Source organism: Cytobacillus sp., assembly GCF_964223445.1.
GTDB lineage: Bacteria > Bacillota > Bacilli > Bacillales > Cytobacillaceae > Cytobacillus.
The window spans coordinates 1-44595 of record NZ_CAXQGS010000128.1 but is presented as its reverse complement, the minus strand read 5'-3'; the positions used below and the strand labels follow the sequence as shown (position 1 = coordinate 44595).

Genomic DNA, 44595 nt, shown 5'->3' with positions numbered 1-44595 from the left:
CGAGGATTTTTCTGAACAGGAGAATCATTACTTTGATACACCGGATTTTTTATTGAAGTCTAAAGGGAGTGCCTTAAGGATTAGGCAGAAAAACGGCTCATTTGAATTGACGCTTAAACAGCCCCACCCTGAAGGGCTTTTAGAGACTAATGAAAACATTACTGAGTCCGAAGCTGCAGAGATGATCCAGACTGGAAAAATTCCCAAAGAACAGATAATAATATCCATAGAAAAGCTGGGCATAAAGACAGATAGACTTCAATACTTTGGTACTCTCGCAACAAAACGTGCCGAAAAGGAGTACATGAAAGGTTTGGCTGTTCTTGATCACAGCAGCTATTTAAATAAGGAAGATTTTGAGTTAGAATATGAAGTGGATAACAGGAATGAAGGTGAATTGACTTTTCTAAATTTGCTTAAACAGCTTAACATTCCTGTCAGGAAGACCGAAAATAAAATTAAGAGATTTTATAACGAAAAATACAGACAGCAAAAGGCTTAATAGAATTACAGCTTTTGCCAAGGAGCAATATAATGAACGTAGATCAGTTAAAAATATTGATGGAGCTGCAGGCACTGCAAGGATTTAATAGTTCTAAGCAAACGAACACTTCAAATCCTCTGTTTCAAGAGCTATTGGCCGGGTTAGTTCCGGAAAGTCCCGGTTCATCTCATCAAGTCACAGGTGGACTTGGAGCAGTTGCGTCTCTGGAACCTTATATTAGCGCTTTACAAACAGATACCCATACAGCTGCAGCTCTTCCCCCCCTAAAACTAACCAAATTTGCCAAAACTTCAAAAAGTGATTTTGATGATCTGATTCAAAAAGCATCAGATCTGTTTAATGTACCAGTTAATCTGATTAAGTCAGTCATTAAACAGGAATCAAACTTCAATCCGAATGCAGTAAGCCATGCAGGTGCTTCCGGGTTGATGCAGCTTATGCCTGATACAGCCAAGGGGCTCGGCGTTAAAAATATCTTCGACCCTGCAGAGAACATTTTTGCCGGAGTCAAATATTTACGGCAAATGATGGACAGGTATGGGGATAATGTTGAACTTGCATTGGCTGCCTATAATGCCGGACCTGGAAATGTAGATAAATACGGAGGAGTCCCGCCTTTTAGAGAAACACTGAATTACATAAAGAAAGTTACCTCATCGTTTATGGCTTAAGGCTTATTTCAGCCGCCCGAATTTACCGGGCGGCTTTTTCAATACCTTTTCAGCAAATGTTCCGGATTGACGGCATGTGCTTAATCCATACTATAGTCAAAAGGGCTCAGTAAGCTATTTGTTTGAGATATAAATCCCTCATTGATAGAATATAAAGAGATCACACCACTCAATATTAAATAGGAAGATTTTTTTACAAACGAATTAACTCATAAAAGGAGTTTTAAATATGGCCGAGAAAATGCACACTCCCTTCGACGCTATTGGTGAGGAAAAACTTCACCATCTAATTGACGCTTTTTACCGGCGCGTAGGACAACATCCTGATCTCGTTCCTATTTTTCCAGATGACCTGACAGAGACAGCCAGAAAACAAAAGCAGTTTATGACGCAGTATTTAGGGGGACCTCCTTTATATACTTCAGAACATGGACATCCGATGCTTCGGGCGCGGCACATGCCTTTTCCCATAACGGAAACGCGGGCAAAGGCCTGGCTTTTATGCATGAATGAAGCAATGGACGAAATTAGGCTGGAAGGCCGCTTGAGAGAAGACTTTTTTGCAAGGCTTGTACTCACTGCCCAGCATATGATCAATACACCTGAAAACGGCGTGAAAGGTGAAAGCTCGTGAATAAGCCAGAATCCAATGAAAACAAGCTTACATCTCCACATTGCCACGGCAGTGAAAAAAAGCCCGTAGAAGTCTATATGTTTGTTGATCCCCTTTGCCCAGAATGCTGGGCTTTGGAGCCAATCTTAAAAAAGCTCCTGATTGAATACGGCCGCTATTTTTCCATAAAGCATGTATTAAGCGGCAGGCTGGCAACGTTAAATATGGGGAAAAGGCAAAACTACGAAAACATTGCTGATTTATGGGAGAAAACAGCAAGCCGCTCTGGAATGTCATGTGACGGGAACGTCTGGTTCGAAAATCCGATTTCTTCCCCGCACCTGGCTTCGGTTGCAATTAAAGCTGCGGAATTGCAAGGGAGAAAAGCTGGCATCAGATTTTTACGCAAGCTTCAGGAGGTCTTATTTCTTGAAAAGCAGAATGTGTCTCATTTTGAAGTGCTAAAGGATTGTGCTAAGGAAGTCGGTCTGGATGTAGTAGAATTTGTTTCTGATATTCATTCAGATAGTGCAGCAAAGGCTTTTCAATGCGATTTAAAAATTACTTCTGAAATGGATGTCCAAGAAATACCCACTCTTGTCTTTTTTAATGAAAATATTGAAGATGAAGGCATCAAAGTCACTGGATACTATCCATATGAAATTTATGAACAGATTTTAGAGGAAATGCTTCCTGCTAAACCTGAGCGTGCTCCTCTTCCGCCCCTTGAATATTTCTTAAAATACTTTAAGCTAGTGGCCAGCAAGGAGATCTCAGTTGTATATAATATGTCGGACAGCGAAGTGAACAGGGAAATGAAAAAGCTTCAACTAAAGCAAATAGCTGAGTATGTACCTGCAAAATACGGTAATTTCTGGAGATATTCAGGGTAATGTAAAGCTGTGCAATATGCACAGCTTTATTTTTTCGCTGAAAAAAAACCATGCACTTCATTTGCACGGCTTTTTCAGGGTTTTTATACAAACAAAGGGGATGGGAGAAATTTTTCACTTCCAAACAAAAGGGGTAAATGTTTGCATGTGATCAACTTCACATCTGTAATATATCATGATGTGAAAGAAAATGACAATGAGTTTGTGCCTTTTTTCACAATATTGTCAAAATCAAGTCATCACTTTCTGGACAACCGCATAAAATAATACGGATGTAAACCTTGGCCAGGAGGAGAATGCAATATGAAAAAACTGCCTGTATTATTGATGCTGCTGCTCATCTTGCTCTCCTTTATTTTAAATATTCTCGGATTGATGAAACTTATCCCCATTTTCATCACTTCACCTATTTTATTTATTTCTCTCCTGATTTTATTTTTATATTTGAATGACCGAAGGAGATTTAAGGGGTTTTGAACAATACATAAAAGGTGCCCGAGAAACGCCAGGCACCTTTTATGTACTGTCTAGCGCCAAGCCCCCCACAACGTGTAGGCGGGCATTGCGCTTCCACTTTTCTATTTAAGAAAGCAGGCTTTCCATTTCGTTAAGCTTTTCTTCAAATACTTTGCAGGCATCTTCAATCGGCTTGCTGCTTGTCATATCAACACCGGCTTTCTTTAACACCTCAATCGGATAATCTGAGCTGCCGGATTTCAGGAATTCAATATATCTGTCAACAGCAGGCTGCCCTTCCTGAAGAATTTGCTTGCTTAATGCCGTTGCCGCACTGAAGCCTGTTGCATATTGATAAACATAATAATTATAGTAGAAATGCGGGATTCTGGACCATTCCAGACCGATTTCCTCATCAATCACGATCTCTTCTTCCCCAAAATATTTCTTATTGAGTTCATAATATGCTTTCGTCAATGAATCTGCAGTCAAAGCTTCATTGTTTTGCGCCTTTTGATGGATGAGATGTTCAAACTCTGCAAACATTGTCTGGCGGAAAACAGTACCCCTAAAGCCTTCAAGATAATGATTCAACAAATACAAACGCTTCTTATCATCATCTATTGTTTTAAGCAGATGATCATTTAAGAGGGCCTCATTACATGTGGATGCAACCTCTGCGACAAAAATTGAGTAATTTCCATATGGATATGGCTGGTATTTTCTTGTGTAATAGCTGTGAACAGAATGCCCAAATTCGTGAGCAAGGGTAAATAGATTGTTCACATTGTCCTGCCAGTTCATCAGTATATATGGATTAGTGCCATATGTTCCAGATGAATAAGCACCGCTTCTTTTGCCCTTATTCTCATGAACATCTACCCAGCGATTTTCAAAGCCCTCATTTAAAATTTTCAAATAGTCCTCGCCAAGCGGCTTCAGTCCTTTTAAGATGAGATCCTTTGCTTCATTGTAGGGGATTTCCATTTTTACTTCCTTCACCAAAGGAGTGTAAAGGTCATACAAATGAAGCTCCTCGACCCCAAGAACCTTCTTGCGGAGTTTGACATATCGATGAAGCAAATGCAGATTATCATTAATGGTATTGACTAAATTTTCATAAACACTTTCAGGAATATTGTTCGCAGATAGGGCAGCATGGCGCGCAGATTCATAATTCCGGATCTTTGCATTGAAATTATCCTTTTTCACATTCCCGCTTAGAGTACTTGCGAATGTATTGCGAAACTTCCCATAAGTCTCATATACCGCTTTGAAAGCATCATGGCGCACACGCTGCTCATCACTTTCGAGAAAACGGATGAACCGTCCATGAGTGATTTCTACCTCTTCACCATTTTCATCTTTAATGGATGGAAACTCCAAATCAGCATTATTCAGCATGCCAAATGTATTGCTTGAAGCCCCAAGCACCTCGGAAGCCTGGGCAAGCAGGGATTCCTGCTCAGCAGATAATACATGAGGCCTTTGAAGATTAATTTCCTCAAGCGAATGTTTATATAATTGCAGCTCCGTTTTTTCCTCTAAAAACCCGGCAATCTTCTCTTCATCTTCAGCCAGCAATTCAGGAACAATAAACGCGAGTGCACTTGCAGCTTCCGAATATAAATTTTTGATTTTGTCGTCCTGGCCCTGATAAAATGAGTTCGTTGTATCCTGGTCATAACGCATATGGGCATATGTATAAAGCTTCCCAAGGCGCGAGAGTAAATGATCTTGGAACTGCAGCGCTTCATATAATGTTTCAGCACTTTCCCCAAGCCTGCCTTGATACTTGCCTGCATTAGGGATCAGCTTCTGCACATCATTATATTCCTTGTCCCATTCCTCATCAGAAGGGAAAATATCCTCCAAACGCCAGGTATCTTCTGGTGAAATCTCATTCCTTGCTGGCAGTTTCTTTACAGTTGTCTCATTAGCCATTCATTCATCCTCCATTCAAAAGTCCCATTACACTATCTTCTCTTTCAAAAAACAAATTCCTTCTTTTTAAAGAGCGAATGTGCAAATCTTTGATTATTTTATGTTAAATAGATCTTTTTCATTTATTGCCCTGCAAAATGCTTTGCGTGATACCCCTATAAAAATCCTCCTCTCTTTGGAGAATACAGGAGGAATGGTCAGGCTCTCCACAAGACGCAGTTCTTTTGTACAGACCGTTTCCAGTTTGTTTAACAATGTTTAAGTTAATAAGGACATCCATATATTCTTTAACTGCCAAAACTTCAGATCCTGTTTGAATCAGTGGAATTGACCTGACTTTAATATCGCTGTTCTTTACCCTATTGCGAAAGGCAGCAACCATTCGCGCATGAGAAAACGGTCTATCTTTGCCGATGACATCCATGTACAAGTAGGACTGCCACTGTATAGGCGGGGTTTCAATAAATGGAGAATGGCGGACAGGAAGGCCAATTTCAGGCGGGAGTAAAGCAGGAGCAATTGAGCGGGAGTATATTTCCTGAAGAAAGGTATTTTTATATGCACTGCTATTCTGAGCAAGGAAATTCTTTATTTTTCGAATTTCATTTTTCCATTCACTTATTTTTAAATCATTTTTAAAATATGGATCAAATAAAAAATCTGGATCAGCATGGAAGATTGTTTTCACATCATAATGCGCGTAGGCATTTCTGACAGTTAAGGGAAGGATTTGGCGGACATTGATGAAGGACTTTGAATTGGGGCAGAATGAAGGGATTACCCAATTGTCTGAAGCTGTTTGCCGAAGAAATAAGTACTGGAACCCAGATAAAGAAATTTTTGCTTTCCCAATGCGCTTAATATTTTTTCCTGCCAGTATCCATATTGGAACGATGCCTGACTGAAAATAAGCTTCTGTTCGTTTTTTAAATAACTCCTCTGAGATAATTGAACATTGATATTCAAGAGCATAATTTACACCTTCAAAATGGACACTTATATCTGGCCGCTGTGAAATGTCCGGATAGTATGGCTCCAGAATTGGATCTAACCCTTTTTTCTTTAGCCATTGATACAAAAGGAGCTTTCCAGAAATATGGTATTCAGATTCCCTTTCATAGCTTTCCGGACATTCAGAACCCTTTTTGTGGCTAAAATGCGGGATTCTCTTATTACCGATCTTCATAATTACTTCCTCTTTGCATTCGGGGCAGAAAAAAGTGTGCTTTTCCCTATACTGCTGTAAATCAGGGATACTATGTGGACCTAAGAGACTTATTCGAACCCCCTTCTCTGTTGCGGCAACTAACAAATGATCATCTCCTTTCTATGATAAACGTTCTTTATTTAATTGCTAAATTCCTTTATATTCTGCAAATTCTTTTTGAGCTTTTTATACAAACATATACATACGTTTCTTGCTGCATTGTCTGACGCGGATGCCCTTACTAAAATAAAGCCGATTTCAAAAATGAAATCGGCTTTGCTGAACTATTTAAAATGTTTTCTCAGATTTTCAAAAACATCATTTTCTATAATCAATTTGCCATATTCCATTACACGGTGAATTGTTGTGCTCGTTTCGTGCCCGTACTCAAGGAGAATGCTTAGCATGTTATCTATGTCATCCTCTTCAAAAAGCTCTTCAGGGAACTCTGCGAATAAATAATATTTCCCTTCAAAGGAATATAACTTTGTAGTAATGGAATCAAGACTTGACTGCTTTGATAATGAAATAACGTCTTCAAAATCTTTAAATGATAATAGGAACTCAAGATCGCCTTCATATCCAGGCTCATCTTCATCGGATTTACGGAAATGATGATCGAGCATTTCCTCTATATGTTCATCCACAGGCAAATCTTTCACTTTTTCATCCGGGACAGGAAGTTCAAACTTCTGACCATCCTTTGAAAGCTGGGCCTTTGTTACAAGAACCTCCAGACCCTTATCCAATGCCTGTACCTGAATCCATAAAGGTCCTTCAACAAGAAATTCTTCCTCCTGATGGACTTCATCCATCATTTCCCAAAAGAGTTCCTCACTCCGCTCACGATTGTACCAAATCTCTTCACGGTCAAAGCCTCTTTCTTCTATATCAAGATAAGAAATATAAAATTTAACTGTATGATCATTAATACGTTCGATTTCCATGCAGCAACTCTCCCTTCTGGCTATGATTGAAGGGACTAAATACCCCCAGCAGTCATGTGTTATCCATTTACCCGTAAATCAATTGGCTAATCCCCGATTTAATTGAAGGTAAACTGTATTTTGTACCTTGTACTTTTATTTTATGACAAATTGAGCATAAAGGGAATTAAAAAGTCATATGTTTAGAAAAACCGTTAAATGCCTATATTGTCCCAAGCTTCCATCCTTATCAAATTTTACTGTAACTATATATTCTCTTATTATATCCATATTCCTTGTTCTTTTTCACATAACAAACAAAAAGACCTTCTTCTGTTAACAGAAAGAAGGCCTCTTAATTTTAAGTATAATTGAATAAGTTTGTTAATTCACAATCTGGACTTGAGCAAATCTTTCAGATTTAAATTAAACCACTGTTAATTTACCATGCGCTGTGCTTCACGCAACTGGTAGGTGCGAACTTTTCTTGGAAGGAAACGTCTTATTTCGTCCTCATTATATCCAACCTGCAAACGTTTTTCATCAAGAATGATTGGACGGCGAAGCAGCCCAGGGTTTTCCTTGATCAACTCAAATAAATCTTGGAGAGGCATTGATTCAAGGTTTACATCAAGCTTTTGAAATGTCTTTGACCGAGTAGAAATAATTTCATCGGTTCCATCTTCAGTCATGCGCAGAATTTCTTTAATTTCATCAATTGACAGCGGTTCTGAAAAGATATTTCTTTCTTTATAGGCAATCTCATGTTCTTCTAACCATGATTTAGCTTTCCTGCAAGATGTACAACTTGGTGAAGTGTATAATGTGACCATTTTACAAATTCACACTCCTTAAATTAGACATATATGAAACTATCTGAGATTTATATTTGTTTAATCAAATATTTCTAGAGTTTTCTAGATTAAAATAACTTTAATCAAGGAATTTATATTATTTATTATACACCAAACAATATCTATTTGGTATAACTTTTTATAAATATGATAAAAGTATTAAACATTTATTAAACAAATGGATTAAGAATTAGAATCTACTTAATAAGACGAATGAACAAGCAAAAAGTTTCATTTTTTTATATCTTTTTTGCTATAATTTCTTCCATAAGATTCTTAAGCCTTTAGCTCAAGGGAATTTTATGTATTAAATTATTTTATTTATACTTTGTATACCCTTATTAATTTTGATTAAACCTAAAATTGATATTAACATTTTCTCAATTAATAAATGAAAATGAAAACACAGCCATTTACAAAAATGGCTGTGTTTTCCCAATTCTTAAAGATCCTCCAATACATCCGTCCCATTTTTATTTTCCTCATAGGTCAGGACCTCATCTACAGGCTGATAGGACTTTCCATAGAAATGTTCATCTCTGTATGTGTGTATCATTTTATATGTTTTCCTCATAGCTTCATAAATCATTTCTTCACTTTCATTCTCAGGAGACCAATATAGAATTTCCATTGTATTGATTTCATTTGTTGCAAGAGACCGGCGGCTGTATCCGATTGATTGTGCATGCTCAAACCCTTCTCTTTTATAGAACCGAAGGCGCTTCTCTGTATCCGTGTCTTCATAATCCACTGGTTCAACTTCCAAAATGATCGGCTTGCCTTTGGCTTTCAGCTTTTGAAGTAATTTATGGCCAAGCCCTTGTCCTCTGGATTCCTTTGAAACAAACAGATAATCAATAAACACAAAGTTATCCAATTCCACATACATAAGTACATGGTGTTGACCTTCATCTTTATGATAAATGTCTGACCGTTCCTTTAATAAGGTTTCCATATGTTCTCTCGATTTCATTTCTTCAATAGGGAAATATTGATTCAGTTTTTCATACCAATGCATGGATCTTCTCCTTTTTTTGCTCACAAACGATAAACTGTTTATTGAACATGAATATTTATTCCAGCATGATAAGCTCCCAGCTTTCCTTTCCACTCACTTTTATGCTTTAGCCTTTTATACTATTTCCAATCAGATAAAGTATTTGTGGAATTACCCCTTTTAATACTGGAAAATTTCGAATAAAATAAGATTAGGGATGTTTTATACACTAATCACAGGATACTGTGAAAAGAAAGATGGAGGTTTATCATGGTTGGTTACATAACTGATTTAACAATTGTTGCACTGCTCATAATTGGATTTACTGCCTTATTAGGTGTACTAACTAATGGTATTGGAGAAAAGGTGTTTGGCGGTAAAAATAAATCCGAATTCGTGGATCAATCTGCAAGGGTGCAGACTGGATGGAAAAGCGTAGGCGGTAAGAAAAAGCAGTAACCTATGCCTCTATACTATGATACCGCATTCAAGATTGGTGTCAAATGATATGTAACTTAATTTATTGATAAACAAAGCCAGAAGGAGGCCAAAATAATCGGCCTCTTTCTGGCTTTTATGGTGTATAATCCACTTTTGGTGTATACGAATTACCCGCATTCCATAAAAGGAATTCATTAATTCCCTGTTCGTTCAATGCCTTTATTTGAGCTTCAACCTCGGCTCTTCCATACTCCTTATAATTTCCGGCTCCTAAATAAGAAGCTGTAAAATCCTGCAGCCACGGTCTTGAAACAGGCGGACTATCCAACTCTTCCAATTTCCTATTCTCAAGCTTTGCATATTCAGAAACCAGCTTATAAGGTTCCAGATCTGGTTTGGCTATTCCAAAATAGGAAGTCCAGTGGCTTGGATAAATCATAGAAGAAATTACATCTACATGTTCTGAGATCTTAGAAAAATTTTGACCAATTCCTGGAGCTTCAGGGAGGGTAGCCGTGTAACCAAAGATATCAACCGATACCTTTACTCCATATGGCTCAAGCTCTTTCCTTGCATACTCAACGAAGTCTGTTACAGCGCTTACTCGCTTCTGCACATTTTTTATTTTAAGATTTTTATATTCACCCATACTATATTTCAAAGAGCTATCGCGGTGTTCAAACCCTTCAGGAAACCGGACATAGTCAAATTGAATTTCCTGAAATCCCATTTTGGCAGCTTCAATTGCAATTCCCACATTGTAATCCCAAACTTCTTTTATAAATGGATTAACAAATGATTCACCTCTGCCATTTTTCCATACTTTGTCTCCTTCCTTATAAGACCATTCCGGCTTTTTATTTGCCAGGACAGAATCTTTGAAAACAACTACCCGTGCAATCGGATATATTTGCTTATCTTCCATGACTTTCAGGATTTTACTTGAATCCTTTATGTAAGGTTTTCCAATTTCATGATATGGTGAGCTATCTTCAGGAATATAAGTAAGATTACCCCAATCGTCCTTAATATCGATTACCATCGCATTTAAATCGGTTTCATCCATCAAATTCACCAGGTTATTAAACTTTTCGCCGCCTGCAGAATGTCCGGTAACATATATCCCTCTTACAGCATCAGGATATTGAAAATGATAGCCAGAATCAAATTGAAACCGGTTTATTTTTTCTGGCAGTGCTTTTACAAGCGAAACATGTTCCCTTTGCGGGTTTTGGCCTGGTTCCTCGGTTTCCTGTTCTTTTGCATCCCCGGATTGGGCAGAAATGAACAGACCTGACACTAACATTAAGGCAGCAGCAAGAGGTACTGACTTTTTCAAATGTGATGCCCCCTTTATGAAGTTCTGCTTGTTGTTTCCTCCATTATAAGATTAATTCAAAGAATTAAGAACTGTCTTTATACTAAATTATCTTTTTTAGTGTTCTTTAAACCAATAATATTAAAAAAATATTAAAATGCTGCTTAATTAGACAAATTGACGGAAAAATATAAATAATCGAAAATTCTAATAGTAATATTCTAGAAAATGTTGTATTATATACTAAAGCTTACATTAGCGAATAAACGTGCTAAAGAGATATTTCTACTCTCTACATATTTGACTGAGCAACATACATCTTGGTAACTCCTTTTTATTATCAAAAAGGATAAGCATAAGTATAGCAAACACTTACTTTTCCAGGATGTAAAAAACGATCTCAGTAGAGATCGTTTTTTGTTATTTGGCATATTGGGCTTTTAATTCGTTATACTCTTTTTCAGAACAGTAAACAAAATGTCCCGGAGTAATTTCACGCATTTCCAGCTCTTCATTGTCAGCGTAATTGTGGACTGCTGGGTCATAAGACTTTCTTCTGCGGGCACGTTCCGTTTCTGGATCTGGAAGAGGAATAGCAGAAAGCAGTGATTGAGTATATGGATGCATTGGATTGGCGTATAAATCTTCTGCTGGCGCAAGCTCTACCAGTTTGCCGAAATACATTACACCAATACGATCGCTGATGTACTTAACCATAGATAAGTCATGAGCGATAAACAGGTATGTTAATCCTTTTTCACGCTGCAGTTTTTTCATAAGGTTTACTACCTGAGCCTGGATGGAAACGTCCAATGCTGATATTGGCTCATCGGCAATAATAAAGTCCGGGTCAACCGCAAGCGCGCGGGCAATCCCGATACGCTGTCTCTGTCCTCCAGAGAATTCATGAGGGTAACGGTTAGCATGCTCTTTGTTCAAACCAACTGTTTCCAGAAGCTCATAAACCCTCTCCATACGTTCCTTTTTGCTCTTTGCCAAACCGTGGATATCGATGCCTTCAGCAATAATATCGGCTACAGTCATACGCGGATTCAAGGAAGCATAAGGATCCTGGAAAATCATTTGCATTTTCCGGTTAAACTTTTTTAGTTCTTTTGCAGACTTTTTGCCGTGAACATCTTCACCTTCAAAAAGAACTTGACCATCTGTTGCATCGTATAATCTGATAATGGTTCGTCCAGTAGTTGATTTACCGCAGCCAGACTCACCTACAAGTCCAAGGGTCTCTCCCTTAAAAATATCAAAAGTAATCCCATCAACTGCTTTTACCATATTTGGACGGCCTACATTAAAATGCTGTTTTAAATTTTTAATTTCAAGCAATTTTTCTGCCATTATTATTTTCCCTCCTTCACTAATACAGGCTTTTCAAATGTGGAGGATAATTGGCGCATACGTCTTTTTACTGCTTCCGGCGGCTCAACCTTTGGAGCATCCGGGTGAAGCAGCCAAGTTTTTGCAAAATGTGTTTCTGAAATTTGGAACATTGGCGGCTCTTCTTCAAAGTCAATTGCTAGTGCATATTGATTTCTGGCTGCAAATGCGTCTCCCTTTGGAGGATTCGTCAGATCTGGAGGTGTTCCAGGAATTGCAGCTAATTCAGCTTTATCATCATTTTCTAAGCTTGGCATTGATGCAAGTAATCCCCATGTATAAGGATGGCGCGGATCATAGAAAATTTCATCCACAGTGCCCATTTCAACAATCTGGCCAGCATACATTACAGCAACACGGTCCGCGACATTTGCAACAACACCCAGATCGTGCGTGATAAAGATGATGGAAGTATCCATTTTATTTTGAAGATCTTTCATAAGCTCCAGGATTTGCGCCTGAATAGTAACGTCAAGTGCTGTTGTCGGCTCATCAGCAATAAGCAGCTTTGGATTGGCTGCAAGAGCAATCGCAATCATGGCACGCTGTCTCATACCGCCAGAGAATTCATGTGGATATTGATTCACTCTTTTCTCAGGCATCGGAATACCAACAAGTCTCAGTAATTCAATTGCTCTGTTTTTGGCATCAGTCTTCGTCATATTTTGGTGTTTAATCAGCACTTCCATTATCTGATTTCCAACCCTCATCGTTGGATTCAAAGACGTCATCGGATCCTGGAAAATCATACTGATTTCTTTACCGCGAATCTTTTCCATTTGTTTTTCTGTTTTAGGTACAATGTCTTCACCATTCATCAGGATCTGCCCGCCTGAAATTCGGCCTGGCGGCATAGGTATTAACTTCATAATAGACTGGGAAGTAACACTTTTGCCTGACCCAGATTCACCAACAATCGCTAGCGTCTCTCCCTTATGAAGGTCAAAGCTGACTCCCCGGACTGCTTTTACTGTACCTCCATATGTTTGGAATGAGACTTCTAAATTTTTTACTTCAAGTAATTTTTCCATGTTCTCACTCCTTTATTTACGCATTCTTGGATCTAGAGCATCACGCAAGCCATCGCCAACTACGTTAAAAGCAAAGATCGTTAAACAGATAAACGTAGCAGGGAAGAATAAACGCCATGGGTAGTAACGCATAGCCGGCAATCCATCATTGGCCATTGTTCCCCAGCTTGCTATCGGCGGTGTTAATCCAAGGCCAATAAAGCTTAAAAATGCTTCAGTAAAAATGGCAGAAGGGATCGTCAGCGTCATTGTGACTAAAATAGGTCCCATTGAATTTGGAATTAAGTGTTTGCCCATAATTCTGCTTGTATTTGCACCAAGCGTTTTGGCTGCCAGGACATATTCCTGATTTTTCAGAGATAACACCTGACCGCGGACAATACGGGACATATTGATCCAACCTGTAATGGACATTGCTATGATCATAGTAGACAATCCCTGTCCTAGCACAACCATTAACAAGATTACTAATAATAAATACGGTACACCATATAAAATATCGGCAAAGCGCATCATACCCTCGTCTGTGCGTCCGCCCTTATAACCGGCTATACCGCCCCAAAGTACACCAATAATCAAATCAATTACAGCTGCAGCAACTCCAATGAAGATGGAAATTCGTGCACCTTCCCATGTGCGGGCAAATACATCACGGCCAAGATCATCTGTGCCAAACCAATGTTCAGAAGAAGGCGGCTGGTTTTTATTGCCCAGATCATTAGATGCATAATCATATGGAGTCATATATGGTCCAAAGATTGCCATGAAGATTAGCAGTCCCAATAATACTAATCCAAACAGGGCAAGCTTGTTTTTTCGAAATCGAATAAATACATCTTTCCAAAAAGAAAGACTAGGCTTTGAAATTTTTTCAGCTTCACCAAGCTGTGTTCCGACTAACTTGAACTTATCTTTCGAAATCTGCATAATTACTCTCCTTTCTTCCCGCCAGCAAGTTTGATGCGTGGGTCGATGATTCCGTATGCAATGTCAACAAGGAGAATAGATACAAGCAACAGAATACTGTAGAAAACTGTTACACCCATAATTACCGTATAATCACGATTGTTGATACTTGTTACAAAGTGTGCACCAAGTCCAGGAATACCGAAGATTCTTTCAATAACGAAACTTCCTGTTAAAATACCTGCGGTTAATGGTCCCATATATGTTACAACAGGTAAAAGGGCATTACGGACCGTATGTTTTACTGTAATTACTCCCCTGCTTAAACCTTTTGATTTAGCAGTCTTAATATAATCATTCGCCAGAACTTCAAGCATGCTCGAACGAGTTAACCGGGCTATAAATGCCATCGGTGTCGAAGCCAGTGCAACGGCTGGAAGAACGGTGTGCATAAATGATTCCCATCGTGCAACAGGGAAAATACCCATTTTTATTGCCAGGAAATATTGCAGGAATGATGCCATGATAAAGGAAGGTACAGAGATACCTAAGACAGCTACAATCATCGCTGTGTAATCCGGCCATCTATTATGTTTTAATGCCGCAATGATTCCTAAGAGAACTCCTACTGCAACGGCGATAAAAATGGCCTCCATTCCAAGAAGAAATGAAACAGGAAAACCTTCATTAATCAAGTCGTTTACAGTTTGGCTTTTATATTTAAATGATGGTCCAAAATCCCAGTTGACAATTCGAACCAGATACTCCCAATACTGTGCATACCATGGCTTGTCCAGCCCAAAGTGGGCATTCAGGTTTGCTTCAATTTCGGGAGGAAGTTTTTTCTCAGATGCAAAAGGGTTTCCGGGTGCAATGCGCATGAAGAAAAACGTTGCTGTAACAATCATCCATAGAGACAGAAGCATGTACACCAAGCGTTTTCCAATATATTTCGCCATTGTCAAACACCTCCAATTTATTACAATGCCTTAATCAGAAACGAAGGTATATGGGATTGTGCATCCCATATACCTTTCGTAAGTTTAGCTATGTTTATTCGAAGTGTGCCCACTTATACTGGACATCACCCAGGCCGGATACTGCAACATCTTTAAGGTTCTCAGCCTGTACCCAGTTATTAGTATAGAAATAGATTGGAGCTACTGGCATATCTTCCATGAAGATTGCTTCAGCATCCTTCAATAACTGCTGGCGAGCTTCAGGGTCAGTTTCTGTTGCAGATTTAGCAAGCAGATCCTGGAACTCTTTGCTTTCCCATCCAGTATTGTTGTTACCGCCATCAGCGTCACGGTACATTTCTAAGAAGTTGATTGCATCGTTAAAGTCACCCAACCAGCCCAAACGAGCTACTTGGTAATCCATTTGGTCTAATTTATCAAGGTATACATTCCACTCTGAGTTATCTAGAGTTACTTCAACACCAAGATTCTGCTTCCACATATCCTGAACTGCCTGGGCAATCTTTTGGTGCGCCTCAGAAGTATTATAAGAAAGAGTTACAGCTGGAAGTTCAGAAGCATCTTTCAATCCAAGCTCTTCAAGACCTTTTTGTAAATATTCTTTTGCTTTTTCTACATCATTGTCAGGGAAATAACCCTTTTCGTTTTCTTCAAACATTGATGGAGGGACAATCGCCATTGCTGGAAGCTGTTCACCCTGAAGGATGTTATCAATTAGCTCCTGACGGTTGATGGCATGTGCAAATGCTTTACGGATATTAACGTTATTAAATGGTTCTACAGTTGTATTAAACTTGTAATTGTAAATACCTGCGATTGGCTGTGTCACTAAGCGGCCTTCGTCTTTAAGAGCCTGCATAGCGTCAGTTGGAAGGGCACCTGTTGGAGCTCCAGCCCAATCTAGTTCACCATTGTCAAACATAGATAATTCAGTATTAGGATCATTGATCATAACCATTTCAATGCTGTCAAGCTTAACTGTTTCAGCATCCCAGTATGTTTTGCTCTTTTCAAGAACAATCTTGTCACTGTGAGACCATTCAACCATATGGAAAGGCCCGTTAGTTGTAAAGTTTTCACCAGCATCAGTTGCCCATTCTGGGTTAGCTTCTGCGATTTTGCTGTTAACCGGTAAATAAGTATAGAAAGCTGTTAATTCTTCGAAGTAAGGAGTAGGGTTTACTAATTTTACTTCTAGAGTTTTGTCATCGATAGCTTTAACGCCAACAGCATCCTTTTCACCTTTGCCTGTATTGAAAGCTTCAGCGCCTTCAATGTAGTAAAGCTGGTATGCATATGTTGAATTGTTAGCAGGATCCAATGCCCACTTCCAAGCATATTCAAAGTCTTTGGCTGTTACTGGGTCTTCATTTGACCATTTAGCATCACGAATTGTGAATGTATAAGTTTTTCCGTCTTCAGAAATTTTGATGTCTTCTGCCATTGCATTTTCAGGCTTACCATCTTGATTGATGCGAGTAAGACCTTCTAAGACATTTCGAAGAACAGTTCCAGAAGTTGAATCCTGTGCTAAACCTGGGTTTAAAGATGGTGGTTCAGTGTTGATATTTACTCGTAGTTCCTGCGGTACATCGGACTTTCCGCCGTCATCTCCGCCTTTTTCGCCGCCATCAGCATTGTCTCCGCCGCCGCTGCACGCAGCAAGGAACATGCTTAGCACTAGCAGCATGCTAAAAAAGATCGATAATCTTTTGTTCACGGTATTAACCCCCTATTAATTTCCTCAAACAATACTCTTACGCTTGCGATTCACAAAAAACACAACTGTGCGCCCCAGATATATTGCTCAAATAGTCTGTTAATTCAATTTAAAAAAATTGCAGACTATTTAGAAGGCAACAAAAAAAGCAAGTTTATATTCTCTTAAAGATAGATTATCCCTATATTCTGATAATTCAGATTAAAAGAATTAATCTATAAGATGTAAGCTATAAACTTACTCAATATGCACCATACTCTCGCTATCTGGAGTGATATAGTTTTGTTTTAAATGTAACAAATTCGTAAAGAATATGTTTGTTACGTTTATTATAAATAGTTTAAAAACTTATTGCAAGTGGCTTTTTGTACATGCAATTCAATCGAGTATGACATTTTTCGTCAAAAAGTCTTATAAATTAAGATTTTTGAGATAATAAAAAAATTTTTCATTTTAAGATTTTTTGCTATTTTAATAGGAATAACCACCCATATATTGTAAAATCCAACCCGATATTGGAGGCTATCGGTGACTTTCATTTTCCTTTTATTAACTTGATTTTTGTATCCGGATAGTTTAACTTATTATATAATATAAATAAAAATAAATTATTTAATCGGCAATGAAAAAGATTAGTACATTTACTGAGGGTTTAGCAGAGAGTCTGTGGAAGGTGCAAACAGGCAGCCCGGTAAATAGAATGGACTTTTGAGCTTCTGAATTTTTCAGGCGTTACCCTGCGTTATCGGGGACCTATGCATTGTTCTGCATAGGGCAGAGTGACTCAGTATTTGAGTAATTAGGGTGGCAACGCGGACCATTCGTCCCTATTTTATAGGGACGAATGGTTCTTTTTTATGCTTTCAGCACCAAAATAGCTCTTTACTGCCTGTCAATTCATGATTTTTTAGGCCGATTAAAGGAGGAAAAACATGAAAACTATATTTTCCGGCATCCAGCCCAGCGGGACTATAACCCTTGGAAATTACATCGGTGCCATGAAGCAATTTGTTGAACTGCAGAATGATTACAACTGCTATTTCTGCATTGTTGACCAGCACGCAATAACAGTTCCACAGGACAGACTGGAATTAAGAAAAAACATCCGAAGCCTGGCTGCTCTATATTTGGCTGTTGGAATCGACCCTGAGAAATCCATCCTATTCATCCAATCGGAAGTTCCAGCCCATGCCCAGGCGGGATGGATGATGCAATGTGTTTCCTACATCGGTGAGCTCGAACGCATGACCCAGTTCAAAGACAAATCAGAAGGTAAAGATGCTGTATCTGCAGGACTGCTGACCTATCCACCTCTGATGGCTGCGGATATCCTGCTATACAACACTGATCTGGTCCCAGTTGGAGAGGATCAAAAGCAGCACCTGGAATTAACTCGCGATCTTGCAGAAAGATTCAATAAGAAGTACAACGACATCTTCACTATTCCTGATGTCAGAATCGCCAAAACAGGCGCGAGGGTTATGTCCCTTCAGGATCCATTAAAAAAAATGAGCAAGTCTGATCCTAATAAAAAGTCATTTATATCGTTATTAGACGATCCAAAACAAATTGAAAAGAAAATAAAAAGTGCCGTAACAGATTCTGAAGGCATCGTTAAATATGATAAGGAAAACAAGCCGGGAGTATCCAATCTCCTTTCCATTTACTCAATCCTTTCAGGGAAAACTGTTGCGGAGATTGAAAAGGAATACGAAGGCAAAGGATATGGAGATTTTAAAGCCGGCCTGTCAGATGTTGTTGTTGGAGCAATTAAACCTATTCAGGATAAATATTATGCGCTAATGGAATCGGAAGAACTTGATCTGGTACTTGATCAGGGAGCTGAAAAAGCGAATAAGGCTGCATACAAAATGATTAAAAAAATGGAAAGTGCCATGGGACTCGGCCGAAAGAGATAAGAAAAGCGGAAGCGCCCACTTTTCGGAGACAAGCATAAGACAAGCCGGCTAAAAGGTTGTTCTCTAACCTTTTGGACGGATTGGCTTATGATCGCGAGCCGATGGCGCCTGGAGCTAGACAGTTATCTAAGTTTAGAATTTATACATTCCTTTCTTTAAATAAAAAACAGCCTTTTGGCTGTTTTTTTCTAATTCACTTTTGGACCGTGCTCCATTTCCCACAACTTCTCAAAAAACGGCTGTCCTTTTATTAAGTTTTCACAAAACTTCTCGTGTTTACCTGACCAGCCGTATTTACTTTCATCGTAAAGTTCATACCATGCCTCTTCGAAGTTCATTGACTGAATTTTGGAATAGCGTTCCGGGCTCCACTCCGTATACCAATAACGGATTTCAGCATCATTTTTGGAGGAATGAAGCTGATCCAGCGCCATAAACAGCAGCTGCTTAAGCTGTCTTTCTTTTCTCGTCAGGCCTGCCATCAAATCCGGAGATGGAGAAAGAATATGAAATTCCTTTAATGCTGTTTGATCATTAAATGAATAGTTTGCCGTTTCCTGATTTTCAAGCATTTCATATGCCAGCTGCTCCTGCCGCGGGATAAGTCTGCTTTTCCTGATAGGGATATTATAGCCGATTGTATCGACTGCCAATATGCCTGTCCCATCCGAAACTACAAAACAATACTCCAATTGAATACGTTCATGATTTTTCCTTAAGTAAGCTTTTTGATAAATATCATCTAGCAGTTGTTGTGGCAGCTCAGAAAGATCGTTTTCAATATAATTAAATAGAACCGGGTCAATCTTCAGCAGCGGAACCTGATCAAGCAGTTCTACGCCATCATCTTTTCTCCATTCATGAAAATGGCATACATTGTATCCATTCTCTTCTCCTTCAAACCAATTCACCCAAACATCATGAAGATACAACATTTTTCAACCCCCACTTCAACAAACTATTTGTCACTCAGTATGGGCAGTAGGAAGTAAATTTATTCCTATATTGCACTTGCAATCCATTTTTTGTAATAAATTTTGGAATGACATTGCTGTAATAAATACCTTCCCTCTATTCATTCTCACTAGTATAAGGAAAATATATGCTTAAAGTTATTATAATGATTCCGATCGGAAGCAGATAACATTCTGGACGCGAGATAATAAAATCGAAATATTCTTTGAAGGTATGGCCAGTTGTAAGCAAATTTAAATACCCTATTACACTGACTCCTCCTGAAACAGAAATCCCAAACCCGGTTAAAAGCCCAAATGCCCTAAATAACATATTCTTTACTATATGCGTGAGTCCCAAAAGGTTTTAATGCTGCCATAAACTCACTCCCAGTCCTTTTTTACATGTATATGAAGGAATTTGTTCGGATATGTACAAGCTATTGTCCTAAAGACAACAAAAAAACGCCTGACTATAGGCGTTTCTTTGCTATCTGTTGGATTTAGGATTGAAGGCATCTTTTAAGCCCTCTCCAATAAAGTTGATCGATAGGATTGTAAATGTTAGAACAGCAGCTGGCGGAATCCATATCCACCATTTACTGGTCAAAACATCCGGACTTCTTGCTTCCTGAAGCATATTCCCCCAGGTAGGAATGTTGATCGGTACACCGAATCCCAAGAAGCTTAGGCCTGTCTCAGCTACAATCATAGCTGCCAGTGTAATGGTCGCCTGAACGATAATGGTTGACATTACATTCGGCAGCAAGTGTTTAAAGATGGTCTTTGGTGCAGAGCATCCGATGGAAACAGCACTCATAATATATTCATTTTCCTTCTCAGCCATGACCTTGCTTCGAACAAGTCGGGCAGTTCCTGTCCAGCTGAGTACACTTATTACGAATATAAGGGTTCCTGTACTTGATTCGATAAAAATTGATTTTAATACGATAACAAAAAGCAGGAATGGAAAGTTCATCATAAAGTCTGTGAATCTCATTAGGGCATTATCGACCCAGCCGCCAAAATATCCCGCAGTAGCACCAACAAGAGTACCAATAGTAATAACAGCTAGTGTGATAGAGAATGCAAGCAAGAGTGAAGTCTTGCCTCCATGCAGAGTTCTGGCAAAAACGTCTCTGCCTGACTTGTCGGTGCCAAAGTAGTGATCAGCAGATGGTTCTTTGCTCATTTGTGTTAAATTGATCTTAGCTGTCTCCTCAACCGGCATAGTTAGCGGCTCAGCCAATATGGACATTGCACAGACCAGCAGCAGGAAGACCAGACTGATCATTGCCACTTTATTGCGCAAAAACTTGCGGCGGGCGAGAGCCCATGGTGATTGACTCTTCGGCGGTTTAACAGGGTCTGCTAAACCAGGCGAAGTTTGCTGTGAAATTGATGGTTCCATACTCTCACCTACCTAACTTAAACGAATACGCGGATCTACTAGACCGTATAGTAAATCTGCAACTAAATTTCCAATAAGGGTTAAAATCGTCAGCATCATGGCAATAGCCATCATGACAGAATAATCACGTGCATTAACTGATTCTACGAATAAATAACCGATGCCAGGGTATGTGAAAATGGTTTCTGTGATAATTGCCCCTCCAAAAAGATTGGCAATATCGAATCCCAGTAAAGTAACGATAGGTATGATGGAGTTTCTTAGAATGTGCTTATTATAAATCGCAGATTCTTTCGTACCTTTAGCTCTTGCTGTACGAACATAATCCTTGCGAGAGCTTTCGATCATATCATTTCTTAAGAACTGTGTATAAGCGGCTGTAGCCATGGCTCCCAGGACAATAGCCGGCAATACAGTATGTTTTGCTTTACTTAAGTAATATTCCAGTGTTCCTGCTTCTACCCCGCTGCCGATACTTCCACTGGCTGGAACCCATCCAAGATTGATGGCAAAAACATAAATGGCAACTAAAGCTGCAACAAAGCTGGGAATTGCAAGTGCTAAATAGTTAAAAGCTGATATTAAATAATCTCCAATGCTATAGGCAAAACGCCCAGAGTATCTTCCCATTAAAAAGGCCAATAAATAAGTAATTATTAGAGCTGATATTCCTAATATGATTGTGTTCGGCAAACGGTCACCAATTAATTCCATAACCGGGCGCTTATGAACAAATGAATCTCCAAAATCTCCTTGGACCACACCACTCATCCAGCGGACATACTGTACAGGAATAGGATCATTCAATCCCATCTGCTCACGCATTTCTTCAATATACTCCGGATCTGAGTTTAAAGGGTCAATTTTTCCAGATAGTGCATCACCAGGCATTAGCTTCGCCAGTGTGAAAACCACTACTGAGATAAGGAAAATTATTGGAATCATACCTATGAGTCGTCGAATTGTGTACTGTAGCATTTCCATTCCCCTTACCAAACAAAAATTTATTCGCTGGTTAAACCTGTACTCCCTGGGAGAACAAAATCCCTCAAGGAATACAGGTTCCTTTTATCCTATTACTCTACAATGTGCCACTTGTGGAACTCATCAGTTCCAAATGGAGTTACTTTAACTCCGCCCACACGCTTGTTGATCGCCCATGGATCTACACGCTGTTCGAAGAAGATGATTGGCAATTCTTCGTTAACAAGCTTTTGCCATTCATTATAGACTTCCTGACGGTGCTCTTGAACATCTTTACTAGAATCTTCAGGGAATGTTACACCCTTTTTGATAAGTGCATCAGACTCTTCGCTGTACCATCTCCACATATTCCATTTGTCAGTAGACAACCAGATGCCAGCTGGATCTGGGTCATTAGCAAGTCCCCAAGCACCCATGAATGTTTCAACAGATGGGTCATCTGCTTCAATAGTGTCATAGAATAAGTTGAAATCTTTTAATGAACCGCCGTTTAGCTTAGCATTTAAGCCAACTTCCTGCCAGGATTGAAGGATGAATTGAGCACGTGCCTCTGAAGTTTCAGCGCCTGCCATAGCATCAAAGTTAATTGTAAATGGCTTGCCTTCTGGATCTTCACGGAAGCCGTCGCCGTCTTTGTCAACATATCCTGCTTCGTCAAGTAATTTCTTTGCTTTTTCTGGATCATATTCATATGGATTGATTTCCGAATCATCAATTTTTGCCCAAGATACTGATGGGAAAGGAGTATTTAATGGTTTTCCTAAGCCGTTTGCAAAACCATCGATAAATGCCTGACGGTCAATTGCATGTGCCATTGCATGGCGAAGGGACTTATTCTGGAACTTCTTGTTATCAGATACTACTACACCTTTTTTAGTGTCATAGTGACCCCAGTCAAAAGCAATATAGCTGTAAGACATCGCATCTGCTTCTACCGGATTTACATTGTCAAGAGCTTTAATCGCTTCCCACTGATCCTTTGGAGCTTCAATAACATCGATTTCTCCGTTTTGCACTAAACCTTGCGCAAGAGAACCATCAATAATTTTGTAAACTACACCATCCAATTTAGCTGGTCCTTGCCAGTAATCATCAAAACGCTCAAATTCAATCATTTCGCCAGGTACGATGTTTTTCACTTTAAAAGGACCTACACCAATTGGCGATTTACGGATTTGATCGGAGTCCGGAAGCTCTTTAGAGGAAATATCCCCGTAATGGTGCTTTGGCTCAGGATAAATCCAGATATTTTCCAATAAGTTAACAGAAGGCTCAGTTACTGTCACTTCAATCGTATAATCGTCAATTACCTTGATGCCTTCAATTGTATCAGCTTTTCCATCTTTATATTCTTGAGCACCTTTGATCATTGCTACGTTAGCAAAACGTGCACCTTCATAAGTTGGATCTGCAATTAAATACCATGCAAATTCCATATCTTCTGCTGTTAATTCCTCACCATCATGCCATTTAACGCCTTGCTTAAGCTTGAAAGTTAATTTAGTCTTGTCTTCAGATAACTCATAATCTGCCAGATTCGGTTCAGATATAAGCTCATCATTTACTTTGAGCAAACCTTCATGCATAAACTGAAGGGCATTAACATCATCTTCACCCTCGTAATAAGCAAAAGATAAAACACCTTTAAATGGCTGAGTATAACCGAATGTTACTGTTCCACCCTCTTGAGCTTCTCCTGATGCTTTCCCATCATCTTTTGGTTCCTTATCAGTGCTGGCCTTCTCTCCGCCGCCGGAACATGCTGCCAGGAATACAGACATGACAAGCAGAAGCGAAAGCAGCCAAAATGCTGACTTCTTCATTGGTTTCCCCCCGAAAAATATTTTTTGACAAAGCCTTATTTATATAAGTGACAAGCGACTCTATGCCCAGGCTTCACCTCCTTTAAGTGCGGTTTTACACTCTGGCACTCCGGCATTGCATGTGCGCAGCGCGGATGGAATGTACATCCTTTTGGAGGATCAATCGGGCTTGGCACATCGCCCTCTAAAATGATTCTTTCTTTTTTCTTGCGCGGATCCGGTTCTGGGATTGCGGATATTAGAGCTTGAGTATAAGGATGCAAAGGATCTGCATAGAGGCTGTCCTTTTCAGCGACTTCTACAAGGCCTCCGAGATACATAACCCCTATCCGGTCACTCATATGTTTAACTACGCTCAAATCGTGGGCAATAAATAAGAAAGTAAGATCAAATTCATCCTGAAGCTCTTTCAGCAGATTCAATACCTGAGATTGGACCGATACATCCAGGGCGGAAACAGGCTCATCCGCAATAATGAGCTTTGGTCTTAAAGCCAGTGCCCTTGCGATTCCGATACGCTGTCTTTGCCCGCCGGAAAACTCATGCGGGTATTTATAGTAAGCATCTTCAGGCAGCCCAACTTTCGCAAGAAGATCCATTACTTCCGGCTTCAGTTCCTTTTCGGATTTGCTGTTATAGTTTCTGATTGGCTCTGACACAAGGTGCCCAACCATCATGGTGGGATTTAATGATGCATAAGGATCCTGGAAAACCATCTGGAAGTCCTGGCGGATTTTCCTCAGACTGGTCCCTCTCACATTTGTGATATCCTGTCCGTCAAATATGATTTGTCCGTCTGTTGGTTCTAGAAGTCTGAGGATTGTTCTGCCTGCGGTTGATTTTCCGCAGCCTGATTCTCCCACCAGCCCCAATGTCTCCCCTTTCCTAATTTCAAAGGAAACATCATCAACTGCCTTAACGACCGCTACCGTCTTTCTAAGGATTCCGCCTTTTATTGGATAGTAAGTTTTTAGGTTCTTAACCTCTAAAAGCACATCATTACTGCTTTTATCCTTTTTTAAAACAGCTGTATTATTATGCTCTGTACTCATTATGCGTTCACCTCATGTTTCGGCTGGCTTGTCTCGTAAAGCAGACAGGCTACCTCATGTCCTTCTTCATTTTCTGCCAATCGAGGTGTAACTGTCAGGCATTCCGGCATTGCCTTAGGGCAGCGAGCCGCAAATTTGCACCCTGTTTTAGGCATATTTTTTAATGAAGGCACAATTCCTTTTATTGTGCTTAGCTTTTCCACTTCTTCATCCATTTTTGGAATGGCTCCCATCAGGAGCTGAGTATAAGGATGTTTTGGATTGTGGAATAAGGAATCTACATCTGTCCGCTCTGCTATCTTCCCTGCATACATAACAATTACCTCATCACACATCTCAGCCACAACACCAAGATCATGAGTAATAAGAATAACAGACATATCATTGACTTCCTGGATTTCTTTTAGAAGTTCAAGAATTTGGGCTTGTACAGTTACATCCAGAGCAGTTGTCGGCTCATCGGCGATCAGCAGCTTCGGCTGGCAGGCAATGGCGATGGCGATCATGACCCTTTGCCTCATCCCTCCTGAAAGCTGATGCGGATATTCATCTACAATTTTTTCAGGTCTTGAAATTCCCACACTTTTTAGAAGTGCGATACTTTTAAGCCGCGCTTCTCTTTTGGAGATTTTCATATGATTGAATAATACTTCCTGCAGCTGGAACCCGATAGAGAAAACAGGATTTAAAGAAGTCATAGGTTCCTGGAATATCATCGCGATATCTTTTCCCCTGATTTTATTAATCTCTGAATCTGTCATCTTCTCCAAATGAACACCGTCAAAGATGATTTCTCCATTACGGATTTGGCCAATGCCCTTAGGCAGGAGCTTCATGACAGAGAGGCTCATTACAGATTTACCGCAGCCCGACTCTCCTACGATTCCAACTATTTGTCTAGGTTTAACTCTAAAAGAAACATTATCAACTGCATTATAGTATGTACCATCTATGGAAAAAGCCGTTTCTAAATTCTTCACCTCTAGTAATGGTGCGTCTTTATGTTGACGGGGATTTGTGCTCATAGGACACCTCTTACCTTTTCGAATTATTCTGTTAATTCATTCTATTTGTCTAAAATATTATTACAAAGTTATTACAATTGCAAGATTTTTTTAAAATTTGTTAAAATTCATTTTTCTATAACAAAAAAAAAGCCCACATTTTAGGGCTTTAAAGCGATTACGACTCCAGTTTATATAAAGTTTGGTCCACAAAATATTCGGATGGCGCACTAAAAGATAGTTTTGTAGAAAAACTTTTTTTCTCTCTAAATCCCCTTACAATTTCGTAGCCAGCAGCATAACCAAGTAATGGAGGGTAGGGTCTTTCACCATACAGTATCTTCTGATGGAGCCTCTCATTCTTTTTTAATTTCAACTGAGGCTTGATCAATTTATCCCATAAATTCCTGATTTCTTCTTTTGAATACCTGCTGCACCAGGATCCTCTGAACTTCTTGCCACAGTGAATTTCGACCGCATGTTCGGCAAGCCCTTCCAATATGATGGAATCAAGCAGCGTAAATTCTTCAAGACCTTTTTTCTGTGAGTTAATTCTGCAAGTATGGTGATATTCATGTACAAATAAAGCCTCTACTTCGTCTTCTGCTATATCAGAAGGAAGAAACAAAAATAGCATATTTGCGAATGAAACTCCCGATTTTCCAGAATGCCGCGAAAAAAGACCTCCCCCTGCCGCAGGAAAGATATAAACATCGATATTAGGACCGGCCCACTTCTTCTTATATTTTAAGTATATTTTTTCTGTAAAATCCCATGTTTCTCTTTCTTTTAATTCCTTGAAATCATTGCTGCTGAACCGATCAGGTTTATACATGCCGAATTCCATTAAGTATTCGTATATTTTCCGGGGATCATGATCATTGAAGGATCCTGTAAGTTTTTCACATATTTTAAGCGGTTCATTAAAGCTTTCTTCAAGCCATAAATCGGTTTTAACTATCCCATTACCATACCTCCATATACTCGATATGTAATAAATTTTATGTAAGTGAGCGCATTTTGTTCATCAAAATAAAAAACCGATTCTAGGAGGTTAACTTCCTTTGAATCGGCTTTCGTTTTAATTTTTATTCATATCTCTTAAAGACGATGGTTGCATTGTGGCCGCCAAAGCCCAGTGAATTGCTCATTGCTGCTGTTATTTCTTTTTCCCTTGCCTTATTTGGAACATAATCCAGATCACATTCAGGATCCGGGTTTTCTAAATTAATGGTAGGTGGCAGGATCCCTTCCTTCATTGCCAGAACTGTGAAGATGGCTTCAATTCCGCCTGCAGCTCCCAGAAGATGCCCTGTCATTGATTTAGTCGAGCTTACTGCCAATTTATAGGCATGCTCTCCGAACACCTCTTTGATTGCCAATGTTTCAAATTTATCATTATAATCGGTACTTGTACCATGTGCATTAATATAATCGATATCTTCCGGCTTTAAGCCGCCATCTTCAATCGCCATTTTCATGGCTCTTGCTCCGCCTTCTCCTCCTGGAGCGGGTGCAGTGATGTGATAAGCATCCCCGGTAGCGCCATAGCCAACGATTTCAGCATAAATTTTTGCGCCGCGGGCAAGTGCATGCTCCAATTCTTCAAGCACGACAATTCCCGCACCTTCTCCAATAACAAACCCGTCACGATTCTGATCAAATGGACGGCTGGCTGTTTTTGGATCTGGATTGGTTGAAAGCGCGGTATTGGCACAAAATCCAGCTACAGACATCTTTGTTATTGGCGCTTCTGCTCCACCTGAAATCATTGCATCCGCGTCGCCGCGCTGAATAACCTTAAAGGCATCGCCGATTGAGTTTGTACCAGTGGCACATGCAGTTACTGTACATGAGTTAAACCCTTTTGCCCCTAAATATATCGAAACTTGACCAGTTGCCATGTCCGGAATCATCATTGGCACGAAGAATGGGCTCACCCTTCTGTACCCGCGTTTCATAAATGTTTCATATTGATTTTCAAAAGTTTCCATACCGCCAATGCCTGAACCAATCCAAACACCGATGCGATGTGCATTTTCATCTGTAATCTGAAGGTTTGCATCCTTTACGGCCATAAAGGATGATGCAACAGCATAGTGTGTGAAGCGGTCCATTTTTCTTGCATCTTTTTTGTCAATATATTCTTCAGGATTGAAATCCTTTACCTCAGCAGCAACCTTAGCCGGATATTCATCTGCATTTAATCTAGTCAGAGGGCCAACACCTGAAACCCCTGATTTAATATTGTTCCATGTCGTCTCTGTATTATTTCCAAGCGGTGTCACAGCTCCGATGCCCGTAACGACAACTCTTCTTTTATTCATTTTGATGCAGCTCCTTTTAAATTATCATCATATTTAAAATGAGGTATCTTATCTTCCCCATCTCATCGCAATGGCTCCCCAGGTAAGACCTCCGCCAAAGCCGACCATCACGAGCAAATCATCATCTTTAATTTTACCCGCTTCCAGTTCTTCCACCAATGCAATTGGAATAGACGAAGCAGAAGTATTTCCGTATTTATCCACTGTTTTCGACATCTTCTCAACCGGAAGTTCCAGTCTTTGGCGGGAAGCTTCCATAATGCGGATATTTGCCTGATGAGGGATTAGGAAATCTACATCCTCTTTGGATAATCCAGCTTTATCAAGTACGTTGATGCAGCTTTCACCCATTTGGCGAACCGCAAATTTGAACACTTCACGTCCATTCATAATGATATATTCATCCTGATATAAATGTTTTGCGCCTGTGCCATCTGCACCTAATTCAAATGATAATATCCCCCGTCCATCTGAGACTGGGCCTATTACAGCTGCGCCTGCTCCATCTCCAAATAAAACGGCAGTATTACGGTCATTCCAGTCTGTAATTTTGGAAAGCTTTTCAACACCTACTACCAATACATGTTTATATGTTCCTGTTTCAATAAACTGTTTTCCCGTTATGATACCATACATAAAACCTGCACATGCAGCGCTAATATCCATTGCCGCTGCCTTGTTTGCATTTAATCGCTCCTGAAGCATGCAGGCAACAGACGGAAACGGGTAATCCGGTGTAACCGTTGCAACTAAAATAAGGTCTAAATCCTCTGCTTCTATACCTGCATTTTCCAATGCTTTAAGTGCTGACTCATACGCCATATCAGATGTATCTATGCTGTCATCCGCAATTCTTCTTTCCTCAATTCCAGTCCTGGTCCGAATCCATTCATCAGAAGTATCAACTATTTTCTCCAAATCTGCATTTGTTACCACTTTTTCAGGAAGATATCTTCCGATTCCTATAATTCCAGCATTCATGGAGTTCCACTCCCTTTCATATTTACAAACCCATAAGCGTTCTCTATTTATATATTATTATCAATTATTATGACTTGGTACTAATTTTATCAAAAGTATATATAATAACGCAACACTTTTTACCTTCCCTCACTTATTACTGCACTAATGTCTATACCCAGTTAATTTTTCTTCATATGCTGTTATATAGGCAGCTGAAAGGAGGAAATCGGCATATGCTTGATAATGATGATAAAGCCAAAGAAAATACAGGAGACCCTTTAACCCATTTTCTGTTTGGTGAAAGAGTAAGAAGACATGAGCCAGCTGAAGTCGAAAAAGTATCCAATAGAAAAGCTGAAGAAGCTAAGGGGATAGAAGACTGGCTTTTCGGCGGCAGGGGCAGGAGCAGAAATGCACATGAAGCTGACGAATGGCTGCTTGGCGGTAAAAGCAGAGAAACTCATGAAAGTGACAATTCCCCTAACGAAAATGGAACCAATATCCTGAGCAATATCAACTTGGAGGAACTAATGGGCAACATTGACACTCTCATGACTTCAGCTCATCAGTTAAAACCATTGCTGAAAAAAGCAGGGCCTTTGCTGGAGATGTTTTTGAAGAAGTAGGGGCTGGGGCAATATCTTATACGTCAACTTTAGAATATATCCTTTTTTTATCTGGTCCATCACCGGATAGATTTAAAGATTTTAATATCCTATATGCTGTATGCCTGGATTCGAGATTTAAATAATCCCGGCATTCTTTTATTTGTTATCTTTGAATTAAAAAGCAAAAAATAATCAGTTATTGCTTCCATATGACTCGTTCTTGAAATCATTTTACATTTAAGACAACACCATTTTCCGTCTTTCCTCACAACAGCAAATGATTGGCAGGAATGACATTGAACACCCCTTAGTAAATCCTTTCGACTGATACCGTAAGTATTTAGAATATCATTATTAAGAGGACTATTTTTGCACATAATCTTTTCATTCAGCCTATTTATGTCGTTTGGCCATAATATTTGTTTGTTATATTTTGATTTGGCATCAATAAGTCTATCAATTATTTTTTCAGTATGAACAACTCTTTTCAAAATAAAGTTATTTTCTTTCTCTGTTTTTATATAAGTAGCAGGGTTAGTAATAGTGACAAAATACTCTATTGGGAAATCTGGAAACTTTTCTTTTAAAGCCACTCTTTGAATTGATAAACTTGACGCAATACCTGCGAAACTGGATTAGGTATCACTTTTTCCTTCTGTCCGAGTTTTTGAATTACTTGATCAGATATTGTTTCAAAATATAGAGTTCCAGAATAATTTTTGACTTCGATATATTACTGCGCAAAATGGGGTAATAAGCAGGGAGTCGATTTGAAAAGGAGTATGAAGGATAAGACGAAGATCATTATAAATTCTAAAATCTTTACCTGGGAGAAAACTAAAATAATAATCCAGCTGCTTCTCTCCATTAAAACCTAATAGCCCGTTTCTATAATCGGCTTCTATTTCTCCCCTTTTCCGATGGTAATCAGGCAATCTGCGCAGCAGTGCTTCCATCTGTAAAATTCTTAGCGGCTTTGATCTAGACTTCATTAACATAGCAAACCTCCTTTGGAATTTTTATCTCGAAAGTTATGAATTCGGTATGGATACTGAATTATCCTTTAATATGTAAATTTAATGTGCCTCTTCTCTTTTCTATAATGAATTACTTCTCTGTGCATGGGTTCATCGTCTATTGTTTCGGCCTTTTTAATTTTGAGGATGGACCCTAACGTATCGGCGCGGTTTCTTCCCTGTTCGGCGCGGACTCCTTCCTTTTGCGCGCGGATTCTCCTGGTTTAGGCGCTCACTGCTTCTGTTCGCGCGGGCTCTTGGGATTTGTGTGCGGGTTCTTCCCGTTTGCGCGCGGACCCCTCCCTTGATTCTTCCCGTTTCAGCGCGAATCTTCTTGACTAGCAGGAGATCTTCTTTTTTCTCACGATCCCAAACAAAAAACCAGCCTAATGGCTGGTTCACTCACTCTCTTTCAAAGCATCCGCTTTGCCCATTTCGTAGGCTTCGTTCATGACTTTAGTAAATAGGTTCATGAATGGCTGGATCATTTCCATGGATAGTTCAATGCCTGCATCGTCGAGCTGCTGTTTGGCTTCTGGCAGGTATTTCATGGCGATTTGCATGAATTCCATATTTTTTTCGTTTAGCTGCATCTTGTAGTACCTCCTATGTATAGAAATTACTCGTTGGGCAGTTTGCCTGTTTTTTTGTAATTCTCTATGGCGGCGTTTAATTCTTTTTTGAATTCTTCGTCAACGTCAGGGCTGAATTTCCCGAGTGAAATAACTTCATCCTGGAAATCGAAAGTTAAATTTCCTGATTCCAGTTCGCCATCGTTGAATTTTTCTGCCACAAGTTCATACAAAACATCGACATGCTGAACCGTACTGGTCAAGACGACTGATTCACCCAGATCAGACTGGTCGGAAATATAGCCGATGGCATAGAGCCCTTCCTCTTTTAGTTTCTCAATGACAGGAACATTATAACCATCTCCAGCGGGATAGACAACATCTGTCTTATTGGCAATCATTTTGTCTAAAAGAGCTATGGCTTTATTATCATTGTCCCAGTTGCCGACATATTGGATTTGCACGTTTATCCCTTCATCAATTTCGCTTACACCTTGATAAAAACCTTCTACCTCCGGCTGCCATTCAAAAGCTGCGAGTATTCCTATATTATTGGTTTTCGTCATATGACCTGCAACCATGCCCCCGAAGAATCCCATTGCATAGGCTTCAAAATTCAAGCTGGTGGTGTTTTCATTTTTGGCATCTCCATTAAAGCTGACAAAATGAATGTCAGGATATTTTTTAGAAATGTTATTAAAGTATGCTGCATATTCATTGCCATGTCCAAAAATAAGGTTTACACCTTTTTGATCAAACTCTTTAACAGCTCTTTCAACAACCATCTCAGAATTCATGCCCTCTTTATAATAAACCTCCACATTATAATGGGATTGAATCTTTAACATGCCTTTATAGCCTTTGGTCCCCCACACCTGATCATTGACGGTATCAGGCACTAATAATCCAGCTTTTTCAAGTTTTCCTGTAGACATCGCTTGTCTGCAGGAGGCCAATAAAAGAAGGCACAAAAGAAGGATCCCGAATTTCACTAAAGTCTTATGCATCTCCTTTTTCTCCGCCTCTCTGTCTTTCGCTTCATACTAATGGTATGACCGGTTTATTTTACCAGACTAATTCAATTCTACCTTGTCTGTATGTTAATTGAAAAGTTTTTTTTCTTGTTTAGAAACCATCCGGGCTCTCTATAGAAAGAAAATGGCTTCTTTGCTTCTCAAGCCCTTCGGAGAATTTCACGGAACACATAATCGCTTTTTCAATTACTTTTCCTTTTGCCAGATCGGGCCTGCGCCAATTTTCATTATAGTCAATCGAAAGGTATTCTGCACATTTTTTCCAATGCCCATTAACGCTGCTCATTAATAGGCAGGATTCTCCTAAAGGCTTATCTGCACATTTCGATAAGAAACAGATGAGATCCTCAATGAAAATAGCGTCATGTATCCATTCCCTTTCATTTATTATTACTCTTTTTCCATTGGCAAGAGCCTGGTGAAAACTAAATTCTTCTGGCTGCCAGGGACCGTATATGGCAGGCAGGTAAAAGCATGAAACTGAAATATTGTTTTCTCTAAGGATTTCAATAGCATCTTCCAAGCAGCTGTGTGTTCTGCTGATGTCTTTAAGCCACTGAATAGGGAGAAGGAATGCAATTTTCACTTGCAGGTCCTTGAATACAGGCAAATTTTTTATAAGAAATTCCTCAATAAGCTCCTTCTCCCTTAAAGAGGCGAGCTCATTCTTTATATATAAATCGTATATATCTATAAAAATTACATCATTTTTTATTATTTCTCTTTTAGAATTAATCCATGATGAATAATTTTTTTCATAGAAGTTGGCATTCCTTCCGATTGCCAGGCGTTTTTCACTGATTAATGCATCTTCTTTTTCCTTGTTGAAATGAATTCCATCTATCTCGCAGCCCTGTTCAAGCAGATGCTTGCACAGGCTGAATCCTATAAATTCAAAAGTTCCTACTATTACTGCCCTGTCCATTTTCACTCCTCCTTAGAAGCATATTAATGTATACTATGCTTCAGGGATTGTCTTTATTTCTTGGCGGAATGGCAGCAGATTTTTATAGAACTTTTTCATATTTTCTAAAGAAGTTTGTCATTTGAGAAGACATTCGCTGTTTTTTATCTGGTAGGATATAAAACACAGAGATAGGGCTATTTTCATTTTCCCATTGTATTGATCGTTTCTTTAAATAATCTGATTGCTTGTAAGCTCTTCCTCCAGCCAGTACCTGAATGATTCTGACTGGAACTTTAAGGCCCGTTGTAAGGTTTTTCTCATGTCTGATGAGCAGGTCCGCTATTTTCTCCGTTTCTATTTCATATGAAACTGCCAGCTCTTTTAATAGTTTCTTGTAAAAAAACTTATGCTCCTTTTCCTGATCAAGATGATGCTTTAGTGAAAGGATGGGATTGATTAATACGGCTGAACGGATTAAATCGCTCATTTCATGCAATAATCTAAGGGCTACCAATGCCCCCATGCCCTCAGCAATAATATGGATCTTTTCGTTAATAATTTCCGTTCGCAGAATATGTTCATACAAGCCTTTAGCCTTATCGACAGCCTGATCGTTTCCCCAGTGCCTCCCGTAAAGATTTGAATAAAAAATCGTATAGCCATCTTCCCTGAGCTTCTTAATTAATGAATATTTCCCTTCATTTTGAGTCCAAAAACTGCAGTTTCTGTCAACAAAGTGCCGATCATCCCCAATAATCAGGATACCGAAACCACTAGGTTTATCTGGGTAATGAATCATGCACCATTCTGTATCCAGCTGGAAGTTCCGGCTTTCCATAGTAAAACTCCTTTGCAAGTTTGTTCATAATAATGTATGTGAGTGAAATTAAAATGAATGGGGGATTTGCCTAGTTTCAGACAAGTTCATTATGAAGCTGGCTGCATCCAATCAGAGATCTGAAAAGTACATGTATAGGATGTAAAAATAAATTTATTTCTTTAATAGCTTATGCTAATATGAAAAGGGATTAATTATGTTAGAGGTGAAATAGATGAGATACTTTTGGACATTTTTCTGGACTTTCCTTCTTGTTCAAATGTTAACGTACGTAGTTTCTTCAATGCTTGGAGCGCCTTACGATTTTGTAACCGGCACCATTCTGGCGGTTGGAACAACTGTTTTAATTTTTGTTGTCGCTTCCATCATTCCTGAAGGTCCTGTTGAGAAAGAAGGTCTTCATTAATCTGCAGCTTATGCATGAAATGAAAAGAGTCATCCTGATTGATTCAGGATGATTCTTTTCATTTGCGGACTTATTTTACCAGCAATTCAATTTTGCCGTTATCTGCAGATATGACAACTTCACTGTATTCTTTAATTTCACCTGCGATTATTTTGCGGGCAAGTGCTGTTTCAACGTTCCTTTGAATAAAACGTTTGAGCGGCCTTGCTCCATATATGGGATCAAATCCGTTTTCTGCAATATATTCTTTGGCATTATCATTTATACTCAACTTAATATGCTGATCAGATAATCTTGCTTGAAGCTGAATAATTAATTTTAAAACAATACTCTTTATTTCATTCAGAGCTAAAGGCTTAAACAGAATAATTTCGTCCACTCTGTTCAGAAACTCTGGACGGAAATGGCTCCGCAGCTGATCAAGTACTTTGTCTCTTGTTCCTTCAGATATTTCTTCTTCACCAGCAGAACGTTCCAGAAGAAAATGGGAGCCAATATTGGAAGTCATAATGATAACCGTATTTTTAAAATCAACCGTGCGTCCCTGTGAGTCAGTGATTCTTCCATCATCAAGCATCTGCAGGAGGATATTGAATACTTCAGGATGGGCCTTTTCAATTTCATCAAGCAGGATTACTGAGTATGGCTTCCTTCTGACAGCTTCTGTCAGCTGACCGCCTTCCTCATATCCTACATACCCCGGAGGAGCACCAATCAATCTTGATACAGCATGTTTTTCCATATATTCGGACATATCAATTCTGATTATTTGTTCTTCACTATCGAATAATGACTGTGCAAGTGCCTTAGCCAATTCTGTTTTTCCCACTCCAGTTGGGCCCAGGAAGATGAAGGAGCCAATGGGGCGATTCGGATCCTTAATTCCTGCCCTTGCCCTAAGGACAGCATCTGACACAAGCTGCACAGCTTCTTCCTGGCCAATCACTCTTTCATGAAGGATGCTTTCAAGGCGAAGCAGCTTTTCACGTTCTCCTTCAACAAGTTTAACCACTGGAATACCTGTCCACCTTGCCACAATGCCTGCAATTTCTTCTTCTGTGACTTCCTCTCTCAGCAGCCGGTCCCCTTGATTCCCGTTAACTGCATTTTCAAGCTCTTTCAATTCCTTTTCTAAAGAAGGGATTCTTCCATGACGCAATTCGGCAGCTTTATTCAAGTCATAATTATTCTCTGCTTCTTCCAGTTCCCGGCGCATTTTCTCAAGCTGCTCCCGTTTTTCCTGGACTTTCTGGATTCCTTCCTTTTCAAGCTGCCATTTTGCTTTCATGCTGTTAGCCTGGTCTTTTAATTCGGCCAGTTCTTTTTGAAGGTCTGCAAGTCTCTTCTTGCTTCCTTCATCACTCTCTTTTCGTAAAGCTGCTTCTTCTATCTCCAGCTGCATGACCCTTCTTGTAACCTCATCCAACTCTGATGGCATTGAATCGATTTCCGTCCTGATCATGGCACAAGCTTCGTCAACCAAGTCAATCGCTTTATCAGGAAGGAACCGGTCTGTAATATACCTGTCTGACAAGGTTGCGGCAGCCACAATAGCCCGATCGTGGATATTGACACCATGATGGATTTCAAAGCGCTCCTTCAGCCCTCTGAGAATTGAGATTGTATCCTCTACATCCGGCTCCTGCACCAATACCTGCTGAAAACGCCGTTCCAGAGCCGGATCTTTTTCGATATATTTGCGGTGCTCCTCAAGTGTGGTAGCTCCTATACAGTGCAATTCTCCCCTTGCAAGCATGGGCTTCAGCATATTCCCTGCATCCATTGCTCCTTCTGTCTTGCCCGCTCCCACAATGGTGTGAAGTTCGTCAATAAAAAGAAGAATTCTTCCTTCGCTTTTCTTAACCTCATTTAATACAGCTTTCAGTCTTTCCTCGAATTCACCCCGGAATTTGGCCCCGGCAATTAAAGCGCTCATATCAAGAGCAAAAATGGTTTTATCCTTGAGGCCCTCAGGCACATCTTTACGTACAATTCTTTGTGCCAATCCTTCGACAATCGCTGTTTTTCCTACCCCAGGTTCGCCTATTAAAACTGGATTATTTTTGGTTTTTCTTGAAAGGATGCGAATAACATGCCTGATTTCACTATCCCGGCCAATTACAGGATCCACTTTCCCCTGTTTCACCTCTGCAACAAGATCTCTTCCATATTTTTTTAAAGCCTCATATGTTGATTCCGGATTTTGCGATGTCACCCTCTGATTCCCCCTAATCTCCTTAATCGCCTGCTCCACTAATTCTTTATTGATTCCGTATGACTTTAAAACTGCTGCCGTTTCGGTTTCCGCTGCTGCAGCAGCCATGAAAACATGCTCAACTGACATGAATTCATCCTGAAATATCTTCATATAATTTTCTGCTTCCGCCAGCACCCGCTGCAGTTTACCGGTTATATACAATTTTCCATGTTCCGTTCCTGAACCGGACACTTGCGGTTTTTTCCTCAGTGCTTCCTGCATTTTATTATTAAAAGAATCAGCCGGAATCTGCATTTTTGACAGTATTAATGATATCAGGCTGTTTTCCTGTCCCATTAAAGCCAGGAATAAATGTGCTTCATCCACCTCCTGATGCTGCTCGCGCAACGCTATGGACTGTGCATTTAATAATCCTTCCTGAAGCCGCTCTGTCATCCGATTAAAATCCACTATGCAACCTCCTTTTTGACCTTTTTTGACCTTTAGTTTTATTATAATCCATTCTTTTCATATGTAAAGTTTCCAGCAGTTTATTCTCAGTGTAAAAAGCCATCCGCAATTGGGATGGCTCTATTTTTATACTATTTCCCCATCTTCTTTATCAATAATCAAAATCAAGGCTTTCTTTTATACGTCCAAAGCCGGTTATGATTGGATGTTTCCGGAAATTGGTCCCCAGCTCTCATTTTAAGCATTTGAGGATTATTGACGTTACTTCCCGTTTCGCCAATTTCTATATAAATTCCATTATTAGGCGCTTTCTGGCCAGGCTTAAATTGTCTGTTTTGCCCCATGCTGAATACCTCCTTTAATCGTAAATCACTTATTATTATTTCCACTCTTTCATCTCTCATGAGGGAAACTATTGGCATCGCATAAAAGCAATGAAAAGGATATTACTTTACTCTGCTCTCCTTTTTATAGTTAAATGGGGTGTATGAGATTTCATTATGGAGGATTTACTTGTGACAGATTTTCTGATATTGCTTAAATACTTGTTTTTGGGATTATTTCAAGGATTTACAGAGCCTATTCCCATTTCATCGAGCGGGCATCTGGAGATTGCACAGCACTTTTTCGGCCTTGACATTAAAGGCCTTAGCTTTGCACTCCTTGTAAATACTGCCTCATTATTAGCTGTGCTGCTTATATACAGGGAAGATATTATGAGACTCATGCGGAATGGCCTTGCATACATTACAACTAAAGATAAACAGACAGAACCTGACTTTCGGTTTATCATTTACTTGATTATTGGAACCATTCCTGCAGGTGTCATCGGCATTTTATTTGAGGATTTTATCGATTTGCACTTTGCAAATATAAAAACAGTTGGGATTACTCTTATCGTGACAGGACTTGCGCTGTGGCTGATCCGTAATTTACGCGGACGGAAAAATGATGCTGAATTATCTTATAAAGATGCAATAATTGTAGGACTTGCACAGGCAGTTGCCCTGATACCGGGAATCAGCCGTTCCGGTGCCACCATTGTAGCCGCCATGGGTCTGGGGATGAAACAGGAAACAGCTTTAAGGTTCTCTTTCCTTTTATATATCCCCGTAAGTGCCGGCGGAATGATACTGGGGTTCAACGACATTTTAACAGATCCCAATTTATCTGAATTGGCATTGCCCTATACAATAGCCTTTTTTGCATCATTGATTGCATCTTACTTTTCGCTGAAATGGTTTATGAATATTATGGCTAAAGGGAACTTGAAGTATTTTGCGATTTACTGTTTTATTGTTGGACCGCTTGTTTATTTCTTATCTTAATGAAAAAGCCTTCTCAGCGCTGAGAAGGCTTTTTCATTATAATATTTCTGAAAGAATGGCTTTTTGAACATGAAGTCTGTTCCCAGCCTGTTGAAAGACAGCGGAATTGTTTCCATCAATAACTTCCGCTGAAACTTCCTCACCGCGATGAGCAGGAAGGCAATGTAAAAAGACGTAATCTTTTTTTGCTTTTTGGACAAGATATTCATTAACCTGATAATCAGCAAAGTCTTTCAGCCTCTGTTCATTCTCAGTTTCCTGTCCCATGCTCGTCCAGACATCTGTATAGATGGCATCGGCATTAGCAGCCGCTTCTCCAGGGTTAGATGTTACGATTACTTTTGACCCGCTTTGTTCTGCAAACTCTTGTGATTGCTTGAGAACAGATTTATCTGGTTCATACCCTTCAGGACAGGCAATCGTGATATTTATCCCCATCTTGGCAGAAGCAATCATTAAAGAATGGGCTACATTATTGCCATCGCCTACATATACCAGGTTTTGGCCTTTTAACTCCCCATTTTTCTCTTCGATTGTAAGGAGATCGGCAAGAGCCTGGCATGGATGATAAAGATCGGTCAAGCCGTTAATAACCGGAATGTCCGCATGATGAGCCAGCTCCTGGATCTTCGCATGGGAGAATGTGCGTATCATAATCGCATCAACATATTGTGAAAGCACTTTAGCTGTATCCGCAATGCTTTCTCCTCTTCCCAGCTGCAGATCCTGACTATTTAAATATAATGCATGACCCCCAAGCTGCAGCATCCCTGCTTCAAAGGAAACTCTTGTACGTGTAGATGACTTTTCAAAAATCATGCCAAGAATTTTGCCTTTTAGGATGGAAGTTTCTGCACCCTGCAGATGAGCTTCTTTTAATTGCTTTGCTTTTTCCAGCAGCCCCTTAATTTCCTCTGATGAAAAGTCAGCAAGTGTTAGAAAATCCTTTCCTTTCAAATTTAAACCCTTATCAGCGGCCTGAATTGAAATCATAAGACGCCCACTTCCTTTTCTCCAAATTTGTTTTTAATGCCCAGCCAGTCATCAATGGATTTAACATCCCATTCGCCTGCTGACATTGATTTTAATAATGCAATAAGCGTTTCTTTTTCACTGAAAGTCAAAATTCTGTTTTTGATTCCCATTTCTCTCATTCTCTTATCTTCTTCACTCATGCCAGGATTATATAAAGCAAAGGTTTCCTGGGTGTTCCAATCCATATTTTCTTGATTCAGAAAAACAGGCACAACATTAGCCTGATTAACATAGTGAGTTAATTCTTCTGTTTCTGGAGAGTTTGCTATTACGACACATTTGCCTTTAGCACTATTTAAGCCAGCATGGAAAGATTTTCTGATTGCTGCCTCATAATTTGGTGCCAGTGAAATCCCCTCTCCTGTTGATTTCATTTCAGGACCTACCTTGCTGTCCAAACCCTTTAATGCATAATTTGAGAAAACCGGGAATTTCACACATACAAATGGGAGTTTCGCCGCACCCGGCATTTCATCTTTCGACAAATTATATTTCCCAAGCAATATTTTTGTCGCAATCTCCACCAGCTGCACGCCTGTGACCTTGCTGATAATTGGTACTGTTCTGCTCGCGCGAGGGTTTATTTCAAGAATAAACACCTCTTCGCCATTAACGATATATTGAATATTCATAAGTCCTTTATACTGGAGCTTTTGCACAATGGCTTTTGCATAGGCTAGCATTTTATTCTGAACATTTTCTGAAAGATTTTGCGGCGGGAGAACGGACATGCTGTCGCCAGAGTGAACACCCGTTTTTTCAATATGCTCCATAATTGCAGGTGCACAGATATGATTTCCGTCAGCTGCCAGATCAAGCTCAGCTTCTGATGCATGAACGAATTGATCAATTAAAATCGGATAAGGGACATCACCTTTCGTTAAATAACTCTCCAGCTCAGATGATGAAGCAATACGTTCCATTCCTCTGCCGCCAATAACATAGGATGGGCGGACAAGAATCGGGAATCCAATGTTTTCGGCTGCTTCTTTCAGCTCTGCTTCTGAGTGGACAACATCTCCTTTTATCCTCGGGATATTCAAATCATCCAATAGCTGATAAAAAAGCTTCCGGTCCTCTAATGCATCAATGGTATTTGAGTCAGTTCCAAGCAGGGTAACGCCATAAGCTTCAAGATCGGATGCCAGATTCAGAGCTGTCTGCCCGCCAAGCTGCACAATGACATCTGAAATTCCTTCTGCTTCAATCACATTCAAGATATCCTCAAGAATTAACGGTTCAAAATAAAGTCTGTCAGCGGTTGTATAATCCGTACTTACCGTTTCAGGGTTGTTATTGATCATGATTGTCTCAACGCCTTCATCTTTCAGAGCAAACACTCCCTGAACGGAGCAATAATCAAATTCAATGCCCTGGCCAATTCTGATGGGGCCGCTTCCGATAATCAGGACTTTCCTCTTATCACTCTTCACTTGTTCATTTTCGCCAAAGTAACTGGAGTAATAATAATTAGATTGTGCTTCAAATTCAGCAGCGCATGTGTCAACCATTTTATAGGCTGGTAGAATTCCAGCCTTTTTGCGTTTGTCCCTGACTGCTTTCTCCGCAACTTTCCATTCCAATGCAAGAAACTTATCACTGAAGCCCTTTTCCTTAAATAGCTGCAGCTCTTCTTTTGTTGCTTCATCAAGTGTTAAGGCAGAGATTTGTTTTTCCAGTTTTACCATTTCATTGAGTATATTGAGATAGAAATAATCTATTTTCGTAATTGAGTGTAAAGCTTCCACTAAATAATTTCTCCGGAGTAATTCAATCACGGTAAAAAATCTTTCATCAGTCTGCTTTAACAGAAGTTCCTCAAGAAAGGCATTCGATTTAGCTGATAAGCCAGGTGATTTTAAATCATTTTCCTTTACTTCAAGTGAATGGATTGCCTTTAAGAGAGCGCGTTCCAGATTCCGGTCAATGCCCATTACTTCTCCGGTTGCTTTCATTTGCGTTCCGAGCTTGCGGTCTGCAGAAGGAAATTTATCAAAAGGCCATTTTGGAAACTTAACGATGACATAATCCAGAGCTGGTTCAAAGCTAGCAAATGTATCTCCTGTTACAGGGTTGATAATTTCCGATAAGGTGTACCCGACGGCAAGCTTTGCAGCCATTCTGGCAATTGGATACCCTGTTGCTTTGGATGCAAGGGCAGATGACCTGCTGACTCTGGGATTAACTTCAATCAAGTAATAATTCTTACTATGCGGATCAAGGGCAAACTGAATGTTGCACCCGCCAATAATACCAAGCTCTGAAATGATCTTAATTGATGCTGATCTCAGCATCTGATACTCATCATCTGTTAAGGTTTGTGAAGGTGCGACAACAATTGAGTCACCAGTATGAACCCCCACAGGATCAATATTTTCCATATTGCAAATAGTAATGCACGTATTCTGTGAATCCCGCATGACCTCGTATTCTACTTCCTTAAATCCTGCTATGCTTTTTTCAACCAGGCATTGGCTGATCGCACTCTCTTTTAAGCCGCCCTGCACCAAAGACGTCAGTTCATCAAAATCTCCTGCTATGCCTCCGCCTGTTCCGCCAAGAGTATAAGCTGGACGGACGATAATAGGAAATCCAATTTCGCGGGCAAATTGGATGGCTTCTTCCACTTCATGGACAATGATGCTTTCAGGAACAGGTTCGTTAAGCTCATGCATCAGCTTACGAAAAGCTTCCCGGTCTTCACCTTTCTTTATGGATTCAATACTGCTTCCCAAAAGCTTCACTCCATAACGTTCAAGCACACCTGATTCACTAAGTTGAAAAGCAAGATTCAACCCTGTCTGGCCTCCCAGTGTGGCAAGCAGGCCATCGGGACGTTCTTTTTTTATAATTTTCTCAAGGCTGTCAGCTGTCATCGGCTCGAAATAGACTTTGTCAGCAAAAGCTTTGTCAGACATGATGGTAGCCGGATTGTTATTCACAAGGATAACCTTATATCCTTCTTCCTTTAATGCTGCGCAGGCCTGTGTTCCTGCATAATCAAATTCTGCTGCCTGCCCGATGACAATAGGGCCTGAGCCGATTACTAATATGGATTGGATACTGGTGTCTTTAGGCATAAGCGAAAACTCTCCTATTCTCCTCTTGAATCATGTTCATAAACTCATCAAAAATATAATCACCATCCGCAGGTCCCGGATGGGCTTCCGGATGGAATTGCACCGTATGGATTGGCAGCACCTTATGCATTAGTCCCTCAATTGACTGATCATGAAGGTTTACATAGCGGGTTTTAAACCCTGTATCTTTTATGCTTTCTTCATCAACCACATAGCTATGATTTTGTGATGACATAAAGACAGTGCCCTTCTTCATGTCCGCAATCGGGTGGTTGGCACCCCTATGGCCAAAGGACAGTTTCTTTGTGTTGCCTCCAAATGCTAAAGCTGCCAGCTGGTGGCCAAGGCAAATTCCCAATGCCGGATACTGCTCCATCACCTTTTTTAATTCCGGGAGGATGCTTTTTAATTCTTTTGGATCTCCAGGTCCGTTTGAAAGCACCACACCGTCTGGATTTAGTTTTTTTATCTGTTCAAAGCTTGTATTATAAGGAACAGATGTAACCTTGCACGCTCTTTTCAGCAATGAATCCACAATTGATTTTTTAGCTCCAAAATCCATGACAACTATATGAATGCCGCCCTCTCCAAAGCACTCCATAGTTTGTGATGATACTTTACAAACTTTTTCATCTTTTGGAAGCAGCAATCCGGCTGCTGCCTTTTCCGAAGAAGACATTTTTGCCGGCATGCTGCCTTCTGAACGGATTTTCTTTACAATGGAACGGGTATCCATATGCCCTAATAATGGAATATTCCATTTCTGAAGGTATTCCTGAAGCGAATAAGCCGATTTGTAATGCGAAGGATTTCTGCTTCCTTCATATACAATAACCCCAGCCACATGAGGCTTCTTGCTCTCAAAATCAGACTCATTTATTCCGTAATTTCCGATTAAAGGATACGTAAATACAATAATTTGGTCCTTATAAGAGGGATCTGTCAATACTTCCTGGTAGCCTGTCATTCCTGTAAAAAAAACGATTTCCCCTTCTATATCCTTTTCAGGCTTATCTGTGAGCCATTTGCCCTTATAGGAATGGCCGCTATTTAAATGTAGGTATCCTTCCATTATCAACACCTCTAAGCTATCTGTATATTTATATAACTTCGTTAATTTTTATTCATTTATTTGAAAAATAATACAGCCTACACAGCTGATTTTGAAAATTCCTTTAGTGTGGATTGCAGAATTTGTATCGCTTCATCCATTTCAGATTTTGATGCTGTCAGCGGAGGCAGCAGCCGCAAAACATTTTCTCCTGCAGGCAATGCCAGCAAGCAATTGGCTCTTAATTCCTTCAACAATGATGGAAGGGGAATATCTGATTCAATACCGACCATCAGACCAAGAAAGCGAATCTCCTTAACAGCTGCAGTCTGTTCAAGCGATTCTGCCAATCTGTCAGCAAGATATGCACTCTTTTCCTGAACGCCTTGTAAAAAATCATCATTAAATATTGTGTTCATGGTAGCAATAGCTGCGGCAATGCTGATCGGGTTCCCGCCAAATGTTGATCCATGGCTACCTGGCCCAAAAACTCCTTCTAATGCTTTTTTTCCAATCACAGCGCCTATTGGCAATCCGCTTCCCAAGCCTTTAGCTGCGGTTACGATATCGGGAGAAAGGTCAAAATGCTGAAATCCAAAGGCTTTACCTGTTCTGCCTATGCCGGTCTGAATTTCATCTACAATCAGCAGCGCTCCATATTCTTTGCAAAGCTGCTCTGTTTTTGTTAGAAACTCCTGATTCCCAATGTGAATCCCGCCTTCACCCTGTACAATTTCCAGCATAACTGCCGCTGTTTCC

General features: G+C 39.8%; 43 protein-coding genes and 1 other annotated feature. Of the genes, 9 read left to right on the top strand and 34 right to left on the bottom strand.

The window, feature by feature from the left end:
* The 4 genes from ACEQ1T_RS21865 to ACEQ1T_RS21850 all read left to right on the top strand — a co-directional run.
* Window positions 1–502 (top strand): CYTH domain-containing protein (locus ACEQ1T_RS21865; protein ID WP_370224730.1); only part of this gene is annotated, 502 nt, incomplete at its 5' end.
* Between the two features lie 32 nt (window positions 503–534).
* Entirely contained in the window at window positions 535–1176 is a 642-nt protein-coding gene (locus ACEQ1T_RS21860) for a lytic transglycosylase domain-containing protein (RefSeq protein WP_206835337.1), read from the top strand.
* Window positions 1177–1405: 229 nt separating this feature from the next.
* On the top strand, window positions 1406–1810 hold the full coding sequence (locus ACEQ1T_RS21855; protein ID WP_206835334.1) for a globin: 405 nt from the start codon (window positions 1406–1408) through the stop codon (window positions 1808–1810).
* Window positions 1807–2682, top strand: a complete 876-nt coding sequence (locus tag ACEQ1T_RS21850; protein ID WP_206835331.1) for a ClpXP adapter SpxH family protein — start codon at window positions 1807–1809, stop codon at window positions 2680–2682. The genes ACEQ1T_RS21855 and ACEQ1T_RS21850 overlap by 4 nt, the downstream gene beginning before the upstream one ends.
* Before the next feature lie 582 nt (window positions 2683–3264).
* On the opposite strand, the gene pepF is transcribed toward ACEQ1T_RS21850, so the two are convergent.
* The 5 genes from pepF to ACEQ1T_RS21825 form a co-directional block, all read right to left on the bottom strand.
* The gene (pepF, locus tag ACEQ1T_RS21845; RefSeq protein ID WP_370224727.1) at window positions 3265–5082 is read right to left on the bottom strand and encodes an oligoendopeptidase F; all 1818 of its coding nucleotides are present in this window, start codon (window positions 5080–5082) and stop codon (window positions 3265–3267) included.
* Window positions 5083–5200: 118 nt separating this feature from the next.
* On the bottom strand, window positions 5201–6394 hold the full coding sequence (locus ACEQ1T_RS21840; RefSeq protein WP_370224725.1) for a competence protein CoiA: 1194 nt from the start codon (window positions 6392–6394) through the stop codon (window positions 5201–5203).
* Window positions 6395–6573: 179 nt separating this feature from the next.
* Complete coding sequence (gene mecA / locus ACEQ1T_RS21835; RefSeq protein ID WP_206835324.1) at window positions 6574–7236, bottom strand: adaptor protein MecA; 663 nt, start codon at window positions 7234–7236, stop codon at window positions 6574–6576.
* A 416-nt stretch (window positions 7237–7652) separates the two neighbouring features.
* Complete coding sequence (spxA, locus tag ACEQ1T_RS21830; RefSeq protein WP_009331204.1) at window positions 7653–8048, bottom strand: transcriptional regulator SpxA; 396 nt, start codon at window positions 8046–8048, stop codon at window positions 7653–7655.
* 463 nt (window positions 8049–8511) lie between these two features.
* Window positions 8512–9087, bottom strand: coding sequence for an N-acetyltransferase (locus tag ACEQ1T_RS21825; protein WP_206835321.1), 576 nt, complete (start codon window positions 9085–9087; stop codon window positions 8512–8514).
* Between the two features lie 249 nt (window positions 9088–9336).
* On the opposite strand from ACEQ1T_RS21825, the gene ACEQ1T_RS21820 reads away from it, so the two are divergent.
* The gene (locus ACEQ1T_RS21820; protein WP_159868752.1) at window positions 9337–9525 is read left to right on the top strand and encodes a hypothetical protein; all 189 of its coding nucleotides are present in this window, start codon (window positions 9337–9339) and stop codon (window positions 9523–9525) included.
* Between the two features lie 115 nt (window positions 9526–9640).
* On the opposite strand, the gene ACEQ1T_RS21815 is transcribed toward ACEQ1T_RS21820, so the two are convergent.
* The 6 genes from ACEQ1T_RS21815 to ACEQ1T_RS21790 all read right to left on the bottom strand — a co-directional run bounded on the left by ACEQ1T_RS21815 (window position 9641) and on the right by ACEQ1T_RS21790 (window position 16857).
* Window positions 9641–10846 carry a putative glycoside hydrolase gene (locus tag ACEQ1T_RS21815; protein WP_370224723.1) on the bottom strand — a complete coding sequence of 402 codons (1206 nt, stop codon included), beginning with the start codon at window positions 10844–10846 and terminating at the stop codon, window positions 9641–9643.
* A gap of 399 nt (window positions 10847–11245) precedes the next feature.
* The gene (locus ACEQ1T_RS21810) at window positions 11246–12181 is read right to left on the bottom strand and encodes an ABC transporter ATP-binding protein (RefSeq protein ID WP_206835316.1); all 936 of its coding nucleotides are present in this window, start codon (window positions 12179–12181) and stop codon (window positions 11246–11248) included.
* A 2-nt stretch (window positions 12182–12183) separates the two neighbouring features.
* A complete protein-coding gene (locus ACEQ1T_RS21805; RefSeq protein WP_206835313.1) occupies window positions 12184–13251 on the bottom strand; it encodes an ABC transporter ATP-binding protein in 1068 nt (355 codons plus the stop codon).
* Window positions 13252–13263: 12 nt separating this feature from the next.
* Window positions 13264–14181: an ABC transporter permease gene (locus tag ACEQ1T_RS21800; RefSeq protein ID WP_370224732.1), complete on the bottom strand. Its 918-nt coding sequence runs from the start codon at window positions 14179–14181 to the stop codon at window positions 13264–13266.
* The gene (locus ACEQ1T_RS21795) at window positions 14181–15116 is read right to left on the bottom strand and encodes an ABC transporter permease (RefSeq protein ID WP_206835310.1); all 936 of its coding nucleotides are present in this window, start codon (window positions 15114–15116) and stop codon (window positions 14181–14183) included. The genes ACEQ1T_RS21800 and ACEQ1T_RS21795 overlap by 1 nt, the downstream gene beginning before the upstream one ends.
* Before the next feature lie 94 nt (window positions 15117–15210).
* Entirely contained in the window at window positions 15211–16857 is a 1647-nt protein-coding gene (locus tag ACEQ1T_RS21790) for a peptide ABC transporter substrate-binding protein (RefSeq protein WP_370224722.1), read from the bottom strand.
* 613 nt (window positions 16858–17470) lie between these two features.
* Window positions 17471–17689: a binding site (T-box leader), on the top strand.
* Window positions 17690–17789: 100 nt separating this feature from the next.
* Here ACEQ1T_RS21790 and trpS point away from each other — a divergent pair.
* Complete coding sequence (gene trpS, locus ACEQ1T_RS21785; protein ID WP_206835306.1) at window positions 17790–18776, top strand: tryptophan--tRNA ligase; 987 nt, start codon at window positions 17790–17792, stop codon at window positions 18774–18776.
* 188 nt (window positions 18777–18964) lie between these two features.
* Here the strand turns inward: trpS and ACEQ1T_RS21780 are convergent, their stop codons facing one another.
* From ACEQ1T_RS21780 to ACEQ1T_RS21740, 9 genes are all read right to left on the bottom strand, one after another.
* A complete protein-coding gene (locus tag ACEQ1T_RS21780) occupies window positions 18965–19711 on the bottom strand; it encodes a YjbA family protein (RefSeq protein ID WP_206835304.1) in 747 nt (248 codons plus the stop codon).
* A gap of 508 nt (window positions 19712–20219) precedes the next feature.
* On the bottom strand, window positions 20220–21140 hold the full coding sequence (gene opp4C / locus ACEQ1T_RS21775) for an oligopeptide ABC transporter permease (protein ID WP_206835302.1): 921 nt from the start codon (window positions 21138–21140) through the stop codon (window positions 20220–20222).
* A 12-nt stretch (window positions 21141–21152) separates the two neighbouring features.
* Window positions 21153–22118 carry an oligopeptide ABC transporter permease gene (opp4B, locus tag ACEQ1T_RS21770; protein ID WP_206835300.1) on the bottom strand — a complete coding sequence of 322 codons (966 nt, stop codon included), beginning with the start codon at window positions 22116–22118 and terminating at the stop codon, window positions 21153–21155.
* A gap of 98 nt (window positions 22119–22216) precedes the next feature.
* Window positions 22217–23947: an oligopeptide ABC transporter substrate-binding protein gene (opp4A, locus tag ACEQ1T_RS21765; protein ID WP_206835298.1), complete on the bottom strand. Its 1731-nt coding sequence runs from the start codon at window positions 23945–23947 to the stop codon at window positions 22217–22219.
* 35 nt (window positions 23948–23982) lie between these two features.
* A complete protein-coding gene (locus ACEQ1T_RS21760) occupies window positions 23983–24999 on the bottom strand; it encodes an ABC transporter ATP-binding protein (protein ID WP_206835295.1) in 1017 nt (338 codons plus the stop codon).
* Window positions 24999–26024 carry an ABC transporter ATP-binding protein gene (locus ACEQ1T_RS21755; protein WP_206835292.1) on the bottom strand — a complete coding sequence of 342 codons (1026 nt, stop codon included), beginning with the start codon at window positions 26022–26024 and terminating at the stop codon, window positions 24999–25001. The genes ACEQ1T_RS21760 and ACEQ1T_RS21755 overlap by 1 nt, the downstream gene beginning before the upstream one ends.
* 157 nt (window positions 26025–26181) lie before the next feature.
* Complete coding sequence (locus ACEQ1T_RS21750; protein ID WP_370224718.1) at window positions 26182–26838, bottom strand: DUF2268 domain-containing putative Zn-dependent protease; 657 nt, start codon at window positions 26836–26838, stop codon at window positions 26182–26184.
* Between the two features lie 253 nt (window positions 26839–27091).
* Window positions 27092–28330 (bottom strand): beta-ketoacyl-ACP synthase II, encoded by a 1239-nt coding sequence (gene fabF / locus ACEQ1T_RS21745; RefSeq protein ID WP_206835286.1) that lies wholly within the window; start codon window positions 28328–28330, stop codon window positions 27092–27094.
* A 48-nt stretch (window positions 28331–28378) separates the two neighbouring features.
* Window positions 28379–29311: a beta-ketoacyl-ACP synthase III gene (locus ACEQ1T_RS21740; RefSeq protein ID WP_206835283.1), complete on the bottom strand. Its 933-nt coding sequence runs from the start codon at window positions 29309–29311 to the stop codon at window positions 28379–28381.
* A 215-nt stretch (window positions 29312–29526) separates the two neighbouring features.
* Here ACEQ1T_RS21740 and ACEQ1T_RS21735 point away from each other — a divergent pair, with 215 nt between their 5' ends.
* Complete coding sequence (locus tag ACEQ1T_RS21735) at window positions 29527–29919, top strand: hypothetical protein (protein ID WP_206835281.1); 393 nt, start codon at window positions 29527–29529, stop codon at window positions 29917–29919.
* A gap of 89 nt (window positions 29920–30008) precedes the next feature.
* Here the strand turns inward: ACEQ1T_RS21735 and ACEQ1T_RS21730 are convergent, their stop codons facing one another.
* The 8 genes from ACEQ1T_RS21730 to ACEQ1T_RS21695 form a co-directional block, all read right to left on the bottom strand.
* Window positions 30009–30494 carry a hypothetical protein gene (locus ACEQ1T_RS21730; protein ID WP_370224717.1) on the bottom strand — a complete coding sequence of 162 codons (486 nt, stop codon included), beginning with the start codon at window positions 30492–30494 and terminating at the stop codon, window positions 30009–30011.
* Window positions 30485–30574 (bottom strand): hypothetical protein, encoded by a 90-nt coding sequence (locus tag ACEQ1T_RS21725; protein WP_312886136.1) that lies wholly within the window; start codon window positions 30572–30574, stop codon window positions 30485–30487. The genes ACEQ1T_RS21730 and ACEQ1T_RS21725 overlap by 10 nt, the downstream gene beginning before the upstream one ends.
* A gap of 19 nt (window positions 30575–30593) precedes the next feature.
* On the bottom strand, window positions 30594–30899 hold the full coding sequence (locus tag ACEQ1T_RS21720; RefSeq protein WP_280516051.1) for a nuclease-related domain-containing protein: 306 nt from the start codon (window positions 30897–30899) through the stop codon (window positions 30594–30596).
* Between the two features lie 153 nt (window positions 30900–31052).
* Complete coding sequence (locus tag ACEQ1T_RS21715) at window positions 31053–31319, bottom strand: hypothetical protein (protein WP_370224715.1); 267 nt, start codon at window positions 31317–31319, stop codon at window positions 31053–31055.
* A complete protein-coding gene (locus ACEQ1T_RS21710; RefSeq protein WP_206835278.1) occupies window positions 31316–31510 on the bottom strand; it encodes a ComZ family protein in 195 nt (64 codons plus the stop codon). Before ACEQ1T_RS21710 ends, ACEQ1T_RS21715 begins: the two co-directional genes overlap by 4 nt.
* Window positions 31511–31536: 26 nt before the next feature.
* Complete coding sequence (locus ACEQ1T_RS21705; protein WP_206835276.1) at window positions 31537–32496, bottom strand: BMP family ABC transporter substrate-binding protein; 960 nt, start codon at window positions 32494–32496, stop codon at window positions 31537–31539.
* 118 nt (window positions 32497–32614) lie between these two features.
* The gene (locus ACEQ1T_RS21700) at window positions 32615–33448 is read right to left on the bottom strand and encodes a hypothetical protein (RefSeq protein WP_370224714.1); all 834 of its coding nucleotides are present in this window, start codon (window positions 33446–33448) and stop codon (window positions 32615–32617) included.
* A gap of 82 nt (window positions 33449–33530) precedes the next feature.
* Entirely contained in the window at window positions 33531–34268 is a 738-nt protein-coding gene (locus ACEQ1T_RS21695) for a serine aminopeptidase domain-containing protein (RefSeq protein ID WP_206835274.1), read from the bottom strand.
* A gap of 214 nt (window positions 34269–34482) precedes the next feature.
* Between ACEQ1T_RS21695 and ACEQ1T_RS21690 the strand changes: the two genes are divergently transcribed.
* Complete coding sequence (locus ACEQ1T_RS21690) at window positions 34483–34674, top strand: YjzD family protein (protein WP_206835273.1); 192 nt, start codon at window positions 34483–34485, stop codon at window positions 34672–34674.
* A 70-nt stretch (window positions 34675–34744) separates the two neighbouring features.
* On the opposite strand, the gene clpB is transcribed toward ACEQ1T_RS21690, so the two are convergent.
* Both clpB and ACEQ1T_RS21680 read right to left on the bottom strand, forming a co-directional pair.
* A complete protein-coding gene (gene clpB, locus ACEQ1T_RS21685; protein ID WP_370224712.1) occupies window positions 34745–37342 on the bottom strand; it encodes an ATP-dependent chaperone ClpB in 2598 nt (865 codons plus the stop codon).
* Between the two features lie 164 nt (window positions 37343–37506).
* Window positions 37507–37686 carry a YjzC family protein gene (locus ACEQ1T_RS21680; RefSeq protein WP_009331234.1) on the bottom strand — a complete coding sequence of 60 codons (180 nt, stop codon included), beginning with the start codon at window positions 37684–37686 and terminating at the stop codon, window positions 37507–37509.
* 171 nt (window positions 37687–37857) lie between these two features.
* Here ACEQ1T_RS21680 and ACEQ1T_RS21675 point away from each other — a divergent pair, with 171 nt between their 5' ends.
* Window positions 37858–38670 (top strand): undecaprenyl-diphosphate phosphatase, encoded by an 813-nt coding sequence (locus ACEQ1T_RS21675; RefSeq protein ID WP_370224709.1) that lies wholly within the window; start codon window positions 37858–37860, stop codon window positions 38668–38670.
* A gap of 36 nt (window positions 38671–38706) precedes the next feature.
* Here the strand turns inward: ACEQ1T_RS21675 and argF are convergent, their stop codons facing one another.
* From argF to ACEQ1T_RS21655, 4 genes are all read right to left on the bottom strand, one after another.
* Window positions 38707–39663 carry an ornithine carbamoyltransferase gene (argF, locus tag ACEQ1T_RS21670; protein ID WP_370224708.1) on the bottom strand — a complete coding sequence of 319 codons (957 nt, stop codon included), beginning with the start codon at window positions 39661–39663 and terminating at the stop codon, window positions 38707–38709.
* Window positions 39660–42785, bottom strand: a complete 3126-nt coding sequence (locus ACEQ1T_RS21665) for a carbamoyl phosphate synthase large subunit (protein WP_370224707.1) — start codon at window positions 42783–42785, stop codon at window positions 39660–39662. Before ACEQ1T_RS21665 ends, argF begins: the two co-directional genes overlap by 4 nt.
* Complete coding sequence (locus ACEQ1T_RS21660; protein ID WP_370224704.1) at window positions 42778–43857, bottom strand: carbamoyl phosphate synthase small subunit; 1080 nt, start codon at window positions 43855–43857, stop codon at window positions 42778–42780. The genes ACEQ1T_RS21665 and ACEQ1T_RS21660 overlap by 8 nt, the downstream gene beginning before the upstream one ends.
* Window positions 43858–43934: 77 nt before the next feature.
* Window positions 43935–44595, bottom strand: a 661-nt coding sequence (locus ACEQ1T_RS21655; RefSeq protein ID WP_370224702.1) for an aminotransferase class III-fold pyridoxal phosphate-dependent enzyme, incomplete at its 5' end; no start/stop codon positions are given.

Coding starts and splice junctions, on each gene's coding strand:
- ACEQ1T_RS21860 (WP_206835337.1), top strand. CDS start 535: ATGAACGTAGATCAGTTAAAAATATTGATGGAGCTGCAGGCACTGCAA.
- ACEQ1T_RS21855 (WP_206835334.1), top strand. CDS start 1,406: ATGGCCGAGAAAATGCACACTCCCTTCGACGCTATTGGTGAGGAAAAA.
- pepF (WP_370224727.1), bottom strand. CDS start 5,082: ATGGCTAATGAGACAACTGTAAAGAAACTGCCAGCAAGGAATGAGATT.
- mecA (WP_206835324.1), bottom strand. CDS start 7,236: ATGGAAATCGAACGTATTAATGATCATACAGTTAAATTTTATATTTCT.
- spxA (WP_009331204.1), bottom strand. CDS start 8,048: ATGGTCACATTATACACTTCACCAAGTTGTACATCTTGCAGGAAAGCT.
- ACEQ1T_RS21825 (WP_206835321.1), bottom strand. CDS start 9,087: ATGCATTGGTATGAAAAACTGAATCAATATTTCCCTATTGAAGAAATG.
- ACEQ1T_RS21820 (WP_159868752.1), top strand. CDS start 9,337: ATGGTTGGTTACATAACTGATTTAACAATTGTTGCACTGCTCATAATT.
- ACEQ1T_RS21810 (WP_206835316.1), bottom strand. CDS start 12,181: ATGGCAGAAAAATTGCTTGAAATTAAAAATTTAAAACAGCATTTTAAT.
- ACEQ1T_RS21805 (WP_206835313.1), bottom strand. CDS start 13,251: ATGGAAAAATTACTTGAAGTAAAAAATTTAGAAGTCTCATTCCAAACA.
- ACEQ1T_RS21795 (WP_206835310.1), bottom strand. CDS start 15,116: ATGGCGAAATATATTGGAAAACGCTTGGTGTACATGCTTCTGTCTCTA.
- trpS (WP_206835306.1), top strand. CDS start 17,790: ATGAAAACTATATTTTCCGGCATCCAGCCCAGCGGGACTATAACCCTT.
- ACEQ1T_RS21780 (WP_206835304.1), bottom strand. CDS start 19,711: ATGTTGTATCTTCATGATGTTTGGGTGAATTGGTTTGAAGGAGAAGAG.
- opp4C (WP_206835302.1), bottom strand. CDS start 21,140: ATGGAACCATCAATTTCACAGCAAACTTCGCCTGGTTTAGCAGACCCT.
- opp4B (WP_206835300.1), bottom strand. CDS start 22,118: ATGCTACAGTACACAATTCGACGACTCATAGGTATGATTCCAATAATT.
- opp4A (WP_206835298.1), bottom strand. CDS start 23,947: ATGAAGAAGTCAGCATTTTGGCTGCTTTCGCTTCTGCTTGTCATGTCT.
- ACEQ1T_RS21760 (WP_206835295.1), bottom strand. CDS start 24,999: ATGAGTACAGAGCATAATAATACAGCTGTTTTAAAAAAGGATAAAAGC.
- ACEQ1T_RS21755 (WP_206835292.1), bottom strand. CDS start 26,024: ATGAGCACAAATCCCCGTCAACATAAAGACGCACCATTACTAGAGGTG.
- ACEQ1T_RS21750 (WP_370224718.1), bottom strand. CDS start 26,838: ATGTATAAACCTGATCGGTTCAGCAGCAATGATTTCAAGGAATTAAAA.
- fabF (WP_206835286.1), bottom strand. CDS start 28,330: ATGAATAAAAGAAGAGTTGTCGTTACGGGCATCGGAGCTGTGACACCG.
- ACEQ1T_RS21740 (WP_206835283.1), bottom strand. CDS start 29,311: ATGAATGCTGGAATTATAGGAATCGGAAGATATCTTCCTGAAAAAGTG.
- ACEQ1T_RS21735 (WP_206835281.1), top strand. CDS start 29,527: ATGCTTGATAATGATGATAAAGCCAAAGAAAATACAGGAGACCCTTTA.
- ACEQ1T_RS21720 (WP_280516051.1), bottom strand. CDS start 30,899: ATGTTAATGAAGTCTAGATCAAAGCCGCTAAGAATTTTACAGATGGAA.
- ACEQ1T_RS21710 (WP_206835278.1), bottom strand. CDS start 31,510: ATGCAGCTAAACGAAAAAAATATGGAATTCATGCAAATCGCCATGAAA.
- ACEQ1T_RS21705 (WP_206835276.1), bottom strand. CDS start 32,496: ATGCATAAGACTTTAGTGAAATTCGGGATCCTTCTTTTGTGCCTTCTT.
- ACEQ1T_RS21700 (WP_370224714.1), bottom strand. CDS start 33,448: ATGGACAGGGCAGTAATAGTAGGAACTTTTGAATTTATAGGATTCAGC.
- ACEQ1T_RS21695 (WP_206835274.1), bottom strand. CDS start 34,268: ATGGAAAGCCGGAACTTCCAGCTGGATACAGAATGGTGCATGATTCAT.
- ACEQ1T_RS21690 (WP_206835273.1), top strand. CDS start 34,483: ATGAGATACTTTTGGACATTTTTCTGGACTTTCCTTCTTGTTCAAATG.
- ACEQ1T_RS21680 (WP_009331234.1), bottom strand. CDS start 37,686: ATGGGGCAAAACAGACAATTTAAGCCTGGCCAGAAAGCGCCTAATAAT.
- argF (WP_370224708.1), bottom strand. CDS start 39,663: ATGATTTCAATTCAGGCCGCTGATAAGGGTTTAAATTTGAAAGGAAAG.
- ACEQ1T_RS21665 (WP_370224707.1), bottom strand. CDS start 42,785: ATGCCTAAAGACACCAGTATCCAATCCATATTAGTAATCGGCTCAGGC.
- ACEQ1T_RS21660 (WP_370224704.1), bottom strand. CDS start 43,857: ATGGAAGGATACCTACATTTAAATAGCGGCCATTCCTATAAGGGCAAA.